The following is a 57,671-nucleotide window of genomic DNA, read 5'->3' as shown; positions in this document are numbered from 1 at the left end:
TTTTAAAGATCAAATTTTGGGTCTAAAGCCAGTTTATCAAGAGCTTAAGTCTGATTATCAGCTGAGCCAAACCACCTCATCTCAAACACCAAAAACACAGTTTATCAGTAGCTTACAGGCACCAGCGTCCATACTCAATCAGCGAATCGGTACCAGTCGACACATTTCTGTCATGACACTAAAAAAAGCACGTTTTGTGCAGATCGCTAAACAGCTCAATGTCAGCACCAATGACATGATCTTGGCGGTGTGCTCATCTGCCGTCAGAGCTTATCTGATTTCACAAAACGCCTTGCCTGATGCGCCTTTGATTGCTTTTGTGCCGACATCTTTGCGTAAAAATGACACTGCAATTGGTAATCAAATCTCATTCATTCCGACCAATTTGGGCACAGATAATCCCGATCCTATCATGCGACTGATGGTGATTCATGACAGTATGCAGGCGGGCAAAGGGCGTATTGGGCGTATGACTCAACCTGAGTTTATTAATTATACCGCAGCGCACTATGCTTGGGCGGGGGTGAATTTGGCGACACGAGCACTTCCAACCAAGCAAGCATTTAATCTGATCATCTCAAATATCCCTGGTGATGACACACCGTTATATTTAAGTGGTGCACGTCTGACAGCGATGTATCCTGCGTCGGTGCTGCTTGATGGGCAGGCACTGAATATCAGCTTTACCAATTATCAAGATTGTATTGATTTTGGGATCACCGCTTGCCAAGCAGCGCTGCCAAACATCCAATCTTTGCCATCATTGCTTGAAAAAGCGCTTGATGAGTATGAAAGCCTCTGCGATGACAAGAACAGCCAACATCCAGTTGCTGAGAGTTGATGTCCATTAAACTCATTGATCTATTGAAAAAAATCCGCTGAATGCCTAACATTCAGCGGATTTTATGATTGTGAGATTATGCCAAAGTGGCGCCGATTGGCATTTGATCAGGCAGGGTGATCACGGTTAATTGTCCGTCTTTTTCGGCGGATAAAATCATGCCTTCTGAGATACCAAACTTCATCTTGCGGGGTGCCAAATTGGTCACACAAACCACCTTTTTACCGGTCAGCTCCTCAGGCTGATATAATTTGGCGATACCGCTAAATACATTGCGAGTAGTTTCTTCACCGATATCTAAGGTGAATTGTAATAGCTTATCTGCACCCTCAACGCGTTGGCAGTCAACCACATGTGCCACTTGCATTGTCACTTTGGCAAAATCATCAATGCTGATATGATCGCCAGTTTGTACGGCTGATTTTTTGTTAGATTGTTGCTGATTGGTATTTTTGGCAGGCTTTGACTCAGTCAAGCTTTCTTTTGAATCATTGACCATGGCACTGATTTTATCCTTTTCGATACGCTGCATGAGCGGCGAAAAGGCATTGATGGTGTGCGCTGTTAAGTGATGATGCCGCGCCTCAAAATCCAAACTATCGACATTTAAAAATGCTTTGGCTTGCCCTGATAGTGTAGGCAAAATAGGCGCAAGATAAATCACAAGCTTATGGAAAATATTGAGTGCGACCGTACAGACCGCCTGAACCTCCTCAACTTTACCTTCTTTATTGAGCGCCCAAGGCTTATGAGTGTCGATATATTCATTGGCTTTGTCGGCGCACGCCATGATTAGGCGGGTAGCTTTAGAAAATTCGCGTGCTTCATAAGCGGTGGCAATCTCATCGCCTGCTGCGATGATATCTTCCAAAAGCTTGGGTTCAGATAAGCTGTCGGCAAGTTTGCCTGCATTATTTTTATGGATAAATCCTGCCGAACGCGACGCGATATTGACCACTTTACCAACCAAATCTGAATTGACTTTTTGCATAAAGTCATCCAGATCAAGGTTAATGTCTTCAACGTTTGCTGATAATTTACTGGCAAAATAATAGCGCAAATATTCAGGATTTAGATGAGACAGATACGTTTCTGCTTTGATAAAGGTGCCACGCGACTTGCTCATTTTTTCGCCATTGACGGTCAAAAAACCATGCGCATTGATGGCTGTCGGCGTGCGGTAGCCAGCGCCTTCAAGCATGGCTGGCCAAAACAGCGCATGAAAATAAACGATGTCTTTACCGATAAAATGATACAGCTCGGTTTGACTGTCCTTATTAAAATATTCGTCAAAATCTATGCCATTACGCTCACACAGATTTTTAAAGCTTGCCATATAGCCCACAGGCGCATCAAGCCAAACATAAAAATATTTGTCTGGCTCGCTGGCAGGGGTATTTGGAATTTTAAAGCCAAAATATGGCGCATCACGGCTGATGTCCCAAGGCGCAAGACCGGCTTCAAACCACTCAGACAGCTTGTTATAAATGGCGGGCTGAAGGCGTCCGTCCGCTTTTGTCCATGTCTTTAAAAAATCATCAAACTGCGGTAAATCAAAAAAATAGTGTTTTGATGACTTGATGACAGGCACTGAGTTAGAAAGCGTGGAATACGGGTTTTTTAGCTCTGTGGCATTATAGGTGCTTGAGCAGACTTCACAGTTATCGCCGTATTGGTCGGGTGCGCCGCATTCAGGGCAGTCGCCCTTGACGAAGCGATCCGCCAAAAATAGCCCCTTTTCAGTATCAAACAGCTGCTCAACATCTTTGGTGAAGATGTAGCCATTTTCTTGTAATTTGGTATAAATTTTTTGGGAAAAGTGCTCATTTTCGGGGCTGTGTGTTGAGTAATAATTATCAAAATCAACGAAAAACCCTGCAAAATCCTTCTCATGGCTTGCTTTGACGGTGGCGATCTGCTCTTCAGGTGTGACGCCATTGGCTTCGGCTTTGAGCATGATGGCGGTGCCGTGTGCGTCATCGGCGCACACATAAGTCACGGTATGACCCATGGCTTTCATGGCACGCACCCAAATGTCAGTTTGGATATACTCAACCAGATGCCCCAAATGAATTGGACCATTGGCATAAGGCAAAGCGCTAGTAACTAAAATCTTACGGTTCGTTGTCATAAAAATCCCATTAATTGTAAAATCGCTTTAAAATGGCGTTATTATAGCCCATATCAGTGGTAAAATCATCCAAAACCCAGTCACATCACCCAAACTGATGATGACACATCCATCAAAACTGCCGTCGCCAAATGAATCGATGCTCAAACAGGCAGCATCATCAAATCTTTTGCAAATTTACTGAAATCTAAAGAAAAATTTGCTATCATGAGTGGTTAATCGTCATATTTTAAGCCCAAATCAAACATAACCAATTTACCTATGCTTAGGGAAGTTTGATCGGTGGCTTAAGTGATCATCACTATTTTATTTTTATTGTTTGGAAAATAAGATCATGAGCGCATTACGCCAAACCCAAAAAGACCTACAGCTTTATGATACCCTAAGCGCAACCAAGCGCACATTTAAGCCGATTGAAGCGGGTAAAATAGGCATCTATGTCTGCGGCATGACGGTCTATGACTACTGCCACATGGGTCATGCCCGCGTGATGGTGGGGTTTGATGTGATTGTGCGTTGGCTAAGAGCGATTGGCTTTGATGTCAATTATGTGCGCAATATCACTGATATTGACGATAAAATCATTCACCGAGCCAATGAAAATGGCGAAACCATTACTGATCTGACCGACCGCTTTATCGCTGCGATGTGGCAAGACGAAAAATCGCTCGGCTGCCAATCGCCCAACATGGAGCCGCGCGCTACCGAGCATATCGAAAATATGCAAGATCTTATTCATGGTTTGATGAATAAAGACTTGGCGTACCAAGGCGATGGCGGTGATGTGTATTATGCTGTCGATAAATTTCCCGACTATGGCAAATTATCAAAGCGTAAACTCGATGACATGCAAGCCGGCGCATCAGAGCGCGTCAGTGCAGCAGACGATAAGCAAAATCCATTTGATTTTGTGCTGTGGAAAGCAGCCAAACCCTCTGAGCCACATTGGCAATCACCGTGGGGACTGGGTCGCCCAGGTTGGCACATTGAGTGTAGTGCGATGAGTACATGCTGCTTGGGTGAGACATTTGATATTCATGGTGGGGGGCATGATTTGCAATTTCCGCATCATGAAAACGAAATCGCCCAATCTGAAGGCGTCAGCGGAAAAACTTATGCCAATCATTGGATGCATATGGGCTTTATTAATATTGATGGCGAAAAAATGAGCAAATCTTTGGGGAATTTTTTCACCATTCGCGAAGTGGTGGATAAATTTCATCCTGAAACGGTGCGTTTTTTCTTATTATCTAGCCACTATCGCAGCCCAGTGAATTTTTCTGATACCGCACTCAAAGAAAGCCATACGGCGCTGTCACGCATTTATCAATCGCTAAAATCCGCTGAAAACTTCGGCTCAATCTCAATCTCACCAAGCGCTTGGGAGAGTCAAGCAGGTCAAGAATTCGCCAAAGCGATGAATGATGACTTTAATACCCCAAAAGCGGTGAGCGTACTTTTTGGCATCGTGGCGGAGATCAATCGAGCAATAAAAGCAGGCGAGCACCAAAAAGCAGTCCAAGAAGCCGCCATTCTAAAGACGTTGTCTTCGGTGCTGAATATCGCCCAATCATCGCCTAATGAGTTTTTGCAAGCCCATATCGGCAGCACTCGCGACGGCTTGAGCGATGCTGCCATTGCTGCCAAGATCGTGGAGCGTCAAAAAGCCAAAGCCGATAAAGACTTTGCCAAGGCAGACGCCATCCGTGATGAGCTAAAATCGCAAGGCATTGAGCTTGAAGACAGCCGAGCTGGCACGACTTGGCGACGCATATAGCACATAAAGGATTTTAAGCTTGATCTGTGTGACAGGACTTGATCGACCGTTTACCAAAATGCTCTTGTAATTATGCTAAAAACACCCATAATAAAGACTCATTTCATTACATGAGAGTGTTCTTATGAAAACTATGATCTCGCTGTTAATGGTCTTAGGTTTGACTGCGGTCTCAACTGCGCACGCTGATGTGAGCCAAACTTATACCAAAAGCTGTGCAGCTTGTCATGATAGTGGTACTTTTAATGCGCCCAAAAAAGGCGATGTCGCCACATGGAATCGCCTAAATCAGCAAAAAGGCAAAGAAGCATTGATCAAATCCACTCGTCAAGGGATGCCGCAGATGCCTGCCATGGGGCTGTGCCAAAATTGTACAGACAAAGACTTTGCTGAACTGATTGAATACATGAGTAAATAGAGCAAAGTGTGATAATCACTCTGCTTGGCTGCCTCTAAATGTTCATCCATTTCTTGATTTTGTCAATAAAATCACGATTATTTGAAAAAAATGTTACTAAAACCACAATTTTTGTAGGAAAATTTACCCAACTCTTGCTATAATAGCGAAAGTTACTTAGATGAATTGTCATCAGTGGTTTTTTGAATTATAAATGATGGGCTAAATTCAGATTTAGCCATAGTATCACCCAAGACTTAGCCAAGTTAGTAGGAAATTATTATGAAACCTGCCAAAAAAGCAACTTTAGCCAAACTCGCTCTAGCCTCAGGAATTGGTCTTGCCAGTTTATCAGCCTATGCCGTGACTGTGCCTGCGTATGACATTGAAGCAGGTAGAGCCATTGTTGAAGCCAACTGTGCTGCATGTCATGGTCTTGATGGTGTGAGCCCTGTACCTGCTCAGCCGAACCTTGGCGGTCAAAATATCAAGTATCTTTATAAGCAGATGGTTGATTTTAAAACCAAAGCGCGTCGTAATGGCATTATGGAAGCTCAATTGGCTGGATTGAATCAGCAGGATTTGGCAAACTTGGCAGGGTATTATGCCAGCCAAACGCCATGGACGCCAGGCTATGGTAATAAAGCCACTGTTGCAGAAGCCACCAAATTGTATTTGGGCGGCGATAAGACGCGTGGCGTGATTCCTTGTGCAGGTTGTCATGATCCAAAGGGTGCAGGTAATGCCTATGCAGCATTCCCTCGTTTGGGTGGTCAGCACGCTGCTTATCTTGCCACTCAGCTAAAACTGTTCCGCGCCGCTGGTCGTGAAGATGATGTGGCATCAGATATGGAAGTACGTACCAATGATGCCGCCAAAGCAGGCGATAAGGGCATGATGCAGATGGTAGCGGCGCGACTGTCTGATCGTGATATCAAAATCTTGTCTGAATATTTAGCAGCTGTTCACTGATTGCATGCTTAAAACCAAAGCCCCCACTATGGGGGTTTTTTTGTTGATCGTTGATGGGATTTAGGCTTTACTGGTTTTTATGTTAAAATATCCCAAATCTTTATCATGGTGTTAATTATGTTACATCGATATACGGTATTTTTTGTGGCGTGCGCCTTGCCTTTGATATTTATCGGTCAAGTAGCGCCCAATATGGCGCGCGAGCTGGACTTTTGGCTGATTTGGGTTTTAGCGATGGTCTTGGTTGGTCTGCCTGTTTTGTTTGCTGAGTTTGCGTTGTCGGCGCGTTCGGGCGATACACCGTGGCAAGGCATGCAAAAACTGACTCGTGAAGCAGATGCTGGCTTGGTTTGGCGTGGGTTTGCGCTGCTTTCTGTGCTGATCGCCATATTGATCGCTGCCAGTATTTCGGGGCGTATAGCTTTGGGAGCATATGCGCATTTTGGCTCAACCTTGCAGCACTCAGATATACCAGCTTTTGGTATTGCAGCGGGTTTGACGGTCATTGCGCTGATCTTAAGTCTACTCAAAAGCCGCTTGCTGATCGTTGGGGTCTTGCTGATTTTGATGGGCTCATTGTTATCTTTGGCTGATAGCGCGGTGAGTGTGCCTGTCATGACCGAGGTCAGTTTGGCAGAGTGGTCTCGCGCGGTGGTGCTTGCGCTGTTGTGTGTTGGCGTTGGGACGGGTTTGTATTGGTTTGGGGGTATGGCGACGACGCCAAGCCTTATGCAAGCCAAAAAATCTTTGGCAGGGTACATCTTGCCGATTTGGCTGACACAGCTGATCTTTGGTTCACTGGCTATTTTAGCAGGTTCGGCTTTGGTGACCATTCCGTCTTTTGTTGTGACCAGTCTTGGGATGCTATTGATTGCTGCATTTTTATTATACTATGCTGCCATACAGCTTACTGCGCGTTTTGGATTTTTGGTGGCGGCAGCGGCGACGCTTTTACTTGCGATTTTATTTAGTGTCATTCCTGCCAATATTTTATTAATTGTTATTATTTGCCTAAGCTTGGTGGCAGTGATGATGCTGTCGATCTTTTCAGGCTTTGTCATGAAAATTAGCCATTTGCGCAAAACATTTAATATGAACAGCGAGCTTCGTTATAATATTTGGCGAGTGTTTGTGCGTATCATTGTTCCAATCGCGATCATTGCCGCGCTCGTGGGTTTGGTGCTTGAATGGATTGCGTAGAGTCTGATATTACCGTTGCTGTAAGCCATGTTTCACTTTTGGGCAGGCAGTATTATAGTGAGATCAGCTTGCCGATGGGCGCGACAATTTATGAAGCATTAAAGGCGACGCCCTGGGCATGCGGTGAAGAGTTTGATGAGTTTTGGGCTTGGGTGCACCATAACATGGCTAACGATCCCAATCATAAAGCGTGGTATGTGGGTGTTTTTAGCCAAAAAAGACGCCTGGATACAACGCTTCGCTCAGGCGATCGCGTGGAAATTTATCGAGACTTGACGATCGATCCGATGGGTAAGCGAAAAGCATTATCCAAAAAACGGTCATAAGCTCACAATTCTCCCAATAACATTCATCCAATCAAGCAGTCAATCATACTATAAATAATCAACTATAAAACCCCAACCAAGGCGAATTTGGTTGGGGTTTTGGATATAAAAAGTATTAACTTTTTAAAGACTTACATCGATTTGGCGGTCGCTTCGCAGCTTAGCATATGCTCTTTACCTGCGATTGTGACTGATAAAATACCGTCACGACCTTTGGCATGCCAAGCGTATAGACTGTTTGGGTTAGTATCGTTAATAAAACGCATACCCGAGCCGCTCACTGCTGGATGCATGGTGATTTCTTGGTTGTTTAGCTGCCAAGTCGGTGCGTTGATGGTTAAGACCGCGCGATCTTCGTTTGGCTGATATTTTGCCATAACTTTGGCGTTTTGATCACATTGGTAAGTAGCGACAAGCGTTTGCTGATGCGCTGTATTAGCAGGCATGGTCATCTTGGTTTGTGAAGCTGGCGTGCTGACTGTCGTTGAAGTTGCACAGCCAGTGATTGCCATGGTAACGATTGCAGAGCTTAGAAGTAATTTTTTCATCATATTGTTCCTTTTGTAAACACACAGATGCCATAATTGGTTTTATTATTATAGGTCAAATGACGATTTTTTGAATGATGTTTGATGGGTAAACTGTAATATTGATGTGAATAATGTTGCTTAAGTTTTGCGTCTTTAAGCTTTAGATGCCTAATACAACAACTTAAAATTAAGCCAACATATGTGTTGGCTTAAGCTTTCAAATATTCATTAATCGGCTTATTTTAAGCCATTGGCTGCTGGGATAAAGCCTTCGCCTGAGTCTTTGGCAAGCACAGGGTGGTCAGCGTTTGGAATGTTACCGCGTAAGATGACATAGCCAATAACGCCTGAGATGATCGAACCTAGGATGATGCCTAGACGTGGATCAAAGCCATCAGGGATTCCGCCAAATGCCAAACCTGAGATGAACAAGCTCATCGTAAAGCCAATGCCGCACAGCATAGATACACCATACAGCTGTTTGACGGTTGTGCCTTTTGGCAAGCCTGCCAGTCCAAGCTTTAAGCAGAAGAATACAGCTGCCATGACGCCAATTTGTTTACCGATAAATAAGCCTGCAGCGATGCCAAGCGGCACAGGATGAAGTAATGTATCAATGCTTGTGCCCGCTAGGCTAATGCCTGCATTGGCAAAGGCGAACAAAGGCAGCACACCAAAAGCTACGGTATTGTGCAAATCATGCTCAAGCTCTTCTAATGGGGAATGCTCAGGGTCGTTCTTATTTCGTAATGGGATAAAAAACGCAAGCAAAACCCCTGCCAAAGTCGCGTGCACACCTGATTTTAGCAAAGCAGCCCACATTACCAAACCAATAAGTAAGTAAGGCGTGAGTCTGACAACATTCATTCTATTTAAAAGAAATAAAAACGGAAAACACACCGCAGCCACCGCCAATGAAAATAGCGATAAATCACTGGTATAAAACAAAGCAATGATCACAATCGCGCCAAGGTCATCAAAGATGGCGATGGATACCAAAAAGACTTTCAGTGCATTTGGCACTCGGTTACCAAGCAAGCTCAGCACACCCAAAGCAAAGGCGATGTCTGTAGCGGCAGGGATCGCCCAACCTGCCAACTGTTCGGGATTGCCATAGTTAAAGGCGGCATAAATCAACGCCGGTACAATCATACCCCCTATAGCCGCCAAGGCAGGCATCATAATCTGCTTAATGTCAGACAGCTCGCCCACCAAAGCTTCGCGCTTTAGCTCAAGTCCCACCAAAAAGAAAAATATTGCCATCAAGCCATCATTGATCCAATGATGGGCATCTTTGGCAATCTCAAATGCGCCCACTTGCACTACCACAGGCGCATGAATAAAGGCATCATAGAAGCTTTTTAAGGGTGAATTGGCGACAATCATGGCAAGAAGGGCGGCGGCGGCAAGCACGATGCCACCTGCCGCTTCAAGCTCTAAAAATCGTTTGATTCGTGCAAACATAAGAATCCTACATTGGGTGCTTTGTATCATCAAATGGGCATTATCCGATATCAGGCACTGAATTTGATAAAATGATGCCTAACTTTAGCATAAAAATAAGGTTATGATAAAGGCTTGATTACAAAACTTTAGCGAATTTATCTCAAAAATACCAAATTCACTCAGGCAAAATAATTCTGAAAGATCAAATGCGTCATGTATAATAGCTTAGCTGTCAACATGGGCGGATATTAAGGGTGGGTATGGATTTAGGCTTTGAGATTTTGGCGCTGTTATTTGCGGTAGCACTTGTGGCAGGCTTTGTGGATGCGATGGCGGGCGGTGGCGGGCTGTTGACGATTCCTGCGCTTTTGTTGGCAGGTGTACCGCCTGTGGCAACGCTTGCAACAAATAAACTTCAAGCGTCGGCAGGGTCTTTTTCTGCTTCTTTAACGATGATAAAAAAGGGCATCATCCATCCTTCGCAGATCAAAGGCGCGATATTGATGGCATTCATTGGCTCTGCGCTTGGGACGCTTTTGGTGCAGCTATCACCGCCTGAGATGCTCAAAGTTGTCATTCCTTTTTTGGTGGCAGGTGTTGGGATTTATACTTTATTTGCGCCAAATTTGGGAGAAATTGAGCAAGCACCCAAAATCAGTCATCGCACTTGGCAAAAAACCGCCGTTCCGCTTGTTGGGTTTTATGATGGCTACTTAGGACCAGGCACAGGCACATTTTTTGCGCTATCCAATGTCGCTTTGCGCGGGATGAATTTGATCAAAGCCACGGCAGTTGCCAAGCTTTTAAACTTTTCGACCAATATTGCCAGCTTGTTATTTTTTATGCTGGGCGGTCATGTGTTGTGGAAAGTAGGATTTGTGATGATGGCAGGGCAGATCATCGGTGCGATTGCAGGCAGTCAAATGGTGGTGAAAGGCGGCGCAAAATTTATCAGACCTGTCATTGTGCTGATGTGCTTTGCCATGGTGTGTCGATATTTGTTTTGGTAGCATCTTGGATTGTGGGTGATGATAAGGGCGTTATGGTGTATAATGCCAATTTATTTGTCAGATGAAAATTATGAGCAAATTACCAAATATTTTATTGGCTGTGACAGGGGGTATTGCCGCCTATAAGTCTGCCGTACTGGCCCGATTGCTGATCAAGGCAGGGTGCTCTGTCAAAGTCATGATGACGGCAGGGGCGTGTGAATTTATCACGCCTATGACATTTCAAGCCTTGACAGGGCAGGCAGTGCACACTGAGCTGCTTGATGAGACCGCCGAGCTTGGTATGGGGCATATTGAGCTTGCAAAATGGGCGGATTTGGTGGTGGTTGCGCCGGCTTCTGCCAATACGATCGCCAAGCTTGCCGGTGGTTTTGCGGATAATCTGGTGACGACTGTTTGTGTGGCAACAAGCGCGCCAATCATGATCGCGCCTGCCATGAATCAGCAGATGTGGGCGAATGCGATCGTCCAAGATAATCTTAAAAAACTACGCCAATTTGGTCATCATGTGATCAGTCCTGACAGCGGCGAGCAGGCATGTGGTGATGTTGGTGCGGGTCGCTTGCCTGAGCCTGAAGATCTGTGTGAGCGGATTTTGGCTTTTTATGCGCGTCGCCAAATTCCCCAGTCGCTTCTTGGTAAGACGGTCGTAATCACCGCCGGCTCCACGATTGAGCCGATAGATCCGGTGCGCTTTTTATCCAATCACTCTACCGGCAAGATGGGCTATGCTTTGGCGAGTGCTTGCCGGGACGCTGGGGCGGATGTTATTTTGGTGTCGGGCAAGCGCGTCGTTTTACAGACACCCTACGGTGTCAAAAAAATGACCGTAGGCACTGCAGATGAGATGCTGCAGACGTGCTTAAGTGTGTGTCAAAGAGCGGATGTTTTCATCGCGACGGCGGCGGTGGCTGATTTTAAGATGGCATCTGTTGCCACGCATAAAATTAAAAAAACCCAAGGTCAAGAAAGCATGACGCTTGAACTGGTGAAAAATCCAGATGTTCTGGCAACCATTTGCAGCGCCTATCCCAATCTTTTGGCTGTTGGCTTTGCTGCTGAGACTCAAGACACCGAAAACTACGCCAAAGCCAAGCTTGCCGCCAAGCGTTTGGATATGATTGCGGTGAATGATGTGTCGGATCAATCGATTGGGTTTGGTAGTGATGATAATGCCATGACGGTATTTTTTGCTGAGCAATATGGTGAGTCGTCAGTCGATTTGCCTAAAGCTAGCAAAGCCAACATTGCCGAGCAGTTGGTTGGATGTATCGCAAAGATCATTGATAAAAAATCTCTTTAAGATAATTTGAGATATTTGTCAATCAAAAAATGTGAAAAACAGTTCATAAAAAAAGATTGTCAATCTGCGCTTAGCTTTGTACTGTACTGCTTTGCTGTATTCAAAATTCAAAATCATAAATAGGGGGTTATCTATGACTAATTATTCGGGGTTTGTGACGCCGGCGGATCGTGCTTGGCAGACAACCTATCAAAAAAACAATTTGGACATTCAATTAAAGATGCCAGAAGGCGTCAATTCTTTGCTAGATTTTTTTGATGTGAATTTTCAAGCCAATCGTGGACAGCGCGCAATTACTTTCATGGGTGTGCACATCGGCTATGATGAACTTGATCAGGTGAGCCAAAATATCGCTGGATATCTACAATCTTTGGGCTTGGAGCAAGGTGATAAAGTGGCAGTTATGATGCCAAATACACCGCAGTATTTGGCAGTGATGATGGGTATTGTTCGTGCAGGATATGTGCTTGTCAATGTCAATCCTTTGTATACCGCGCATGAGCTTGAGCATCAGCTGAAGGATTCTGAAGCCAAAGTGCTATTTATTGTTGAGAATTTTGCGCATACTTTTGAAAAGGTTCAAGACAAAGGTCAAATTCGCCAAGTGATCACCACGGGCATTGGCGATATGATGCGTCTAAAAGGCATAGTGATTAATACTGTCGTGCGCCACATCAAAAAAATGGTGCCAAATTATTGCATCCCAAATAAAGTCAGCTTTAAGGATATTTTAAAAGGTAATTACTCATATACCAAGCCGACGGTTGATTTGGATGATGTGGTTATTTTGCAGTACACAGGCGGTACGACAGGCGTGGCAAAGGGCGCCATGCTCACGCACGGTAATTTGATCGCCAATGTAGAGCAGTGCATGACCTATGTCAAATCAGGCTTTGAAAAGTCGCACCAACACGGCGAGTACATGGCGGTTGCTTTGCCTTTGTATCACATCTTTTCGTTCATGGTGACCATGCTTGGCATGAAAATGGGCTTTGCGCTTTTATTAATTCCGAACGCGCGTGATTTTGATGATTTAACCAAGCAATTTGGCAAATATCGCCCCCAGTTCTTCCCTGCGGTGAATACTTTGTTTAATGCTCTTTGTAATCATAAAGGCTTTAAATCATTGGATCACAGCAATTTGGTCGTGTCATTGGGCGGCGGTATGGCGGTATTACCAAGCACTGCCGAAGCTTGGGAAAAAATCACCGGCAATTATATCATCGAAGGTTACGGCTTGTCTGAGACGTCACCGGTGCTGACTTTTAATCCTTTGGGCAGTTATACCGGCAAAATTGGCATTCCTTTTCCTTCAACCGATATCATTTTGCTTGATGATGATGGTAATAAAGTTGCGCAAGGCGAAGCAGGCGAGATTGCTGCCAAGGGTCCCCAAGTCATGAAAGGCTATTGGAAACAGCCTGAAGAAACTGCCAAAGCGATGACAGAAGATGGCTATTTTAGAACCGGTGATATTGGTGTGATGGACGAAAACGGCTACTTTAAAATCGTCGATCGTAAAAAAGATATGATTTTGGTATCAGGGTTTAATGTGTATCCAAATGAAGTTGAGCAGGTCATTTCAAGTCATCCAGGCGTATTAGAGTGTGGCGTCATCGGTGTGCCCGATGAGCACAGTGGCGAAGTGGTGAAAGTCTTTATTGTCAAAAAAGATCCTGAATTGAGCGAAAAAGACATTAGAATGTGGGCAAAGAAAAATCTAACAGGCTATAAGCGCCCCAAAAAAATTGCTTTTGTGGATGAGCTGCCTAAGTCTAATGTGGGTAAGATTTTAAGAAAAGAGCTAAGAAATTTATAAATGAATACTTGGCAACATGACAGAGCATAAAGCGAGGAGTCTCCTCGCTTTTTTATTTTAACGCCGCTTTGCCCATTTTTATGGCTGACCATCATTTGATCAATATACCATGATCACACCCTCAAAAACTTTATAAAAATCTCCATTATTTGATTGAAATTTTTATAGTATTTTTGCATAAAATGATATCGCAAAGTAAATTGTAACTTTTTGGTCACAGTTCTTGTCTAATTGGGTAACTTATGCTAGATTTACAACCATAGCGCACCATGCGCTATGCATCGCGCCCCTTTTGGCTTTTGATGGATTTGTTTAATATAAGGAAATAAATGAACATGACCAATACAACCGATTTCACCATCTCAACTGATTCGCCTTGGTATCAAACCTATCAAGAACATAATCTAGATTTTAACTTCAGTTTGCCTGACAATGTCAATTCGCTCATGGATATTTTTGATGAGGCATTTGCGCGTTTTGGTGATCGAGTTGCGTTTACTTGTATGGATAAATCGCTGACTTATCGCGAAATTGATAACTATAGCCGTCAAATGGCCGCGTATCTTCAGTCGCTCGGCTTGGTCAAAGGTGATAAAGTCGCGGTGATGATGCCAAATATTTTGCAATATCCGATTGCGATGATTGCTATTGTGCGTGCAGGATTGACACTGGTGAATGTCAATCCTTTGTACACCTCGCATGAGCTTGAGCATCAGCTGAACGATTCAGAGGCTAAAGCACTATTTATTGTTGAGAATTTTGCGCATACATTTGAAAAAGTGGTGAATAAAGGTCAAGTGCGCCATGTGATCGTCGCATCTTTGGGTGATATGCTTGGCTTAAAGGGATTTTTGGTGAATGCCGTCGTCCGTCACGTCAAAAAAATGGTGCCTGAGTGGAATATTCCTGGTCATGTTTCTTTTAAAGAGGCGCTTAATAAAGTCCCGGCAGGTAGCTATAATCGCCCTGAGTTGAGCTTGGATGACATTGCTGTATTACAATATACGGGCGGCACGACAGGTGTGGCAAAAGGCGCCATGCTGACACATCGTAACCTTGCTGCGAATGTTGAGCAGTGTATCCCATTTTTCAATAAAGTCTTCCCTGAGCAGGATCTATCAAATCGATATGTCGCGGTTGCCTTGCCGCTTTATCACATTTTTTCGTTCACAGCGTGTGGTCTGTTGGGCATGAAAATGGGCTTTAGTATGCTGCTGATCACCAACCCAAGAGATTTTCCAGCGCTATGTAAAGATTATGCCAAATATAAGCCTGCGTTCTTCCCTGCGGTTAATACCTTGTTTAATGGCTTGGTGCATCATGAAGGATTTAAGCAGCTTGACCACAGCAATTTAAAATTGTCATTGGGCGGCGGGATGTCGGTATTATCTGACACTGCTAAGGCTTGGGAGCGCCTGACGGGTAACTACATTATCGAAGGCTACGGCTTGTCTGAGACATCACCGGTACTGACTCTAAACCCACCAGGCGGCTATACAGGTAAAATTGGTATCCCCATGCCAGCAACCGACATCAAAATTTTGGATGATGATGGTAATGAAGTGGCAATGGGTGAGCCAGGTGAGATCTGTGCCAAAGGTCCTCAGGTGATGGTCGGCTATTGGAAGCGTCCTGATGAGACCCAAAAAGTCACCACTGAGGATGGGTATTTCCGCACAGGGGACATCGGCTTCATGGACGAAAAAGGTTTTGTGAAAATTGTCGATCGCAAAAAAGACATGATTTTGGTGTCTGGCTTTAATGTCTATCCAAATGAGGTCGAAGATGTCATCACCGCCCATCCAAAAGTCATTGAGTGCGGTGTGATCGGCGTGCCTGATGATCACAGCGGTGAAGTGGTCAAGGTCTTTGTGGTCAAAAAGGATCCGTCACTGACCACAGAAGAAGTGCGCGCATGGGCAAAAGAAAACCTGACAGGCTATAAGCGCCCTAAATACATAGAGTTCATCAGTGAATTACCCAAATCTAACGTCGGTAAGATTCTGCGTAAAGAGCTCAGAAAACTTGAAGAAAGCAAATAATGCGTGACCAAAACCTGCCAAACTTATGGCAGGTTTTTTGGTTTTTGAAATTTAATTTGATGATACTTTGTAATATCAAGCATATCTTGGTAAAATGACATCCAACAAAATTAAATCATTGAGAGCCGTCATGCGCATCGATAATCGTCAAGAAAATCAACTTCGCCCCATCAGTTTTTCCCGTCAATACACCAAACACGCCGAAGGCTCGGTGCTTGTCTGCTTTGGAGAGACTAAAGTTTTATGTACTGCTAGTATCGAAGCTGGCGTACCACGCTGGCTAAAAGGTCAAGGTAAGGGCTGGCTGACTGCTGAATATGGCATGTTGCCACGCGCCACAGGTACCCGTACGCAGCGCGAAGCGGCGCGAGGAAAACAATCAGGGCGCACCCAAGAGATTCAGCGTCTGATCGGGCGTTCATTGCGCGCCATGTTGGATCTGTCAAAGCTTGGCGAAAACACCATTTACATTGATTGCGATGTGATTCAAGCTGATGGCGGTACACGCACAGCCAGTATCAGCGGGGCAGCTGTGGCTTTGATTGATGCTTTAGAGCATCTTCAGCGTGATAAGAAACTCACCCAAGACCCGCTTTTGGGATTGGTGGCGGCAGTTTCTGTGGGCATCAAGGATGGTCAGGCGCTGCTTGATCTGAATTATGCCGAAGATTCAACTTGTGATACTGACCTGAATGTGGTGATGACGCAAGCGGGAGGATTTATTGAGATTCAGGGCACCGCAGAAGAAAAGCCGTTCACTCGTGATGAAGCTGATGCGATGCTAGGATTGGCAGAGTTAGGCATCAAGCAAATCATCGAAGCACAGAAGCAAGCGCTGGGCTGGTAGTATGCTCACAGTTGACGGCGATGGCGTTATCATCACATTAAATGGACAAACAAAAGATCCGCTATTTTGGTGGTCGATTGTCTTATTGGTATGCGGCTTGATTGTGGCGGTCATTTGTTTTACTGCCCCTGTATCGATTGCGATAGGCGCACTGTTTTTGTTTGCAGTGCAAATTTTCGCTTTTAATATTCAAAGACAAAAAGCAAAATCTCGCCATATGTTTTCACAAGGTCAGCTCAGATTGACACCCAAGCGCTTTGAAATCAATAATAAAGCCCTAACCTTATCGCCATCAGCTACAGTCACCGCTAAAGATGGCGAAATTACAGTCATCGACCGTGGTATTGAGTATCGTTTTACAGGTTTTGGTGATGTTCGTGAAGTAAAAGTGGCTGAGCAGTTGCTACTGGGTAAGTCCGTCCAAGCCAATCAAGTGACGATCAAATTGGCAGAAACATAGTCACTTTCTTTATGATCAAGTCATTCAGATGGATTGTCACCAGTCTCTTGAGGGGTTTGTTTGGGCGCTGATATTTCAGTGCGTTCTGCAATCACCGCCGCCAATTTTTGCTCATTGAGTTTGCGAACTTGATTGATTGCAATTGAAATCTCTGCATCGATGAGATCTGCTTGCTGAGCTGCCTCATGATTAATATATTCTTGATCGACGATTGGTGCAGCAGCAGGCATTTGTCGAGACGGCAAATGAAGCTCCGGGGGTGGATTTTGAGGTTGTGGGGCTTGATTGTTAGCGTTTGATTGAGGTGTAGCCGATGATGGCTTGGGTTCGGTATCAGGTTCACTTTCAGAGTCTCTGGTTTGAACGCTAGGCTGTGATGGCTCTTCAGCGGACTCTTCTTCTTTAGTTTCTGACTCATCAGCCTCTGTCAGTGCTTCTGACTCTAATAGCTCAGCTTCAGTTAAAGCTTGTATCACTGCCTTTTCTTCCTCAGACAAAGGTGTGACACTCAAATCAGATGCAGCTTCAGGGTCTTGGGTGGGTGGCGTAGGTTCATAATGAGAGGTTAAATAAATGACGCTGGCAACCAATAACCCAGCCATTGCTATCACTGCAAGCAAGATAATTAAAAAAGAGTGCCGAAAGTTTGACTGATTGGCTTTTGGCTTAACAGGTGGCGACTTTGGGGTATTCATCGATTGATAATAGACTAAAAAAAGAGTAAATGTAGTATAGCATATTAATGATTTAATAAAGATAATGAGATCGGTTAGATTTATGTTATTAATAAGATAGCAAAAACGATCTAGTAACCATAATCCTGTCAATTGGATGGTAAATAAGGACGCTTATTAAATCAAGTAATAAAAATTTGATAGCTTTGATGAATAATTTGCTATAATAATTAGCTGTGGTCTATCAGCAGGCATTGGCATATTTATTGACTATCTTTGTAATTATCAAAAGATTGCTAAGTTAATGCAGTTTTAACGATAGCCAAAGCACAAGCAGTTTTATCGCTGCCTGTTATGAGTATGAATACATGATTAATTCTTTACACAAACGCTCAATCCGTTTTTTACCAAAAAAATTGCCTTTGAACAAATTGGCGGTAGCGGTCGTTGGACTGTCTATGTTGCCTGCATTTGCTAATGTTAATCCATTGCAGGTGAATCAGCTTATCAGCATGGCTGTACAGACACATCCTCTGGTGGGGGCAGCTGTCGCAGATCGGCAAGCCACCTTAGAGGGTGTAACCGCTGCCAAGCTCGGCTATCTGCCGACCCCAAGCTTGTCGTCTCAGTATGATAGCAATGATGGCAATATAACCAGTTTTGCTGTCAGTCAGCCTTTATGGACAGGGGGGAAGCTTACCGCTGATGTCAATCGAGCTATCAATGACGATAGAGCAGCAAATGCCAAAATCCTCGAGCAGCAAAATGAAGTTGCAAAAAATACCATTGATGTATGGCAAAGTTATATTTATGCGTTGTCGCTACAAGAGCTTTATATTAATAATCTAAAACAGCTAGAAGAATTTGAGGCGATGATGCAGCGCCGAGTCTCTCAAGGCGTCTCTGCAAAAATTGAGCTAGATCTTGTTACCAATCGGATCTTACAAGATCAAAACTCACTACAAGGTGCCATCGAACAGCAGCGAATCGCTGAGGCACGACTTGAGCAGATGATCGGGGTTTCTGTGGGTGCGCCTAGCGGCATGAATGTGGCAGAAATGGCAAAGCAAGCCAAAGAGCAGTCCCAAAATTATGGCGATTTGGCGTTTGCTCAGATTAGTGAAAATCATCCAAGTGTGATCCGCCAGCGTTTTGAGATTGACTCAGCGCGTTATGAAGTTAAGTCACAGCGTGCCAGTCAAATGCCCACGGTGTATGTACAATACAAAAACGATTATCATCATCGCAATAATCGCTTTGAAGATAATGTGACAGTTGGTGTGAGCTATAATCCTGGCGCAGGTTTTTCAAATATTGCCCTGGCGCGCGCTTCGGAGGCTCGTGTTCAAAGCTTGATTCAGTCTCAAGAAGCTGCCAGGCGCACAGTGATGGAAAATATCCAGACACAATATCAGCAATTCGTCAGTGCGCGCGATCAAGAATTGTCTTTAACAGCGGCAGTGGCAGGTGCACAGATTGTATTAAATTCATATCGCCGTCAGTTTATTGCGGGACGTAAAAGCTGGCTTGAGGTTCTAAATTCATTGCGTGATCAAGCGCAATATGAGCAACAGCTACGCCAAGTTCAAGCACAAATGGTCGCCAATTTTTATAAACTGCAAGTGGATTTTGCTTTGATGCCATGGCAGCAAGAAGGGGTGAGATTCATTCAGCAGCCAGCAGGCGAGTTTCGTCCTTTTGTCTATGCCAAAGACGAATTGGGCGAATATCTGGCAGCCAGACAAGGATCTGAGCAGCCTACCAATTTATCAACGGTTGAATACCCTGCTTCGCTACCTTCGACGACAGAGCCTATGATTCGCGATGTGTCTGATGTTACCGATGACTGGGAATATCATGATAGCAGCGATGGCTTGCCAGAAAATCCCACTCAAGATGAGATAGAGTCAGTCTTACAAGATTTTGCACGAACAAACAGCGATCACTTGACCATAGCGCCACCAGTGATGGTTGGCAGCACTCCCATTGATTCTGATATTAATCGCTTAATTGCTCAAGATCTGGTAAATCATGCATATGCATCGGATGAAGAGTCGGCTCATCTTTTGGCTGCTTCGCCCTTATTACATGATCATATCAATGAATCGCTGATTTTGGATGCTTATTATCCAACATCTAATCAAAATATCGCAGCACAGCAGTTCTATACCGCCTCTGTAAACGAATAATTTAGTCTCAGTTAAAACTGATATCGCCGATCAAGGAAAATTAGTCATGTCTTTGCCCACGCAAGATATTCAAGTTCACCAAAATATCAATCCTCAAGAGCTTGCGCATGCTGTCAGCATCATATTAAAGGAGCAAGGCTACCCTGTTGATAAAAATCGCATGCAGTCAAGTCTGGCGTTGGCAACAAAGACGACGACGCCACGCGCAAGTCTTGAAACGATGCTACAGTCATTGGGTGTAAATGATGGCATACAAATCTTGGCAGCGCCAGATGCTGCTTTTATGCCACTTTTGGGCTATCATAAAACTTTGGGGTTTGGGCGTATTGTTCAATTAGAGCAAGATATTTGGGTGTTTGTTCAACAAGATCAAACACACCGCTGCCGTGCCGAAGATTTTGAATTGACAGCGAAAATTGACATTAAAGGTGTCGCACAGCAGCAACAAAAGATCACTTTTGCTAAGCTTTTGCGTGAAAATATCTTGGAACATAAGTCAGTTGTTATTGAAGCGGTGATTGCTTCATTTATCATCAGCTTATTGGCGCTGGCAGTTTCGCTATTTTCGATGCAAGTTTATGACCGCGTTATCCCTACCAGAAGTGAATACACTCTTATTATTTTAAGTTCGGGCGTGGCTTTGGTGATTTTCTTTGAAGCATTCATGAAATTTGCGCGTTCGCGTGTCATGGATCGAATGGTGGTTGGGATGGACCAAAATTTATCGCGTTCTGTGTTTGAGCGACTGCTCAAAGTACGCGTGGATCAGATGCCAAATTCGGTCGGTTCTTTGGCGGCGCAGTTAAGGGGCTATGAGCAAGTACGCAGCTTTTTTACTGCATCGACTTTGTTTACCTTGGTTGATTTGCCAATGAGCATCTTGTACCTTGCTATCATTGCTGTGATCGGCTCTCCCATTATTGCGCTTGTACCCTTGATCGCTGCCATTATTGGTTTATTACTTGGTCTGCACAGTAAAAATAAAATCAATCAAATCGCCCAAGAAGGCGCTCAAGCTTCCTATCAAAAAACGGGTATCTTGGTTGAAGCTGTTGAAGGCATTGAGACCATCAAAGCAGGTTCGGGCAATTGGAAATTTTTATCCAAATGGCTCAATGTCATGAATGTCACCACTCAAAACGACCTAAAAATGCGTCACGCTAATGACAATTTAAACTATATTGTGCAGATGCTACAGCAGGTGAGCTATGTGGGGATTGTTATTACAGGTGCTTATATTGTTATGAATGGCGATATGACCATCGGTGGATTGATTGCTTCGACCATTTTGGGCGGTCGTATTTTGTCGCCGATCATGAATGTGCCAAATATGCTTGTGCAATATTCCCATGCCAAAGCTGCTCAAATGAACATTGAAAATCTATATAACCTTCAGCAAGATAACCAAGGTGTCAATTATCCTTTATCGCCTTCAAAAATTTATGGTAATTATCAGTGCAGCCAATTACAGTTTAATTATGTGGATAATGATCGCCCAGCGCTTCAGGTGCCTAATTTAACGATTCGTGCCGGCGAGCGCGTGGCTATCTTGGGGGCGATCGGTTCGGGTAAGTCAACCTTACTTAAGCTGCTTTCGGGGCTGTATGCGCCTACATCAGGGCATATTTTGCTAGATGGTTTGGATATGTCGCAAATTAGCCGAGAAAGCTTAAGTGATCAAGTGGGGTATCTACAGCAGGATCACCGTCTGTTCCAGGGCACACTTCGAGATAACTTGCTGATCGGTATGCCGACGCCGAATGACGATGTATTGAGCCGAGCTTTGCATAGAACAGGTTTGATCAAGTTGGTTTCGGGGCATTCTAGCGGTTTGGATCTGATGATCAGTGAAGGCGGTAAGGGGCTGTCAGGAGGTCAAAAGCAGCTCGTGGCATTCACGCGCTTAGTGCTGACTCAGCCATCTGTATGGCTGCTGGATGAGCCGACCGCCTCCATGGATAACAACCAAGAACAGCAGTGCATCCAAGTGCTGGCTCAGGAGCTGCAAGACCCACAAAAAACCTTGATTTTATCAACTCACAAATCTGCGCTATTGGCATTGGTAGATCGTATTATTATCATGAACGATAGCAAGATTGTGATGGATGGTCCAAAGCAGGCAGTGTTGGATCAGCTGCGAAAAAATGAAGAAGCTGCTCGGGCTCAGCGCCAAACCAAAGTGGTACAAGCTCAAGCTGCTTCAAAGCCTGAGGCTCGCATCACAGACGGTCAAGCGCCCACGACGCCAGCTCAGTCATAATATAGTGTGATATGATCATCGATGATGATTGGTGTAGTGTTAGCTTAGTATTTTATAAAATAAATCCATTGTTTGTGGAAAATTTAAATAATGTCAAATTCATATCGCTATCAGCCGCATAAACCCAATTCAAATAGGGCGCGAATTATCATTTGGACGGCTTTGGTTACAGTGTTGGTTCTGCTAACTTGGGCATACTTTGCTAAGATTGACCAGGTGACACGCGCGACAGCCACAGTAATCGCAAGCTCACGAACCCAAGAAATCCAAGCGTCAGAAGGCGGGGTGTTGTCGTCAATCTTGGTAAAAGAAGGTGAGGATGTCACGCGAGGTCAGCTGCTTTTGGTGCTAGAAGAAGAGCGTGCTCAGGCTGCACTTGATAATTCAGCAACCAAAGTAGCGGCACTGCAAGCCAAAGTTGCACGACTAGAAGCTGAGATTTTAAATCGTCCATTGACATTTCCAGAGGGTGTTAATCGCTACCCTGAATATGTCCAAAACCAAACAGAGCTTTATAATCGTCGTCGCCAAGCCATTTCTCAAGAGATTGCTTCGCTTGAGCAGATGTTGTCTTTGGCAAGTCAAGAGCTATCATTAAATGAGCCTTTGTTAGAATATGGCGACGTAAGCCAAGCTGATGTGATTCGCCTGCGCCGTCAAGTGGCAGATATTAAAGCCCAGATCACCAATAAGCGCAATAAATACTTTGAAGATGCGCAAGCAGAAATGACACGTGCTCAAGAAGAGCTGCAATCTGAGCAAGAGCAGCTGCGTGATCGCAGCCAAGTCCTTCAGGAAAAACGCTTATTTGCACCGACAGAAGGTAAAGTGAATAATATTCGTGTTACTACCATCGGCGGTGTGGTCAGACCAGGTGAAGTGATTATGGAAATTTTACCGACAGACAGTGATTTGGTGGTAGAGGCTAAGGTTCGTCCTGCTGATATTGCTTATGTTAAAGAAGGTCAAACTGCCAGCGTCAAATTAGATGCGTACGACTACTCTATTTTTGGTGCTATGAATGGTGAGGTGGTTTATATCAGTCCAGATACGCTTATGGAACAAAGCCCTCAAGGCGAGCAGCCTTATTACCGTGTGCAGATTCGCATCTCTGGAGCTGAATTTGATGGTAGAGCTGATGATATTGTGATTCGCCCAGGTATGACAGCCAGTGTAGACATCAAGGCGATGGAGCGAAGCGTCCTATCTTACTTGACCAAGCCAATTACCAAAACATTATCAGAAGGTTTGGGCGAGCGTTGATTTTCAATTTACATAAAAAACTTATCAAGCAAGTCTTAATCTGCAGCGGCATTATCGCCGCTGCTACCATGTTCATTGGGTGTCAGCCTCCCGACGAGGTTGCCTATGAACAAGATCGTGACATCACTCATGAGCAGCTTGAACACCCAAAAGCCTTGCCGTGCCATAATGAGCTGATTTCCCAAAGTTTTGAAAAAAGACGCTCTGATGTACAAGTCAAAGGCTGTGGTAGGGTGCGGGCAATATTAAAAGATGATCTCAAAGGCAGTCGTCATCAAAAATTCATTGTCGATCTGCAAGGATACTCTCACACTGTATTAATCGCTCATAACATCGATTTGGCACCACGCGTTGATAACCTTAATCAAGGGGATTGGGTGGATTTCTATGGTGAATATGAATACACCGAGCAAGGCGGCGTCGTGCATTGGACACACCATGATCCTGCCGGTCGCCACCAAGATGGATATATCATCCACCATGCTCAAAAGTATCAGTAGCTTGCGCACTGATGAGTCATATTTGCGCTTGACTGAAATTTTTTATCTTTGTTTGGATTTTAGACTGTGCTATGATAGCCGAGTTTAAAACCTATCACCAAAATCACTCATTTTGATTGGTAAGATGAGTTATTTAGAGTAAGTTCATGAAAATTTCACTTTCTACCCTATCTGCATCTGTCTTGGCTTGTTTGAGCGTGATGTGCACTCAAAATGCCCATGCAGTACCTAATCCTGTTGCCTTTGTTGAAGAGATACAAGATGACGCTGGCGCAACAGATACTCAAGCTAACAATAGTAGCCCCATAGCACTTCAGCCACAATCGGCACCTGGGGTGACAACCATCATCACGAAAGCCAAGCCTGCTTTTGATGCGCCGCAGTCAGCGCCATCTGCTGCCGATGAGCAAAGATTTTATAAAGCAGCTTTAGACGACAGAACCATGCTGATGAACTGCGCGGAGCTGACCCAAGATGCCATGCGTTTGGCATGCTATGATACATTGGCGCGCGGTGAAAATCCCACAGTAATTGAGACAAAGCGCCCCATTAAGCTGGGTGAAACACTATGGCAGACCCTCAAGGGTAATCCTCAGGTTGTTTATACCGAAACCTCTGATCCTGTGATATTGACAGGTGATGAGCAGGGCTTATTGACCGAAGAAGACACCAAGCAGCTTGAGCGCGTGGCAAAGCAGTTCACGCCTTTAAGTTTGGCATTTGACCTAGATCGTAACAACACACCACTTTGGTCATCACGCCCACACAACCCCATGTATGTGCTGCCTTTATTTATGAATGGCAAGCCCAATCGCAGCCCAAGCACGCCAAACTTTGAGCCAAAACATTATACCTCCAACGAGTTTCGTGCACCTGAATTAAAATTCCAAGTCTCTGTCAAGGTGAAGGCGGCCGAAGATTTGTTGGGCACGGATGCAGACTTGTGGTTTGGTTACACTCAGCAGTCGCATTGGCAGATTTATAACGAAGATAATTCTCGACCATTTCGCGTGCACGATTATCAGCCTGAGATCTTCTTGACCCAGCCTGTATATTCAGACTTGCCATGGGGTGGTAAACTGCGCATGATCGGCGCTGGCGCTGTCCATCATTCAAATGGTGAGAGCGAAAATCTTTCTCGGTCGTGGAATCGCGCCTATCTGATGGCAGGCATGGAGTGGGGTAATCTGACTGTCATGCCGCGCCTGTGGGCTCGCATCTTAAAAGAAGGTAATCACCTCCAGCCAGATGACAACCCTGATGTCTTGGATTATTATGGCTATGGCGATGTGCGCTTTTTGTATCAATTAGAAAATAAAAGCAACATCTCAGGGACAGCGCGCTATAATCCAAAAACTGGCAAAGGCGCGCTACAGTTAGATTATGTACATCCTTTGGGTAAAGGAATCAGTGGCTATTTTCAAATATTCCAAGGCTATGGACAGTCTTTCATTGATTATAATCATGAAACGACCAGCTTTGGTATTGGACTGATGCTCAATGACTGGATGGGCTTATAGACCGTGAATAAACTGATGCGGAACATGGCTTGATAAACTCATCCCCAAATCATCAGCTTGAGCAGGCGTTCGATCATGGCGTCCTGCCTAAGCCTGTGTTTCATCAGCCGCTTTGGGTGCATCATCAGGCGGCGATTTGGCTATTTTGGGTGCATCGCCGCTGCTGTTTGTGTGGGCTTGTGTGCTGTGACTACAAAAGAGTGGAAATGAATTTTATGTGTGAGCATTGCCAAAGTGGCATCCCTCGCCAAATTCCTGCGATAAAAATCCCACTCAATCACGCCAATGCCGAACATCAAAACCATAGTATCAAGACACCTGACAGTCAGCAGCAATTTTTGCGCACATATCCTGCGAGTTATTATCAATATCCAGTGAATCTTTTGATGAATCATTTTAAGGATAAAGAAGATGCCCGCTCACTGCTGGGTTTGTATTCTTTATTGGCTAGACTACCCAAGCCTGAGCATTGCCACGCTGGCAATACAGTAATTTTGCCCATTCCGACGACTTCTGATCGCATACGCCATCGCGGCTTTAATCCAGTGCTGATGTTGGCAAAATTTTTGGCTTGGCATTGGCAACTGCCAATTTGGCAAGGGGTTGCTCGTCATGATGGCAGGCGTCATCAGCGCGGCTTAAGCCGAGATGAGCGCCTGACTAATATCCAGACCGATTTTTATTTATGTCAACAAGTCCCCAATCGTCAAATCATCTTATTTGATGATGTGGTCACTACAGGATCCACTATGGCAGCTGTTGCAAAGCTATTGATGACTCAGCGTAAAACCGTGCGTATGATCGGGATTTGTGTGGCGCACGGATCGGCCGACTTTGGTCTTGATCGCGCATGAATGGTAAAAAACGCGACCCCTTGATGACTGCTTATGAAAGCGGTTTTGGGCTAATAGAAGTATTGGTTTCGCTTTTATTGTTATCGGTGGTGGCGCTTGGATTAATGACGGTGCAAGGGCGGCTACTTATTCAGACTAAGAATGCCGATCTTCGCTTGCAGGCAGTGCAGCTGATGGTAAATGACTACCACGCACTTCGATCATTGACGCCTGACCAAAAGCAGGCTTATATTCAAACACTCCAAAGGATCGCTCAAACAGCACAAAGCCAATCAGAATCAGCCATTGCCAACTATCATATGGCAGCTCACGCCATCTCAACTGGCTGTGATATGGGATGCGATTTGGATGAGCAGGCTCAAGCTTTGGCGATACAGTCAGCACAGGCTGCTGCACGAGCACATATCATACTATCGGTCACCGAGTGTCAATCGGGTCATTGCTGGGTTGCAGGATGGGGCGCTCAAGCTTTTGAGCAAATCAAAACTTGCCCCACTGATGGATTTGGCTTAAAGACAAGTTCATCAAGCTGCGCCATCATGGATGGTTTATGAGAGTGATACTATTGACCAAAAATCAGCAAGGCATGACGGTGATGGAGTTGGTGATTGCCTTGGGTTTGGGTTCACTCATTATCTTGATGGCGGTGAGTCTTTATGCGTCATCAGCAAAAAATAGCGCCCAGACATACAGTATTGCACAGTTTATAGATCGTGAAACTTTGGGCATCGCGGCGATGACCGAGCAGCTTAGACTGACAGGCATTGGCATGATGGATGCACCAGCGGTGCTTGTAAACAGGGATGAGCTGACAGGTATCACCACCAGTCAAAGCATCAATCTTAATCGCCAGCTTTCCCAAACGGGCGGTTTGCCAAGTCATTATGCCAAATCCTCCGATCAGCTTACCATACGCTATATTGCGCCTGCTGATATGTGGGACTGTGAAGGGGATGTGGTTCTTGGTCCACGACGAGCGCGCCTAAAAAACGGCAACATGACTATGGTAGATGGTCAAGTTGTCATCGAAAGATATTTCGTTGAAACAGAAGCAGATGGCTCGCTGTCTCTTCGCTGTGATGCAGGGCGCTACATTACTGACGATATCGTGCGCGACAGTACCCGAGATCGACGCGGTATCAGTGCGCCCTATATTACTGCTATCATTGATACTCAAGTCAGCAAACGATTTGGCACTGATAAGCCCCATCACATTCGCGGACTTGGTAAGGGAGATGTGATACTTTCGGATATTGAAGGGTTTTGGGTGCAGCTGATCGTGGATGATGGGACGCTTAGACGCAGCATGACGATCGAAGACTATCAAGCGCGCTGGTATGGTTATCCGATTGTCGGTGTTCAGCTTGCCATACTCAGTCGCAGCTCGCCTGCACCGAATACAATTAAGACCCAAGACTTTTTAATTTTTGATGACGTGATCTCACCACCTGATGATGGCTTGCCAAGAAGACTGCACATGATGACTGTAAATTTTGTCAATGTTTTTCAAAATCATCTAAAGACAAGTCAAAGCAGCAGAATCATCCATGAATAACTCTGTCAATCAGCTTAGCACTCTAAAAGCGCTTCCGATAAGCACGCATGGCAAGCGTCAATCAGGCTTTGTATTGTTGGCTGTTTTGGTGATATTGCTGTTGATCAGTGGGCTGACAGCACTCATGATGAGCCAAAATTCTGTAGATGTGCGAAGTGTGCTTTATCATCAAAATCAATCCAAGCTTTTGATAACAGCTGATCAAGCGACCATGAACCTGTGGCAATTACCGCCTGAGCGTCTTGTGCAGATGGCTCAGGCTGAGACATGGCTTGCCTCACTGTTAGCTGCCAATAAGGATCTCACCAAAATTTATACAGCCCAAAGCTGTGATGACTGGCAGACGTTCACTGTCGGCACGCTTGATGATCCGCCGCCACAATGTGATCACGCCGCACCATTGCTACTTTGGCAAGCGGCTTATATAGAGCCTATCGGCAAAGATCATTATTTGCATAAACTGTCCCAAAATACCCCGTCACAGCAATCAACTTCCGATCTTCAAGATTCTGATCATAAATCGACAGATCAAAAGGCAGCCGATCATGAAATTTTTCATTTGCGGCTATATGCCATTGCCGCCCAAAATTCAGAAGGTATCGCTCAATGTGAAGAGCTGCTATATCAAGCGCGAATTGCAGCTTGCCTAAGTGAGCATGGAGTCATTCATAAAATCAGCGTTGCTGAATGGCTGATTGAGCGTCAAACTACTTCAAAGACTGACACGGCTTCTGAAACGGTCACTACTTTTACGATCACGCCTTTGCGAATCTATGATATCCGCTCTATGCGTGAATAAATTACACAGATTAAAACGAACTGATGGTTCACAAAAAATTATCGCTATCGCTGAAATTTTTATTCAGCTGTGATAAAATAGCCGAGATTTTTTGTGGACTTGTTAATGATGTTATAATTGTAAAATATTGTAACAATGCTAACGCATTTCTATCAGGTAATAGATAGGTAATACATTTCTTACTTGTTTATTTACATAAAGGCATAGAAATACCATAAAAATAGGGGTGACATTCAACGAATAATCGTATTAAAATGTAACCATCAATAACGAGATATGCCTTTTGAGAGATTGGTGTATCGATTTTAGGAGAAAGCTATGAAAGCTGTTAAATTATCTGTGGTTTCTGCTGCAGTTCTACTATCAACTTCTGCAATGGCAAATGTTGTAACCAATACTGGCGCTACAGTTGTTGATGGTACGCGCACTATTTTTAGTACTTTGGTACGCCCTGCGGCAGTTAGTGCCGAGGTAGGTACTTTGGGTTACGGTGCTAATATCGGTTGGGCTGTTAATGACAGAGTTGAACTACAAGCTGGTTGGGCTGGCGGTGATATCGCTGAAGCTATCAACGACAACTTTGATGCTAATGGCGTAAACTATCAAGTTGAGACTGATTTTTCTAATCCATATCTAGGCGTACAAATGCGCCCTGCAGCCAACTGGTTTACAGTAGGCGCTGGCGTGATCGTTCCTGATAACGATATTGATGTACGTGCTAATCCTGCTGGTAGCGAGAATGGTGGTTACTACCGTATCGGCGGCAAGAATGTTTCAATTGAGAGATTGGGTACATTGGAAGGTAAGCTTGAGCATCGCAACAAACTTGCTCCATACTTGACTGTTGGCTTCCGTCCAAATCTTCACAGCAATTGGGGTGTATTTGGCGAAGTAGGCGCTGCATACTTGGGTAAAGTTGATGCTACCATTAATGCTGTAAATGGTAAAGATGATCCAGCAGATCCTACTTGGACTGATGCTCGTCGTGAAGCATATGCTGCACAAGCTGAGCGTGATATTGAAGCAAAAGATTACGCTAACTGGTTCCCAATCGCTAAAGTTGGTGTAACTTACCGCTTCTAATTTAAGCTGGTGTAACTTACCGCTTCTAATTTAAGCTTAGGCTTAATTAAAAAAAAGGCAGTGCTTAGGCATTGCCTTTTTTATTTGATGATTAAAATAATGCCGTTAGTTTTAGGTCAGGATGATTGTATAAATAATGATCACTGGTTTTGATTAAACTGATTGAATCAAGCTGAATGCCTGTAAGATAAGACGTCATATCTGCACCCATCCCAGTATATAGTTGATCTTGAAGCAGCTTAATTCGGCACTCTTTTAATCGCCATAAAAAATTGATGAGCTTCTGCTTATCAATACAGCTTAAGTTAGAGAGCATCTCAATTTCATCAGGGTGGAAATATCGCTCAGCTATATTGTGCTTAATATCCTTGACTTCTATGTCAATGGCGCAAGGTAATAAGCTGATAATTAACGCAACTTGATTCTTTGAATGACTAAAGCTAACAAAGTAACGCCTATCGCTTGATTGGATGTGATAAGGATATGCGTGGTCACAAAATTCGCCTACGATGCCAAAGCGTTGCATGACTATTTGTAACAGTAAGCGCACGCAAAAAGACTGAGCGTTTTTTTGCTGAGCTCGATTACTGCTTTGTTGCGCCATTTGTGCAGATGCGATAATCACTTGCGGCGCAGGCTGTAAAAATATGACGGAGCGAAGCTTGGGCATGGCAATCAGAAAAATAAAAAGCTCAAAACAGGCTTAGGCTGATTTGAGCTTATTGGATTGGCTGGGATTAATAAGACAGCTCGGCGCGGCGATTTTGAGACCAGGCTTCTTCGTTAGAACCTGTCGCCATAGGGCGCTCTTCACCAAAACTCACAATCTCTACATTGGCTTGGCTGACGCCTTTAGCAAGTAAATAACTGCGTACCGCAGCAGCACGGCGCTCACCGAGTGACATATTATACTCACGGCTGCCACGCTCATCAGTATGACCTGCCACCAAGACGCGTGCGGCTTGGTTGGCGCTTAAGAATTTGACCTGCTCATCCAAGATAGCGGCAGCTTGTGGCTTAATTTCATCTGAATCAAAATCAAAATGCACGAGACTTGGCAAGTTTGCCGCCGCAGCCTTGATCGCTTCAGAATTATCGACCAAAGGGGCTGCTGTCGTATAGACAGGACCTGTATAGCCTGTTGGTGCATTGGGAGCGACTACGACATTGCCAGTTGATTTACTGGCACAGCCTGAGGTGATGGCAAGAGCAGATAGTACAGCAGCGATGAATGATACTTTAAGATGTGGCATAAGGACACCTTGTAATTTATTATAACTGTTATAATTAAATAAGGTCAAATGAGTGATTATCAAGTAATAATCTTTCACAGATGTGAATATAATGACAAATTTATCACGCTTTTACAAGAGATTTTTAATAAAAATCCTTGAAAAATCGCCACGCGTATTCCCAGAATGAATCACTGGCAAAAATTGCCGAATGCGCAAAATTTTGTTAAGATGGCGGAATTTTCGATAGAATTTTTAATTGTTAAAATACCAAAGTGAATTGATATGACAAACAAAACCCAAACTCCTCAAAAAATTTATCTTAAAGATTACACACCGCCAAGCTATGCCGTGGAAAAAGTGGACTTGGATATTCGCCTATTTGACGATCATGCCATCGTTGGGGCGCGTCTTCATATGACAAGGGCGCACGCAGGCAAGCTTGAGCTGTTTGGGCGAGATTTGACGCTTAAAAGCATCTGCTTAAATGGGCGTGAACTATCAGTAGAAGATTATCAAGTGGATGAGGAGGGCTTGACGATTTTGGAGGCGCCCGATTCTGCTTTGATAGAGACTTGGGTTCAAATCTCGCCGCAAACCAATACAACGCTTGAAGGGCTGTATCAAGCAGGCACAGGCGATGAGCTGATGTTTGTGACACAATGTGAGCCAGAAGGGTTTCGCAAAATCGCCTTTTTCCCAGATCGTCCTGATGTGCTGACAGAATACACGACCCGTCTGGAGGCGCCGAAGCGTTTTGGGACGCTGCTTGCCAATGGTAATTTGATCGAATCAGGTGAGGTGGATGAAGATCGCCATTATACCATTTGGCACGATCCCACTAAAAAGCCCAGTTATCTTTTTGCCGCGGTGATCGCAAATCTAGAAGTGATGCAAGACAGCTACACGACGATGGAGGGGCGTGAGGTTTTGCTTGAGATTTATGCCGACGCCCAAGACATTGATAAATGCCATGTGGGCATGCAAGCGCTCAAAGATGCGATGAAATGGGATGAAGACAATTATGGGCGTGCTTATGACTTAGATCGCTATATGATCGTGGCGACAGGTCAGTTTAATATGGGCGCGATGGAAAATAAAGGCTTGAACATTTTTAATACCAGCTGTGTGTTATCAAGCCCTGAGACTACTACCGATGAGCGCAGTTTTCACGTCAAATCGGTGATTGCACACGAATATTTTCATAATTGGACGGGTAATCGCATCACTTGCCGCGACTGGTTTCAGCTGTGTCTCAAAGAGGGCTTTACGGTATTTCGTGATCAAAGCTTTTCGGGAGATTTTCGCTCAAAAGCTGTTCAGCGTATCGAAGATGTCTCGCTACTTCGCTCGGCACAGTTTGCCGAAGATGCAGGCTCTCTGGCGCATCCTGTTCGCCCCGAGAGCTTTGTTGAGATTAATAACTTTTATACGATGACCATCTATGAAAAAGGCGCAGAAATTGTGCGTATGATTGCCAATTTCTTAGGTAAAGACAAATTTCGTCAAGGCTCGGATGAATATTTTGCGCGCTATGATGGGCAAGCGGTGACGGTTGAAGATTTTTTATCGGCTCTGTCGGTGGCAGATGCACGCGTCATGGATTTTTTGCCTTGGTATCGTCAGCCAGGCACGCCAGTGGTATCAGGCAGTTATCATGTTCAAGGCGATAAGGTGAGTGTGAAATTGGCTCAAAAAACTCGTCATGTGCCTAATTATGATGCGCCGATTGCACTACCCATTCCTGTGGATACAGCGATTTTTGATAGCGCGACAGGTGAGATGCTGGCAAGTCAAATGCTGCTATTGACCAAAGACAGTGATGTATTTGAGTTTGATGGGATTGAGCTGTCTGACGGCGCGCATCCTGTGGTATCGATATTGCGTAATTTTTCGGCACCTGTTAAGAGTGATTTTGATTATACGGATGAGGATTTGGCGCGCTTGGTGGCGTTTGAGACCGAAGGATTTAATCGCTGGCAAGCACTTCAGACACTGGTGAACCGCTGGCTATTTGGCACATCCAAAGAGGCTGATTTGATCGTCGATGTGATCCAAAAAGCGGTTGATGCACTGATTGATAGCGATCCAATGTTGGCAGCGCGTCTATTTGATTTGCCAAGCCAAAAAGAGCTTGCCATGGCGTATGATGAAAATTATGATCCTGCCTTTGTCAAGGCTCGTCGGGATGAGCTGTATCAGCTTATCGCTGATGGATTGTCGGCAGATGCCAAGCGCTGGTATCACAGGCTGCCAATGCAGGCTTATGAAGATACGCCAGATGCGCGCGGACGCCGCCTGCTACGCAATGTTTTATTGGATTTGCGCCTGACGGCAAATGATAATGATGTCAAAGATGATGCTTATCAGCAATATGAGCAAGCGTCTTGTATGAGTGAGCGATTGGGTGCTTTGACGGCGATGATCAATCATAATTTAGATCAAAAAGACAATTATGTTCATGATTTTTATGAGAAATTTAGCCATGAAGATTTGGTGATTGATGCTTGGTTTAGTGCACAAGCCATGTCAGATCATACCAGTGTAAAACACATCGCCGCTCTGATGCAGCGTAAAGACTATGACTGGAATACGCCAAATCGTGTACGGACCACGCTGGGGGCTTTGGCTGCCAAGCCTGTGCAGCTGTGGACGGCTGAAGGGCTGGACTTGTACTTATCGGCGGTTGAGCGCTTAGATAGCACCAATCCACTGCTGGCAGCCCGTCTGTTGTCCGCACTGGCGCGCTGGTACACGCTGACACCTGATCATAAAGCCATGGCAAAACAAAAGCTGACCGAGCTGTCCGCTAAGGCAACGTCCAAAAACGTGCTTGAGTTTTTAGAAAATATGCAAACGGTGTCTTAAGTGCCATGGCTGTGAATTCGGGCAGGCGATGACTTGCCCGTTTTTATTATTTTTATCATGACTGAGTGGGATAAATCTTCTATCAATCCTACCAAAAATGTTACAATCTTGTTTTATTCATAAAACCGCTTATCACCATGTCTAATGCCCATGCTGTTCGACCGCCGTTATATTATCGCCTGACCACTGCCATACTTGCACCCATTTATCGGCAAATGGTCATCAAAAAATCCAAAGACAAGCCAACGCTTGAGCGAGAGCTCAATGAGCGTTTTGCCAAGCAATATCAGCCGCCACCGTCTGGGGCGCTCGGTGTGATATGGTGTCATGCTGTTTCATTGGGTGAGCTTAATACCGCTTATCCTTTACTAAGCAGGCTATTGGATCAAGGCTATGGACTGTGGGTGACGAGCACCACACAGACGGGGTTTGAGCGCGCCGCCAGATTATTTGACGGGCAAATCCGATCAGGACGCGTGGCGCACAGTTTTGTGCCTGTGGATAGACCTCAGGTGATTGATGCATTTTTGGATCATGTCATGCCAATCGCAGTGATGTTTATTGAGACTGAGCTTTGGGCAAATACTTTATATGCTTGCCGCAAACGGGGCATCAAGACCATGATGGTCAATGCTCGCCTGACCCAAAAATCCTATCAAGGATATGCCAAAATCGCCAAAGTCAGCCAAACCATGATGGCAAATCTTGATGGCATCATCGCTCAAGATGCCGAGTCGGTGCAGCGATTTAAGCAGCTTGGTAAAACTGACATCGTCCAAAGCGATTCGCTCAAATGGGCAAGTGTCAGTGCGCTCAGTGAAGCACAGCTCACCGCTGCTCAAGCCCTAACGGCTCAGATTCGCGAAGCGCACAAAAAACAAGTTTGGGTGATGGCAAGCACGCATGATGGTGAAGAGAGCATTGCACTAAGTGCCCATAAAAAGTTTTTACAAAAATCGCCCGATGCACTACTCATACTTGTGCCAAGACATCCTGAGCGATTTGAAGCTGTCCATCAAATGTGCTTACAAGGCGGCTTTGTGACTGCGCGGCGCTCAATGGATGAGTCCATCACGCCAAAGACCCAAATTTATCTTGCTGACACCATGGGCGAGCTGCTTGCTTGGTATCAGGTCGCTCAGATTGCGGTGGTTGGTGGCTCATTTGTGCCGATCGGTGGGCATAACCCCATTGAGCCTGCCAGTCTTGCGACACCTGTCATCATGGGCGCGCATGATGATAACTGTAAAGATCTTGTCAAAGCACTTAAAAAAGTCGGCGCGCTAGCGCAGCTGCCTGATGAGCCGAATGTGGCGGATCAGTTATTTGAAGGGCTGATGCAGGGCTATTTATATCATTGGACGGCTGAGCAAGGCGCGTTATTGGTGAAACAAAAACAGCGCGTTTTGGAAGATCAGCTGAACTTTGTGCTAAGTATCATCCACGCCTAAAGCAGGATTGTGAACAAAAACTGCTCTTAGTGTTTTATGTGGGAGCTGTGTTACCACCACGGATGAATGGCGTTTGTTAACATTTTAGCAAGTCATTTTTGCATTTTTGGATATGATAATTTAACCATTTTATCTTATAATAATCAAAGATAAAATCAAACTGGAGAAGATGATGAGTGCTAAAAAACTGACTGCCAGAACTGCGGAAGTGGGCGGTATTCCTATCGCGCGTCTTTTGCCTAATAGAGGCAAGCAGCCAATTGGCGCATGGTGTTTTTTGGATCATATTGGTCCTGCAGAAATTGAGGCAGGCGAGCCAGGTATGCAGGTGGGGCGCCATCCGCACACCAATTTACAGACCTTCACATGGATGCTGCATGGCGAGATTAGACACCGTGACAGCTTGGGCTATGACCAAATTATCCGCAAAGGGCAAGTCAACTTGATGACCGCAGGGACAGGTCCCGAGACAGGCATCAGCCACACCGAGCAAAGTGTGGTGGATGAAGACAATCGCTTTCATGCAGTGCAGCTTTGGATTGCGCTGCCGATGGATAAACAGATTCAGCCAAGTTTTCATCACTATCCTGACTTGCCGACTTGGCAATCGCAAGGCATTCGTTATGCCTTAACCACAGGCAGCTATACCGATGGAGAGACTTACACAGCGCCGACCTTACAGTACTCTAAGCTTGTGGGCTTGGATGTGATCTTTGACGAAGATGGCACTGCCAATCTGTCTTTTGAGGCAGGCATGGAATATGGCATTTTGATCATCAACGGTGAAGTGACCCACGAGGGTGAGACTTTTGTGCAAGATGAGCTGATGCGCTTTGAGACAAGCCAAGTCGCTCAGCGCGTACAAATCACTGCCAAAGCTGGCACACATGTGATGTTGTTGGGTGGTGAACCATTGCCGCATAAGACTTTGCTTTGGTGGAACTTTGTGGATAAAAGCAAAGCAGGCATCGAAAAGTCTATTGAAGATTGGAATAATGGGCATGATCGCTTTGGTGATGTCGCAGGTGGGATGCATCGTTTGCCATCACCACCTTTACCAGACAGCTTTAAAGAATAATTGAATGACTATCAAACCCAGCAAAATTTGCTGGGTTTTTGATTGGATGGGTAATAAAATTGGTTTTTTTCTAATATTATTTCAGTGATGCAATAAATAATTTCTATTTTTGGGGTTTATTAATGGCATAAACTTCGATAGGCTAAGATATCAAAAGTAAATATTTAGGAGAAAATAATGCAGTTAGGAAGTTTTATTTATCAATATCAGCCAAATCGTGTGGTGTTTGGCGTGGGCGCCATTCACAAGCTTGCCGATGAAATCGAGAAATTGGGCTGCACTAAAGCTTTGATTTTGTGCACGCCTGAGCAGGTGGGGCAAGCTAAGCAAGTACAAGATATTTTAAAAGATCGTGCGGTGGCGATTTTTGATCAAGCGGTCATGCATGTGCCCATCCAGACAGCGAATGCTGCCAGCGATTTGGCTAAGGAATTGGGTGCCGATTGCGCGGTAGCGATTGGCGGCGGTTCGACCATCGGTTTGGGTAAGGCGATTGCCTTAAAACATTCCCTACCAATCATTGCCATCCCAACAACCTATGCAGGTTCTGAGATGACGCCAATTTATGGCATCACTGAAAATGGCATCAAAAAAACTGGCAAAGATATGCGCGTGCTCCCCAAAACGGTGATTTATGACCCAAGTCTGAGCTTAAGCCTGCCGCTTGAGATTTCTTTAACCAGCGGTATGAACGCCATCGCCCATGCCGCTGAAGGGTTATATGCCCAAGATGGCAACCCTATTATGACGCTACTTGCTGAAGAGGGCATTCGCGCCTTGGCTCAAGGTATGATAAAGCTCAAAGAAGATGACCAAGATGAGCAGGCACGCAGCCAATGTCTGTATGGCGCGTGGCTGTGCGGTACGGTGCTTGGTAATGTGGGCATGGCACTGCATCATAAGCTTTGTCATACTTTGGGTGGTAGTTTTAATTTACCGCACGCGCCCACACATACCATTATTTTACCGCACGCGATCGCCTATAATGAAGTGGCGCGCCCCGAGGTAACAAAAATCATCACTCGTGCATTGGGCGTGAGCAATGTTTCTGCAGGGCAAGCATTGTTTGATTTGGAGGTGAAATTAGGACTTGAGACCAAGCTTCAGTCACTTGAGTTTACCCAAGAGGATATCCAAAAAGCCGCTGATATCGCCATGCAAAATCCTTATTGGAATCCGCGACCCTTTGATAAAGACAATATTACCCAGATTATTACTGACGCTTATCATGGCACTCGACCTGAATAACAAATAAAAAACCTGATGCTATATCAGATTTTTATTTGTTATTCAAATGACGCATTCCACAGTTTTTCATAGCCTTGATTGGCAAAATGATCCACCAAAAACTCAATGAATAAACGGTTTTTGATGGGCATATAATGGCGGGTTTGAAAAGCTATGTTAATGGTCAGCTCAGGCAGTCGCCACTGTGATAATACAGGAATAAGTCTGCCTGCCACGATGTCTTAATAGATGACATACATTGGCTGCACCAAAATTCCTGCATCATTGAGCGCGGCTGAGCGAATGATTTGCCCATCATTGCTTTCAAGCAGAGGCTGACACTTAAAATAGGCGGTTTGTCCGTTTGTGTGGGTAAAATGCATTTCGGTAGGATTATTGGCGTAACTATAAATCAGCAGATCATGATCATCCAAATCTTCTATGTGAATTGGCATACCTTTTTTGGATAAATAAGCAGGTGAAGCTGCCAAAATGCGACAAGTGCTTGCCAATTTGCGCACGGTGATATTTGAGTTGCGTTCAAATTCCCGGGTGCGGATGGCGACATCGATTTGACTATTAAGGACGTCGTGATAGCGATTATCGCCGATGATATTGATGGTGATTTTTGGATAAAGCTCATGAAATTCAGGAATCAAAGGTGCTAGATATAATTTTGCAAATGAAATGGATGAAGCAATGGTTAAGGTGCCTTCTGCAACGGAGGACAAAGCGGTGATTTTGGCTTCAGTTTCATTGAGTTCGGCGATGAACGCTTTGCACTGATGATAATATTCATGCCCAATCGGTGTCAAGGCATTGCGCCGCGTGGTGCGTTCGATGAGCTTGACATTTAGATGGGATTCTAATCCTGCAAGCAGTCTGGTAGCCGCTGCGGTTGAAATATTGAGCGCCTCAGCTGCGCGCCAAAGTGTTCCAAGCTCGTGTGTCTTGGTGAACACTTCCATTGCTAATAATCTGTCCATATATGCGGTCTTTTATGAGTAGGTCGAAGATTATTATTTCAATAATGAAATAAATAATTTCTCATAAGCTCTTTAATTGGATTTATTGAAATATTATCATAAGACTTAGAACAAGGAAAGACAGGGCTGCGATTTATACAGTACAGTCAAAAATAAGGAGAAGTTATGAAAAATCTCAATGAAAATACCATCACGCAAGCAGTGATTGACCGTAATAAAAACACCCCCAATCCACGCCTAAAAACCATCATGACCAGTTTGGTTCAGCATTTGCATGAATTTGCGCGTGAAGTTGAGCTGACTGAAGAAGAGTGGGAAATGGGCATTAATTTTCTAACTTCGACAGGTCAAACGTGTACCGATACGCGTCAAGAGTTTATTTTATTGTCAGACACTTTGGGGCTATCCACCTTGGTAATTGCCCAAAATCATCGCAAGCCTGACGGCTGCACTGAAGCGACAGTTTTTGGTCCTTTTTATGTCACTACTCGTCCTGAGCTTGAGCTTGGCGCGAATATGAGTGAAGGCGTCAAAGGCATTCCTTGGTTTGTCAAGGGTGTGGTGCGCTCCATTACAGGTGAGGTGATTGCAGGCGCCAAAGTAGAAGCCTGGCAGTCTGATGAAGATGGGTTTTATGATGTCCAAAAACCTGACCTGGGCAGATGTGAAGGTCGAGCGGTTTTTACTACCAATGAGCAGGGCGAATACCATTTTCAAACCATCGTTCCAGCTGCATATCCGATTCCGCACGATGGTCCAGTGGGTAAGATGCTGCAGGTGCTGAACCGCCATCCATGGCGACCTGCCCATCTGCATTTTATGATTACGGCTGAAGGTTATGAGCGTTTGGTGACCCATGTTTTCCAAGAGGGTGGTGAGTATTTAGAATCAGATGCGGTATTTGGTGTGCGCTCTTCATTAATCTCGCAGTGGGTGCGTCATGAGGCAGGGATTGATCCTTATGGCCGTATGCAGAACACGCCGTTTTATACATTGGAGTTTGATTTTATTTTAAATCGGTCAAATGAGACCAAATAATCGGATCATTGCCATCGTTGGCTGATCTTTTGGAAATTTTCACACCATGGAGGGTCTTTGAATGAGACAAATTACTACCCCTGTATTGATTATCGGTAACGGTCCTGCTGGCGGCGCGATGTCATTGGCGCTGAGCACTTACGGCATAGAGAATATCAATATCACTCGCTATCGTTGGATCGCTAATAGCCCACGCGCGCATATCACCAATCAGCGCACAATGGAGTTTTTAAGAGATATGGGCTGCGAAGAAGAGGCAATGTCGGTCGCTGTTCCCCAAAAATATATGGGTACCAATATCTTTTGTACAGCCATCAGTGGTGAGGAGCTTGGTAGGGTGCACGCTTGGGGCACGCATCCAAAGCGTAAGGCGGATTATGATATGGCAAGCCCATGTCAAATTGTGGATATTCCACAAACTTACATGGAGCCCATTTTACTCAGTAATGCAGCAAAGCGTGGCGCTGATACATTATTAAATACAGAATATATCAGCCATACCCAAGACGATACAGGCGTCACAACGATTTTAAAAGATCGCTTAAGTGGCGAGGAGTTTTCGGTGCGCTCTGAGTATTTGATTGGAGCAGATGGTGCGCGCAGTAAGGTTGCCGAAGACATTGGCTTGCCAATGGAAGGTCAAATGGCGCATGCAGGCAGCATGAATATTTTATTCGATGCGGATTTAAGTAAGCTTGTGGAGCATCGCCCCAGTGTCTTATATTGGGTGCTACAGCCTGGCTGTGATATTGGCGGTATTGGTATGGGCTTGGTGCGTATGATTAGACCGTGGAATGAGTGGATGCTGGTTTGGGGTTATGATATTAATCAGCCTGCACCGCAGATGAGTGATGAAGAAGCAGCGGCGCTTTTGCGTAACATTGTGGGCGATCCATTGCCTGATTTGAAAATCAAAGCCATCAGCACTTGGACTAATAATGAAATGTACGCCACAAAAGTCAGTCAAGGTCGCGTCTTTTGTATGGGTGACGCCATTCATCGTCATCCACCAAGCAATGGCTTGGGTAGCAACACTTCTATCCATGATGCCTATAACTTGGCTTGGAAAATGGCAATGGTGCTAAAAGGTCAAGCAGCACCAAAACTGCTTGATAGTTACAACCAAGAGCGTGCGCCTGTTGCCAAACAGATTGTTACCCGCGCCAACAATAGCACGCGTGAATTTGGGCATATTTTTAAGGCGCTTGGCATGCTTAATACCCAAGATCCAGCCGTTATGCAACAAAATATTGACCGCCGTAAACAAAATACCCAAGAAGCCAAAGCCATGCGAGAAGCACTGCGTAAGGCGTTAGATCATAAAAATTACGAATTTAATGCGCTTGGCGTGGAGCTTGGGCAGCGATATCGCTCTGAAGCGGTTGTCAGTGACGGCACGCCCGAACCTGAATATACCAAAGACCCTGAATTATATTATCATGCAACCACTTGGCCAGGCGCGCACCTGCCACATGCTTGGGTGAATCATAATAACCAAGAAGTCAGTACTTATGACTTGGCCGGCAAAGGTAAATTTGCTTTATTTACAGGGATTGGCGGGGAGGCATGGATTGATGCTGCCGAAGCTGCCGCCGCTAAGTATGGCATTGAGATTAATACTTATGTCTTTGGACCGGGTCAGCAGGTGGAAGATCTGTGGGGAGATTGGGATAAGCTTCGTGATATCGAAGATGAAGGCGTGCTGCTGATTCGTCCTGATTTGTTCATTGCTTACCGCCATCAGGGCGCACCAAATGACGCAAAAGCAGAGCTTGACCAAGCATTTGCCAGTATTTTAGGCTATGCATGAACAGGTTGTTTCTTGTATGCCATATAAGGGCGTGATCGCTCTTATATGGTTTAACTAAGCTTATAATTTCTCACTTTTGGTGAAGATAATTTATCAGTCAGCCAATTGCTCTAATGGGTATTGGCAAAGGTAACCATATGATCGACAAAACCGAGCTTTCATTAAAGCAAATCATGGAAAAAATCCAAGACAACGCCACCATTCTCATCGGTGGATTTGGTCCTGCAGGTCAGCCAGCCGAGCTCATTGACGCATTGATTGAGCGCGGTGTCACAGGTCTGACCATCGTCAGCAATAATGCTGGCAATGGTGATTATGGCTTGGCCCGCTTACTACAAACAGGGGCTGTCAAAAAAATCATCTGCTCATTTCCTCGTCAAGCAGACTCTTATGTGTTTGATGAGCTCTACCGTGCTGGCAAAATTGAGCTAGAAGTTGTGCCACAGGGCAACTTGGCTTGTCGTATCCAGGCGGCAGGCATGGGCTTGGGTGCCATCTACACACCCACAGGTTATGGCACTTTGCTTGCAGAAGGCAAAGAAACTCGCCATATTCACGGCAAAGACTATGTCTTAGAATATCCCATCCGCGCTGACTTTGCGCTCATCAAAGCACATCAAGGCGATCGCTGGGGTAATTTGATTTATTATAAATCAGCCCGAAACTTCGGACCCATCATGGCAATGGCAGCAGATGTGACCATCGCTCAAGTGCAAAGTGTGGTTTCACTCGGTGAGCTTGATCCTGAAGTGATTGTGACACCTGGGATTTTTGTTCAGCATGTTGTTGAAGTGACCGAGTGAGTATTGTAAGCATCACATCATTGAAATGGAGTTAATAAGACTGATATGACTTATCAAAAACTAAGCCGAGATGAGATTGCCAAGCGCGTCGCCAAAGACATCCCTGAAGGGGCTTATGTCAATTTGGGGATTGGCCTGCCTACCAAAATCGCAAGCTTCCTACCATCGGACAAAGACATTTTTTTACATTCTGAAAATGGACTGCTTGCCTTTGGACCGCCGCCCAACGCCGGTGAAGAAGATCCTGATCTGATCAATGCTGGCAAAGAATATGTCACCATGCTCAAAGGCGGTGCGTTTTTCCATCACGGCGATTCATTTGCCATGATGCGAGGCGGTCATTTGGATATTTGTGTTTTGGGTGCGTTTCAGATCGCTGAAAATGGGGATTTGGCCAATTGGCATACAGGCAAGCCAGACGCCATTCCTGCTGTTGGCGGTGCCATGGATTTGGCGGTGGGTGCCAAAAAAGTCTTTGTGACCACCGAGCATGTCGCTAAAGACGGCAGCCCAAAGATTGTCAAACACTTAAGCTATCCTGTCACAGGCAAAAACTGTGTGGACCGTATCTATACGGATCTTTGTGTCATAGAAGTGACTGATGAAGGCTTGGTTGTCACTGAAAAAGTGGCAGGTTTGGACTTTGACACATTACAGCAGCTCACCGATGCGCCCTTGATTGACGCAACTGTCTGAGCAAAACTTAAATCATAAATCAAAAGGATGTGTTATGTCTGATCATATTGCTTATATTATTGATGCTGTGCGGACACCGTTTGGACGTTATGGCGGATCGCTTGGCAGCGTGCGTGCTGATGATCTGGGGGCGCTTCCCATTGAGGCACTCATCAAGCGCAATCCAGGGGTTAATTGGCACTCGGTGGATGATGTCATTTATGGCTGCGCCAATCAAGCCGGTGAAGACAATCGCAATGTCGCGCGCATGTCAGCTTTATTGGCAGGACTGCCTGTCACGGTGCCAGCCACCACAATCAATCGCTTGTGCGGCTCGTCACTTGATGCCATTGCGATCGCAAATCGTGCCATCAAGTCAGGTGAAGCAACGCTCATCATCGCAGGGGGTGTAGAGAGCATGACGCGTGCGCCTTATGTGATGGGCAAAGGGTCGCAAGCTTATGATCGCAGCCAAAAAATTGAAGATACCACCATGGGCTGGCGATTCATCAATCCAAAGCTTAAACAGAGGTATGGCGTGGACACCATGCCACAAACTGCTGAAAATGTCGCCAGTCAATTTGGGGTTTTACGAGAAGATCAAGACCGATTTGCCCTGCAAAGCCAAGAGCGTACCCGCGATGCCATTGAGCGTGGGTTTTTTGCCAAAGAAATTATCCCTGTCAGCATTCCTCAAAGAAAAGGCGACCCTATTTTGGTTGATCAAGATGAGCATCCCAGACCAAACACGACCTTTGAGGATTTATCTCGATTAAAACCCATTGTGCATAGTGAAGGGACAGTCACCGCAGGCAACGCCTCAGGGATAAATGATGGGGCAGCTGCGTTATTGATTGCTTCACAAGATGCGATCAAACAATACAATCTCACTCCCAAAGCCAAAATCATCGCCAGCACTTCGGTGGGGATTGAGCCTAGCATCATGGGGTTTGCCCCAGCGCCTGCCATCCAAAAACTGCTGAAGCAAACTGGCATGACACTGGATCAAATTGATGTCATTGAGCTAAATGAAGCCTTTGCTGCCCAAGCTTTGGCGTGTACTCGCAAGCTGGGACTTGCCGATGATGATCCAAGAGTCAATCCCAATGGCGGTGCGATCGCCTTAGGACATCCTTTGGGTGCATCAGGGGCAAGGCTTGTGACAACTGCCCTAAATGCCTTGGAAGAACAAAAAGGGCGCTATGCTTTGTGCAGTATGTGCATTGGTGTGGGGCAGGGGATTGCGTTGTTGATTGAGCGGGTTTGAGGTCTGAAAAAATAAGCTTTCGTCTGCAAAGTCTGTTTGGAGTGATTATAGGCTTAAAGGTGATTTGGCTTGACGCCTATAACAGCTTATAAAATAAGCAGCTAGAAATATTCATCTCAAGCCTGATGCCCATCTTTGATATAATACTGATCATTTTAGGGCATTTTTCGCTGAGTATGAATATTATCTTATTAGATGACGCAAATTTTATCACCGATCGTATGGCAGTGATTGAGGATCAAGCAGTCATTCGTCATCTGCAATCGGTGCTTAAAGCACAAACAGGCGATGTGCTAAAACTGGGAAAGCTTGGCGATCGTATCGGTCAGGGTAAAGTGATTGAGCTTAGTCACCGTCATGCCGTTCTGTCCGATATCACGCTCACCGCGTCGCCGCCAAATAAGCTGAATCTGACGCTGATTTTGGCACTGCCGCGCCCAAAAGTACTCAGGCGGCTCATCATGGATATGACAGCGATGGGCGTGGATCACATTATACTTATCAATAGCTACCGCACGGACAAATCCTACTGGAGCTCGCCGCTGCTGTCTCGCCTTGATGAGTTTGTGCTCGAAGGGCTGCAGCAGGGCGTAGATACCATGCCGCCTAAGATCACCCTTGCTAAGCGATTTAAGCCGTTTGTGCAAGATGATTTGCCAAGCCTTATCGGTGATGGTGGTGCAATCGTGGCGCATCCGTATGCCAAAGATCGCTTTGGTCAATTGATCGAGCAGCGCTTACCACAGGTTTTGGTGGTGGGCGCTGAAGGTGGATTTATTCCTTATGAAATTGAACTTTTGGGCAGTGTGGGTGTGCAGCCAGCCAGCTTGGGCGATCGAATTTTGCGCACAGAGGCGGCGGTCAATGCTTTATTGGGTAGATGGCTGCCTTAATCCTTTCCTAGCGCTTGATCAGTGCATTGGCTGCGGTGGCGGTTACGATGAGTAATGTACCGATCATTTGTATGATGGTTAAAGGCTGATGTAACAAAAATACCGCAAGTGCAATGGCTGTTAAAGGCTCAACAATCGTGAAAACTGACGCTGTACTTGCAGGCAGCTTTTGTAATGCACTCATGTACAAAAAAAACGGAACAATCGTACCAATCAATCCCAAGCCCAGTGCAAATGCCCAAGCCTGCACTGGTAATTCAAAAAGCGCGCCATAAGTTTGGTATGTCGTCGGTAAGATCAGCAGCGTGGCGGCACTGACTGTAACCGAGCTAAAAAACACCAAATATGACGAGTGATTTTTAGACATTGCCTTTTTACCAAGTATGCCATACAAAGCATAGCACACACCCGACAACAGACCAATGAGTACGCCACTGTTAAAGCTAAAAGAATCCGCCCCCGCCATCAAACACCCCACGCCGATGACCGCGACGACCGCCAGCAGGGCAGAAGTCGCTGAGATACGCTCACCCAAAATCACGCGTGCCAATATCAAGCTAAACACAGGTGCGGTATATAGTAGCGCCACTGCCATGCTCACACCCACGTGGTTGACGGCATAAAAATAGCACAAAGTCATCCCAAGCACGCCAATGAGCGACTGCATGATCAGCCCAAAGGATGCTTTGAAAGTTAAGCCTTTAAGCTCAGGCAGAAGTTTGGGTATGAGTACAAGTACGATCACGCCTGCGGTAACGATGCGTAAAATGGTAATCGAAAAGCTGTCAAAGCCCAAATCAGCCAATTTTGAGGCAATGATGCCCAAAGTGCCCCAGCAGATGCCTGCAAGGATGACTTGTAAAGCGCCAATCAGCTGATCGGTGCGGGTGGAGTGGGTGTGGTTCATAAAGCCTATGATAAATAAATAGCAAGAGACAGCGCCCCTTGCTATGATAAATGGAAAAAATTATTGTTGATAAACACTGCGTGTCGTCGAAACCGACGGCGTGCTCACAGGCTGCGTCAGGGGCGTATTGATTTGGCTTGGCTTCGAGGTCGTCAATGACAATGAGATAATATCTTCTGCCATCAAAGTGCCTAGCTGCTCATAGCCTGAATGCGTAAAATGGACGCCATCTTTGGCAGCAAGACCGCGATTCATCCATTGTTTCATTGAGCAGCTGCCGCCCATGGCTGCTTGCCAATCCCAAAACAGCGTGTGTTTAGATTGAGCGGTTTGGCGCTGAACTTCTTGGATGGCGCTTAGCTCGGCAGGGCGAGTGCCGCAGCTGCCAGAGGTGCTTCTGAGTGCTTCAGGCGATGAGACAACCATGATGGCTGACTTTGGCGATGCATGGCGGATCTGATCGATGCGCTCACTTAAGACACTGCGGACGCGCTCGGGATTGACGCTGTTATATGCTTCATTGGTGCCATAGGCAAGTATGATCAGCTCAGGTGCGATCGTGCCCAATTCTTTTTGCCAGGCATAGCCATTCCAGCGGCTCCAATGTGATAGCTCGGCGCCATTGATGCCAAGTGATGAGACGATCGCGCCAGAGGTGTGTTTTGATCGACCCCACCATCCGCCGATGGCAGTGTCAGACATCGCACCTTCGGCTGTGAGGGTAAATGGCAGCTTGGCATCAAAAGTCATTGTCTGCCAAGTCCCATCTTTAATAGGGGCTTCAAGAACGAAGCGATGACCATTAGCATCGATACCACTTAGCACGCCATCTGCTGCGCTTTGACGAATGCTGACCGTCATAGCTTGCAAAGGTTCATTGCCTTTTGCTTTGATGGTGAGCGTACTGCCCGAAAAATTGGGCTTAGCGATTAAGCCCCCTAGGGTATAATTTTCATTTTGATTGCGGCGACTGGAGATGGGCGTCCATTGATAATTATCATAACCATATCGTGCCATACGCTGACCACTAAAATACATGGGCATAGCCCAGCCCATGCCACCGTTGCCGTAGCGACTTTGTAGCTGACTGCGCAGCGCGTCCGTCATGCTGTCGCCTGCGGTATGCGAGTCGCCCAGCTGTACGATATGAATGCGGCTGTTATTGAGCGCTTGAATCAGCTGATCGGTGTTTGGATCTTGATAATTGGTCAAATAATTTGCTGATGCGCTCATAGACATGACCAAAGCGGACAACACAAAAAACGGTTTCATAACTTCACCTAATGAGTCTTATGGTATGATGGTGATCTGATCTTGTAAGGCTTGGGCGATGAGTTTTTGTCCCTTGATGCTAAAATGAATGCCATCAGATGTACGCATTTTAATGGTTTCGCCATCTTTTACAAGATAATCATTGTAAACATCATTACTTGTGCCTAACAGCTCACGCGCATCGATGGTCAGAACATCATGCTGCTTTAGCTCATTTTGCATGACTTGATTAAGATAAATCATTTGCTCATTGAGCGTTTGTTTTTTCATGTTGGGGGGTGTGATCCAGATGACTTTGACGCCATGGTTTTTGGCACTATCCAAAATGCTGACCATGCGCTGACGGTAGCCTGTTTCCCACTCTGGCGTTTGGAATTTTAATTGACCACCATTAACCAAATCAGGCATATCCCAAGGATCATTGGGACCCAAAAACACCACCAAAATCTTGATATTGGCATTATTAGTGAGCGTCTCATCAATGGTCTTTGGCCAGTTAAACAAGCTTGGATAAGCCAAGCCTGTGCTTTGTTTGGCGAGATTGACAGAGCTGATGTTGTGGTTTTTTTGAAGGTATTGCTGAACATGGGGCGCCACGCCTTGCATCATCGAGTCGCCAGCAAAGAAAATCTGATCGCCTGGGCGCAGTACATACGCAGAATGAGAGTGGACTTGTGGTGCATCTGCATGATCGATTGGCGCAGCAGGCATTTGGACGCTTTTGGTCATCATCGCCTGATATTCAGAAGTATAAGCCAAATTATCATTAAAATAATCCACGACCTGCTGATTTTTTTGACCAATGCGATCGGTCAAGTGATCATGCCAAGCATACAGCGTATCGCCAATGTCGCCACCCATTTTCCAAGCGTCATAGCGATCAAGTAAGCTCAGAGGGCTACTTTTATGATAAGTTTGTAGATAATAGGCATTGATCGAGTGCTGCATGATCCATGCGCCAAGCAAGGCAAATGAGCACAGCACCATCAGCAGATAGCCATAGCTTTTGCCATGAAAATAAGGCTTGGGGCGCGGCTTTAGCTGAATGTGCTTAGGCTCAGGGTATTGCTTGGTTTGGGCGATCGTGTGAGTTGGCTGATTAGAAGTTTGCATAAATAAATCCTGGAATGCCAGCAGGGGCAAAAATAACAACAATCATTAAGCAGACAAATAATAAACTCACCACCATCAGCTTGGGCAGGCGCGCACCGATACGCACCAAAGCGTGGGTTTTTTGGGTATAAATGGGATAGATGACCCAAGCGAGCATAAATAGCAACAGCATGAATAAAGGATTGCCGCTCCAGCCGATATTCGTGTGATTGTACGCCAAAGCTTCAAAAATCCCCATCGCTTCGCTCCAACTGGTCGCACGAAAAAACACAAAACAAAATGCCACAAAATTTACCGTCACAAAAATCCCTATTACCTTGCCAAGCCAGCTATGGCGATACAGAGCATTGCGCGAAGTCTTGGTATCGACGCCACTGATGCGCTGATACAGCTTGTCGGTGCAGTTTAGCCAAATGATGGCAAGCCCATGCAAGACACCCCAAAGCAAAAAATTCACACTCGAGCCATGCCAAATGCCTGATAAAGCCATGGCGATTAATAAGTTGATTTGAGTTCTAAAAAACCCTTGGCGACTGCCGCCTAGCGGAATATAAATATAATCACGAATCCATGTCGATAAGCTGATGTGCCATCTGTCCCAAAACGCACGAATGTTATGCGCGATGAGCGGCGCCTTAAAATTCACAGGCAACCGAAATCCAAGCAATAACCCAAACGCCACCATCATCTCGCTATAGCCTGAAAAATCCAAAAACAGCTGTAGCGTGTAGCCATAGATCGCCACCAAAACTTCCAAGCTATGATACTGCATGGGATTGGCAAAGATGGGATTGACCCAGTGATCAGCCAGCCATCCTGCCAGCCACCATTTTTTGATGAGCGCCAATAAAATCAAGCAAAGCGCAATCGTGGGAAGTAAGATGCGCCGCGGCTCACTGCTGATGATCTGCTCACTCATGCCACATGGCTGACCTTCGATGTCGGTCAATCCTGATGCAGACTTAGTGCGTGCGATCGGTCCTGCACTGATCGTCCCAAAAAATGACAAGTACTGTAGCAGTCCCCCAAAGCCAAAAGGCGGCACTTCAGGCTCGTTATGGTAGCGGCTCACCATGTAACTGATGGCTTGGAAAGAATAATAAGAAATACCAAGTGGAAAAATAATATTCGCCATCACGCCTGATGAGTCCAGCTGCATGGCATCAAGGCTGTATTTGATCCCTTCTCGGAAAAAATCATAATATTTAAAAACGCTCAGCTGAATCAGTGTAATGACGATCCCTAAGATCAGCCAAAATTTCTTGGCTTTAGAGTTTTGCATCGCTTTTGTGATCAAAAACACAAACACCGTATAACCAAATAAAATCCCTGTCGCAATTGCGCCTGCCATCAGGTAGATAATCACATAACTGAATAAAACGATGAGCAAATTTTGGAATTTTGGCGCTTGGCGAAACAGCCAATAAATCGCCAAAAAACCAATGAACATCAAGGCAAATTCTAAAGACAAAAAAGAAAACATGGCTCAATTCTACCAAACCAAGAAAACCACTTATTTTAACATATTATGATTTAATGATTAATATATTTAAATATTGTTCTTATAGAATTTGGTTGATTAGACGGAGTTTTTGAAGGCGATGGTATGTAGATATCGCCCCATGGCTCGAAAAGGCAGCTGGCGTGAGTATTCAAGCTCCATCGCTACCACATCATCAGGGTTATTTAGACCACCACGCTTCAGGGGTGCGTAATCTGAAAATACCCGAATGCCTGAGCGAATACATATCTCATAATGATGAGTGCCAAGCCACGCTTCGACGGTGTCGGGTGCGACAGGGTGATTGGGCGTTAGGCTTTTATCATCAGCAGGGCGAGGCGTGTTCAGCTGATAAAAATTTCCCATGACTAAATTTCGATAAATCTTACTGGCAGGATTATAAAAACACAAAGACAGCATCCCACCATCCACCAAATACTCATCAAAAAAAGCCATGATTTTTTCAGGCTCACCCAACCACTCAAGCAGCGCATGGCATAAGATGATGTCAAACTTCTCGCCTGCCAAATGATCTGGCAGCGCCTGATAAGGGCAAGTGATGAACCGCACTTCGTCATGCACCCCAAGTGATTTGGCGTGATCTTTTGCCATGGCAAGCATATTGGCTGAGATGTCATTGACCGTCACATGATGATCTTTTGCCAAAGACAGGCTAATCTGAGCCAGTCCTGCGCCCACATCTAGGATGCGCAAAGGGCGATCAAGCGCAAGCTGATCCATCGCTTCGCTCAAATCTTTGTGAAGCACCGCTAGGCGTATGCGCCCTTTAAGACCACCATAGACTTTTTTGGCAAAGTGTTCACTGATGGTATCAAAATTTCTATCGTTGGTTATGGTCATGATAAGTTTGATTAAAATTAACAATAAAGCACCCAAACGCAAAGGTCGGTGTGCATGATTTGCTGATGAAGTGTGTTATAATGGGGATATTTTCGCCGATCAAGTATTATAGCACAGCGTGCTTTGCTTTTATAAATTGGCTTTTGAGTGATGAGCATCTTTATGAAAAAATCTACCATCCAATATTTGACCCTGCCAACCGTCGCACTTTTGGCGTTGGTTGGTTGTAGTAATGACAACCGCCGCGATGACGAAATGACGGTGGCTGAGCCTGTGGTTCAGCAGATCGATGACATTTGCCAAGCGCCAGCGATGCAGGCATATCTTCAAAACAGCATCAAGCAGTCTATTTTGAATGCAGCGATGAGCCAAATGGTGGGTGCAGATCCCAACCAAAGCCTAGCTATGCAAAACACGCTTGGTCAGCAGCTGAATACTTTACAAATCACCACCCAAAATGCCACGAATTTTGCTGACAGCTGTATGGTAGATGTGCATGTGACGGTCAGCCCTCAAGATTTGGTAAATGCAGAATTTGCTTTTGCTCGTTCAGGGGCGACTTTAATGCAGCGCGCCAGCCAAGATCAAGTTGAGCTTTATAATGGCACGATTGTCGCCAAGCAAATCACTTATCAAATGGTCAATGGGAATGTGGTGATGTATGGTAATAATCATCATGCCATTCGTCTGATTGCTGATATTTTGGTGGCTTCGGCAGGCAGTTTGCCACAAGTATCTACGCAGCCTAATACCACCGCACGTCCGCAAGCGATTGAGCGGCTGCCAGAGACGCCTAGATCTGAGCCATCAAGCACTCAAGACACCCCTAGCGTGACAACGCGTATTGAGCGTCAGCCGGCACCTAGCGCGCAGCCGCCATCTCGTCCGCGCACTGAGACATCGACAGACAACACAGCTCAAAGAAATACGCAAAGCTCAGCGGCACAATCTTCTACATCCAGCAGCACGCCGCGCGTCACTCGTGATAATCAAACCACCCAAACGAGCACCGAGCGCGCCACAGAGCGTTCTACAAGCGAGACAACCCAAGCACCAGCACGCCCACAGGCGCCAGCGAACACCAGTAGCGATGGCGAAACAAGTATCAGTATCGTTGAGTCAAACGAAATTTACTGATCGCTTTTTATCTTAAATCAAAAAACCCTTTTTGGTCATTCAAAAAGGGTTTTTTGATGGCTGTAGCGGCTTAGATGAGCCACCAAAATGAATACTCAATCTATGAAATTTATGTTACAATCGATCAGATTTTTAAGTTTTTGTTTTTATCACGATCAAAATATATTGGAGAAATTCATGACTTTAGCTCGCAATAAGTTCGCCCAAGTAATGCCAAAGTTTGCCGCCGCTGCCATCGCTGCTGCGGTGGTTGGATGTAGCCAGCCTGCCCAAACTACCCAATCACCTGCCGACACTTCAGAGACACCCACCGAAAAAACAGCCAAAACCGTTGCGATTACCGCTATTGTTGAGCATCCATCATTGGATGACATCCGCTTGGGCGTGGTCGATGGCTTGGCAAGTTTGGGTTATAAAGAAGGTGAAAATTTGACAGTTAATTTCCAATCTGCCCAAGGCAACATGGCGACTGTCGGTCAGATCGCGAAGCAGTTTGTGGCGGATACGCCTGATGCCATCGTAGGTATCACGACACCGAGCGCCCAAAGTCTGGCGGCGGCAACCACGAGTATTCCGCTGATTTATACGGCTGTCTCTGATCCTGTGGCTGCCAAATTATTAAATGAAAATCATCAAGCTTCGCAGCCTAACATTACTGGTTTGTCCAGTCAGCTGCCCATCGAGCCACAAGTTGAACTATTCCAAAAAATCAAGCCTGATGCCAAGCGTATCGGATTTGTGTATAGCCCTGGAGAAGCCAATTCGGTCGCCGTCAAAAATGAGCTGATTGAAATTTTGCCAAAATATGGCATGACTTTGGTGGAAGTGCCCGCCAATCGATCCAGTGATGTGGGCGATGCGACGCGTTCATTGGCAGGCAAGGTGGATCTTCTTTATACTTCACTGGATAACGGCGTGGCATCGGCGATGGAAGCGATGGTTCAAGCCGCTAACGAGCTACAAGTACCTGTGATTACCTCAGATGAATTTTCAGTGCGCCGCGGTGCAACAGCTGCGTTGGGCGTGAATGATTATGACTTTGGATTGACAACCGCCAAATTGGTCGCTCAAGTATTAGATGGTAAAGCTCCAAATGACATCAAGCCTGAAGTGATGAATACTTTGACCTTGTTCATCAGCCCAAAACACGCAGCCAATCAAGGTGTGACAGTGGATTTGACAACACTGGGTGAGAGCATCAATGTCGATACCACGCCAGCGCGCCAGCCGAATAAATAAGATCATTTTGACCGAAAGTCAGTGAGAGTGAGTGTCAGCCAGTTTGATAGGCGTATTTGCAAGCTTTTCAATCATCAACGGCTGACACTGTTTCTTGGAACTTTGTTAATGTTATGTGAATAAATCTTACTAAATATCTTGGCAAGATAATCTGCAGTATGATAAACTGCACAAAAGTTTTAATTCAAATCAGTTTAACGAGACTACCTTGGCATTACAGGAGTTTGCTATGAACAAATTTTTAAAAACGACGCTGTGGGCAAGTTTGGCAGCGCTTACCTTGACGGCGTGTGGCGGTGATAAGCCCGCCGCTCAAGCCGATTCAGCGGCTACTGAAGCCAAAACAGTGGCAATTACCGCCATTGTTGAACATCCAGCTTTGGATGCAGCTCGTCAAGGTGCCCTAGATCAATTGGCTGAAGAAGGCTTTAAAGAAGGTGAAAATCTGACGGTGAATTTCCAATCTGCTCAAGGCAATATGGGAACGGCAGGTCAAATCGCCAGACAGTTTACCTCAGATAATCCTGATCTTATTTATGCCATTGCCACACCTTCAGCGCAGGCTATTGCAGCGGTGACCCAAGACATCCCTGTGGTATTCTCAGCGGTGACTGATCCTGTTGAAGCCAAGCTGGTTGGAAGTCTAGAAAGCTCAGGTAATAACATCACTGGCGCTTCAGATGCGCTGCCTTATGAGCCTCAAATTGCCCTAATCCAAGAGCTTGTGCCAAATGTTAAAAATGTTGGCTTTGTGTACAATCCAGGCGAAGTAAACTCGACTGTGGTGCTTAGAACGCTCAAAGAAAAATTAGCACCGCTAGGTATCAATATTGTTGAAGCACCAGCCTCTAAATCTACAGATATCACTCAAGCAGCAAATTCACTGGTTGGCAAAGTAGATGTGTTTTATACTTCAACTGATAACATGGTTGCTAATGCTTATGAGGCAATTTATCAGGTTGCTAAAGATGCTAAGATACCACTCATCGCTTCTAATACCGACGCTGTCGAACGCGGCGCTGTCGCTGCACTGGGCGTCAATTACACCGATCTTGGTAAAGAGTCTGGTAAAATCATTGCACGCATTTTAAAAGGTGAAAAACCTGCTGATATCCCTGTTTATATCTCTGAAAATCTAGACTTATATGTCAGTAAAAAACATGCTGCTGAGCAGGGTGTGACATTGCCGCAAGCGGTGCTTGATCGTGCTGCTAAAGTGGTTGAATAAGGCTTTATTAGACAGGCATCTTTTGTCAAAAAGATGCCAAAAGATGCCTGATGTCATGAGTCAAAGCTAACCGCCGTTTAAACCCAAGCCGATCAGTGCGCTGTAACGCTTGGGTTTGTTTTGTGGTGAATTTTAATCCTATGATGACTTGGATTTTGTTATAATACATGTTTTAACTTTTTAGGCGAGTATGGCCGATGAATTTGATTGCTTTTTTTGGAGCGCTGGAGAGCGGTCTGATTTATGCCTTGATGGCACTGGGCGTGCTGATTTCCTTTCGTATTTTGGATTTCCCTGATCTGACCGCTGATGGCAGCTTTCCATTGGGCGGTGCGGTTGCAGGGATTTGCATTGTGGCAGGATTTAATCCTTGGCTGGCTTGTGTTTTTGGCATGGCAGCAGGCATGGCAGCAGGCGTGATGACGGCTTGGCTGCATGTGAAGCTCGGCATTTTACATCTACTCGCTGGTATTTTGATGATGACCGCCTTATATTCGATCAATCTACGGATTATGAATGCCCCAAACTTACCACTACTTGGACAGCCGACCGTGTTCACGCCATTTATTGATGGGGGTAATGGATTTTGGGTGCGTGTGGCAGTGGTTGCAGGCGTTGTGTTGGTGGTTAAATTGGTTTTGGATTGGTTCTTTACCACCGAAACGGGTCTGTCGATGCGCGCCACAGGTTCAAATCTGCGCATGGCGCAAGCTCAGGGCATTAATACACCCTGGATCATTATTCTTGGCATGGCGATTTCAAATGGTTTGATTGCGCTATCGGGCGCTTTGTTTGTACAGACCCAAGGATTTGCCGATGTCTCGATGGGTATCGGTACGATCGTGATTGGATTGGCTGCGGTGATTATTGGTGAAGCGGTTTTGTCGGCTAAGCGGATTTTTTGGATGACTTTGGCGGTGGTGATTGGTGCCATTTTGTACCGTTTATTTGTACAAATTGCGCTCTCTAGTGAGCTGCTACGCGGAATTGGCTTTAAATCCCAAGATTTAAATTTGGTCACAGCGCTTCTTGTGGTCATCGTTTTGATGTTGCCAAAAATTAAAGCCAAGCTTTCACTGAAAAAACACTAAGGAGTGCACCATGTTACAAGCTACCGATCTGCGCCTAACCTTTAATCCAGGCACTCCCATCGAAAACCCTGCGCTGCGTGGACTGTCGTTATCCATTGCTGATGGTGAGTTTGTGACGGTAATTGGCACCAATGGCGCTGGCAAATCCACTTTCTTAAATGCCATCAGTGGTGCGGTGCGTGTCGATAGTGGCAGCATCAAAATCAATGGTCAAGATGTCACCCGCTTAGAGACGCATAAGCGCGCCAAACAAGTGGCACGCGTTTTTCAGGACCCAATGGCAGGTACATGTGAGGCGCTCACCATTGAGGAGAATATGGCACTGGCTTATAAGCGTGGCGGTGTGCGCGGCTTGGCAGGTGCACTAAACAACAAAAATCGCGAGCTGTTCCGTGAAAAGTTATCTATCTTAAAACTTGGACTAGAAAACCGCTTAACCGACCGTATGGGGCTTTTGTCAGGCGGTCAGCGTCAGGCGGTCAGTCTGTTGATGGCAAGCCTACAGCCCTCAAAAATTCTGCTGCTAGATGAGCATACAGCAGCACTTGACCCAAAAACTGCCGCCTTTGTTTTGGATTTGACTGATAAAATCGTCGGTGAAGGGCGTCTGACCACGATGATGGTCACGCACTCAATGCAGCAAGCGCTCACGCATGGCACGCGCACCGTCATGCTGCATCAAGGTCAGGTAGTGCTTGATGTGTCAGGAGATGAAAGACAGGGTATGAGTGTCCAAGATTTGCTGAATATGTTTGAAAGAACTCGCCGTGAAAAGGTAGAAGATGACAGCTTGATCTTGGGCTGATGGCGAATTTGGCTGATTGGCATATCTATTGGCGCTATCTTGACTTAGCCCAGTGATCAACAATAAAGCTCAGCTTTGTCTGAGCTTTCGTTATTTAAGAAACAAGATGGCTGCAAAAGCCAGTAAACAATGATAAAATTGGCGCATCTTAGCGCTTACTAAGCGTATCAATGAATAAATCAAATGAGTGAATGACTATGGCTAATTGTTTGGGCTGTGAAAATGAAATCGGGCGATTGTTGGTGACTTGCGAAGATCAGTCAGGCATCGTGCAGGCGGTCTCAGGGTTTTTGTATCGTCATGGCGCCAATATCATCTCGCTGGATCAACACACGACCGAAGCGTATGGTGGTCGTTACTTTATGCGTGTGGAGTTTCATCTTAGAGGCTTGGTCGCCCAAAAAAATCAGCTTGAGGAGGCTTTCGCCCAAGAAGTGGCAGAGCAGTACCGTATGAATTGGCAAATGACCAGTACCCAAGCACTCAAAAAAGTCGGTATTTTAGTTTCAAAAGAAGATCATGCGCTACTTGAGCTATTGTGGCGCTACCGCCGTGGTACGCTGCCTTGCCATATCACGCAAGTGGTCTCAAACCACGAAAGCCTGCGCGCATCCGTTGAATCATTTGGCATTGAGTTTATTCATATTCCTGTGGATAAAGACAATAAACAAGCAGCCTATGATGAGATTGACCGTGTGATGGCGGATAATGATCTGTTGGTGTTGGCGCGCTATATGCAGATTTTGACCCCATCATTTGTGGATAAGTGGCAGGGTAAGATCATTAATATCCATCATTCTTTTTTGCCAGCTTTTGTGGGCGCCAATCCGTATAAGCAAGCCTTTGATAAAGGGGTAAAACTGATCGGCGCCACCGCGCATTATGTGACCAGTGAGCTTGACCAAGGACCGATCATTGAGCAAGGCGTGGCACGTGTTAGCCACGCATTTAATGTCAGTGATCTACGAGAGCTTGGGCGTGATATTGAGCGCGATGTATTGGCTCGCGCGGTCAGATGGCATCTGGAGGATCGTGTCATTATCGATGGCGCAAAAACGATCGTGTTTGATTAAACGGCGCATACAATTATCTTAACAGGGCAATTCATTGACCCTGTTTTTTTTATTATTAAGAAAATGTATTTTGATTAATTTAATGAATGTCATGTGATGGTATTTTCGCAAGTCAAGCCAGCAGCTTAAAAAATTATTATTAAAATAAAATCAATAACTTATAAAAATAGTTGTGGATAACTTTAATCCACTATTGAAAAATTTAAGACTATCTACCATATAACAGCTAACAATGCAATGTATATTTATTGAGATTTGATCGTTAATAAATCTTAATGAATATATCATGTGAATGATCGTATTCAAGGATAATAATAT

General features: G+C 45.3%; 51 protein-coding genes and 1 pseudogene (2 of these 52 only partly in view). 39 read left to right on the top strand and 13 right to left on the bottom strand.

What is annotated here, in order from left to right; genetic code table 11:
* Window positions 1-841 carry the 3' portion of a wax ester/triacylglycerol synthase family O-acyltransferase gene (locus U0021_RS02485; RefSeq protein WP_114800976.1) on the top strand. Its footprint begins 566 nt before the window's first position, so 841 of the gene's 1,407 nt are visible here — the last part of the coding sequence; its start codon lies off the left edge, out of view; it ends in the stop codon at window positions 839-841.
* Window positions 842-917: 76 nt separating this feature from the next.
* Here U0021_RS02485 and metG read toward each other — a convergent pair whose 3' ends face one another.
* A complete protein-coding gene (gene metG / locus U0021_RS02480) occupies window positions 918-2,972 on the bottom strand; it encodes a methionine--tRNA ligase (protein WP_114800977.1) in 2,055 nt (684 codons plus the stop codon).
* A 334-nt stretch (window positions 2,973-3,306) separates the two neighbouring features.
* On the opposite strand from metG, the gene cysS reads away from it, so the two are divergent.
* From cysS to U0021_RS02455, 5 genes are all read left to right on the top strand, one after another.
* Complete coding sequence (cysS, locus tag U0021_RS02475) at window positions 3,307-4,749, top strand: cysteine--tRNA ligase (protein ID WP_114800978.1); 1,443 nt, start codon at window positions 3,307-3,309, stop codon at window positions 4,747-4,749.
* 124 nt (window positions 4,750-4,873) lie between these two features.
* Window positions 4,874-5,167, top strand: a complete 294-nt coding sequence (locus U0021_RS02470) for a c-type cytochrome (protein ID WP_078255546.1) — start codon at window positions 4,874-4,876, stop codon at window positions 5,165-5,167.
* A gap of 261 nt (window positions 5,168-5,428) precedes the next feature.
* Window positions 5,429-6,118, top strand: coding sequence for a c-type cytochrome (locus tag U0021_RS02465; RefSeq protein ID WP_114800979.1), 690 nt, complete (start codon window positions 5,429-5,431; stop codon window positions 6,116-6,118).
* Window positions 6,119-6,235: 117 nt separating this feature from the next.
* Window positions 6,236-7,318, top strand: coding sequence for a hypothetical protein (locus U0021_RS02460; RefSeq protein WP_114800980.1), 1,083 nt, complete (start codon window positions 6,236-6,238; stop codon window positions 7,316-7,318).
* Complete coding sequence (locus tag U0021_RS02455; protein WP_114800981.1) at window positions 7,306-7,644, top strand: RnfH family protein; 339 nt, start codon at window positions 7,306-7,308, stop codon at window positions 7,642-7,644. The genes U0021_RS02460 and U0021_RS02455 overlap by 13 nt, the downstream gene beginning before the upstream one ends.
* A 131-nt stretch (window positions 7,645-7,775) precedes the next feature.
* Here U0021_RS02455 and U0021_RS02450 read toward each other — a convergent pair whose 3' ends face one another.
* A complete protein-coding gene (locus U0021_RS02450; RefSeq protein ID WP_114800982.1) occupies window positions 7,776-8,192 on the bottom strand; it encodes an MliC family protein in 417 nt (138 codons plus the stop codon).
* 219 nt (window positions 8,193-8,411) lie between these two features.
* The gene (nhaA, locus tag U0021_RS02445) at window positions 8,412-9,638 is read right to left on the bottom strand and encodes a Na+/H+ antiporter NhaA (RefSeq protein WP_327037537.1); all 1,227 of its coding nucleotides are present in this window, start codon (window positions 9,636-9,638) and stop codon (window positions 8,412-8,414) included.
* Between the two features lie 242 nt (window positions 9,639-9,880).
* On the opposite strand from nhaA, the gene U0021_RS02440 reads away from it, so the two are divergent.
* The 6 genes from U0021_RS02440 to U0021_RS02415 all read left to right on the top strand — a co-directional run bounded on the left by U0021_RS02440 (window position 9,881) and on the right by U0021_RS02415 (window position 17,101).
* Window positions 9,881-10,630 (top strand): TSUP family transporter, encoded by a 750-nt coding sequence (locus tag U0021_RS02440; RefSeq protein WP_114800741.1) that lies wholly within the window; start codon window positions 9,881-9,883, stop codon window positions 10,628-10,630.
* A gap of 61 nt (window positions 10,631-10,691) precedes the next feature.
* Window positions 10,692-11,933 carry a bifunctional phosphopantothenoylcysteine decarboxylase/phosphopantothenate--cysteine ligase CoaBC gene (coaBC, locus tag U0021_RS02435; protein ID WP_114800742.1) on the top strand — a complete coding sequence of 414 codons (1,242 nt, stop codon included), beginning with the start codon at window positions 10,692-10,694 and terminating at the stop codon, window positions 11,931-11,933.
* Window positions 11,934-12,066: 133 nt separating this feature from the next.
* The gene (locus U0021_RS02430) at window positions 12,067-13,752 is read left to right on the top strand and encodes an AMP-binding protein (protein ID WP_114800743.1); all 1,686 of its coding nucleotides are present in this window, start codon (window positions 12,067-12,069) and stop codon (window positions 13,750-13,752) included.
* A 335-nt stretch (window positions 13,753-14,087) separates the two neighbouring features.
* Window positions 14,088-15,794, top strand: coding sequence for an AMP-binding protein (locus U0021_RS02425; protein WP_078255749.1), 1,707 nt, complete (start codon window positions 14,088-14,090; stop codon window positions 15,792-15,794).
* 130 nt (window positions 15,795-15,924) lie between these two features.
* Window positions 15,925-16,641 (top strand): ribonuclease PH, encoded by a 717-nt coding sequence (gene rph / locus U0021_RS02420; protein WP_114800744.1) that lies wholly within the window; start codon window positions 15,925-15,927, stop codon window positions 16,639-16,641.
* A gap of 1 nt (window position 16,642) precedes the next feature.
* Window positions 16,643-17,101: a hypothetical protein gene (locus U0021_RS02415; protein ID WP_114800745.1), complete on the top strand. Its 459-nt coding sequence runs from the start codon at window positions 16,643-16,645 to the stop codon at window positions 17,099-17,101.
* Between the two features lie 20 nt (window positions 17,102-17,121).
* Here U0021_RS02415 and U0021_RS02410 read toward each other — a convergent pair whose 3' ends face one another.
* Window positions 17,122-17,796 carry a hypothetical protein gene (locus U0021_RS02410; protein WP_114800746.1) on the bottom strand — a complete coding sequence of 225 codons (675 nt, stop codon included), beginning with the start codon at window positions 17,794-17,796 and terminating at the stop codon, window positions 17,122-17,124.
* A gap of 347 nt (window positions 17,797-18,143) precedes the next feature.
* On the opposite strand from U0021_RS02410, the gene U0021_RS02405 reads away from it, so the two are divergent.
* From U0021_RS02405 to U0021_RS02360, 10 genes are all read left to right on the top strand, one after another.
* The gene (locus tag U0021_RS02405) at window positions 18,144-19,964 is read left to right on the top strand and encodes a TolC family protein (RefSeq protein WP_227538718.1); all 1,821 of its coding nucleotides are present in this window, start codon (window positions 18,144-18,146) and stop codon (window positions 19,962-19,964) included.
* Between the two features lie 46 nt (window positions 19,965-20,010).
* Window positions 20,011-22,224 (top strand): type I secretion system permease/ATPase, encoded by a 2,214-nt coding sequence (locus U0021_RS02400; protein ID WP_114800747.1) that lies wholly within the window; start codon window positions 20,011-20,013, stop codon window positions 22,222-22,224.
* Between the two features lie 90 nt (window positions 22,225-22,314).
* Entirely contained in the window at window positions 22,315-23,487 is a 1,173-nt protein-coding gene (locus U0021_RS02395) for an HlyD family type I secretion periplasmic adaptor subunit (RefSeq protein WP_078255558.1), read from the top strand.
* Window positions 23,484-23,987 carry a DUF3465 domain-containing protein gene (locus U0021_RS02390; RefSeq protein WP_227538719.1) on the top strand — a complete coding sequence of 168 codons (504 nt, stop codon included), beginning with the start codon at window positions 23,484-23,486 and terminating at the stop codon, window positions 23,985-23,987. The genes U0021_RS02395 and U0021_RS02390 overlap by 4 nt, the downstream gene beginning before the upstream one ends.
* Window positions 23,988-24,133: 146 nt before the next feature.
* Window positions 24,134-25,507, top strand: coding sequence for a phospholipase A (locus U0021_RS02385; protein WP_114800748.1), 1,374 nt, complete (start codon window positions 24,134-24,136; stop codon window positions 25,505-25,507).
* Window positions 25,508-25,536: 29 nt separating this feature from the next.
* A complete protein-coding gene (locus tag U0021_RS02380; protein ID WP_114800749.1) occupies window positions 25,537-26,361 on the top strand; it encodes a ComF family protein in 825 nt (274 codons plus the stop codon).
* Window positions 26,358-26,915, top strand: coding sequence for a prepilin-type N-terminal cleavage/methylation domain-containing protein (locus tag U0021_RS02375; protein ID WP_114800750.1), 558 nt, complete (start codon window positions 26,358-26,360; stop codon window positions 26,913-26,915). Before U0021_RS02380 ends, U0021_RS02375 begins: the two co-directional genes overlap by 4 nt.
* Window positions 26,912-27,916: a PilW family protein gene (locus U0021_RS02370; protein WP_114800751.1), complete on the top strand. Its 1,005-nt coding sequence runs from the start codon at window positions 26,912-26,914 to the stop codon at window positions 27,914-27,916. The genes U0021_RS02375 and U0021_RS02370 overlap by 4 nt, the downstream gene beginning before the upstream one ends.
* Window positions 27,909-28,715: a hypothetical protein gene (locus U0021_RS02365; RefSeq protein WP_114800752.1), complete on the top strand. Its 807-nt coding sequence runs from the start codon at window positions 27,909-27,911 to the stop codon at window positions 28,713-28,715. The genes U0021_RS02370 and U0021_RS02365 overlap by 8 nt, the downstream gene beginning before the upstream one ends.
* Window positions 28,716-29,033: 318 nt before the next feature.
* Window positions 29,034-29,798: a hypothetical protein gene (locus tag U0021_RS02360; protein ID WP_114800753.1), complete on the top strand. Its 765-nt coding sequence runs from the start codon at window positions 29,034-29,036 to the stop codon at window positions 29,796-29,798.
* 91 nt (window positions 29,799-29,889) lie between these two features.
* Here the strand turns inward: U0021_RS02360 and U0021_RS02355 are convergent, their stop codons facing one another.
* Both U0021_RS02355 and pal read right to left on the bottom strand, forming a co-directional pair.
* Window positions 29,890-30,468 (bottom strand): 4'-phosphopantetheinyl transferase family protein, encoded by a 579-nt coding sequence (locus U0021_RS02355; protein ID WP_114800754.1) that lies wholly within the window; start codon window positions 30,466-30,468, stop codon window positions 29,890-29,892.
* Window positions 30,469-30,535: 67 nt separating this feature from the next.
* Window positions 30,536-31,051 carry a peptidoglycan-associated lipoprotein Pal gene (pal, locus tag U0021_RS02350; RefSeq protein WP_114800755.1) on the bottom strand — a complete coding sequence of 172 codons (516 nt, stop codon included), beginning with the start codon at window positions 31,049-31,051 and terminating at the stop codon, window positions 30,536-30,538.
* Window positions 31,052-31,315: 264 nt separating this feature from the next.
* On the opposite strand from pal, the gene pepN reads away from it, so the two are divergent.
* The 4 genes from pepN to U0021_RS02330 all read left to right on the top strand — a co-directional run bounded on the left by pepN (window position 31,316) and on the right by U0021_RS02330 (window position 37,675).
* Window positions 31,316-33,898: an aminopeptidase N gene (gene pepN, locus U0021_RS02345; RefSeq protein WP_114800756.1), complete on the top strand. Its 2,583-nt coding sequence runs from the start codon at window positions 31,316-31,318 to the stop codon at window positions 33,896-33,898.
* 137 nt (window positions 33,899-34,035) lie between these two features.
* Complete coding sequence (locus tag U0021_RS02340) at window positions 34,036-35,349, top strand: 3-deoxy-D-manno-octulosonic acid transferase (RefSeq protein ID WP_114800757.1); 1,314 nt, start codon at window positions 34,036-34,038, stop codon at window positions 35,347-35,349.
* 172 nt (window positions 35,350-35,521) lie between these two features.
* On the top strand, window positions 35,522-36,427 hold the full coding sequence (locus U0021_RS02335; RefSeq protein ID WP_114800758.1) for a pirin family protein: 906 nt from the start codon (window positions 35,522-35,524) through the stop codon (window positions 36,425-36,427).
* Between the two features lie 177 nt (window positions 36,428-36,604).
* Window positions 36,605-37,675 carry a maleylacetate reductase gene (locus tag U0021_RS02330; RefSeq protein ID WP_114800759.1) on the top strand — a complete coding sequence of 357 codons (1,071 nt, stop codon included), beginning with the start codon at window positions 36,605-36,607 and terminating at the stop codon, window positions 37,673-37,675.
* A gap of 38 nt (window positions 37,676-37,713) precedes the next feature.
* Here the strand turns inward: U0021_RS02330 and U0021_RS02325 are convergent, their stop codons facing one another.
* Together U0021_RS02325 and U0021_RS02320 are read right to left on the bottom strand one after the other, a co-directional pair.
* Window positions 37,714-37,890 carry a hypothetical protein gene (locus U0021_RS02325; protein ID WP_264756304.1) on the bottom strand — a complete coding sequence of 59 codons (177 nt, stop codon included), beginning with the start codon at window positions 37,888-37,890 and terminating at the stop codon, window positions 37,714-37,716.
* Between the two features lie 6 nt (window positions 37,891-37,896).
* Window positions 37,897-38,640 carry a LysR substrate-binding domain-containing protein gene (locus tag U0021_RS02320; RefSeq protein ID WP_264756305.1) on the bottom strand — a complete coding sequence of 248 codons (744 nt, stop codon included), beginning with the start codon at window positions 38,638-38,640 and terminating at the stop codon, window positions 37,897-37,899.
* Between the two features lie 165 nt (window positions 38,641-38,805).
* Here U0021_RS02320 and U0021_RS02315 point away from each other — a divergent pair, with 165 nt between their 5' ends.
* From U0021_RS02315 to U0021_RS02290, 6 genes are all read left to right on the top strand, one after another.
* Window positions 38,806-39,678: an intradiol ring-cleavage dioxygenase gene (locus tag U0021_RS02315; RefSeq protein WP_114800760.1), complete on the top strand. Its 873-nt coding sequence runs from the start codon at window positions 38,806-38,808 to the stop codon at window positions 39,676-39,678.
* A 61-nt stretch (window positions 39,679-39,739) separates the two neighbouring features.
* Window positions 39,740-41,488, top strand: coding sequence for an FAD-dependent oxidoreductase (locus U0021_RS02310; RefSeq protein WP_114800761.1), 1,749 nt, complete (start codon window positions 39,740-39,742; stop codon window positions 41,486-41,488).
* 137 nt (window positions 41,489-41,625) lie between these two features.
* Window positions 41,626-42,291, top strand: coding sequence for a 3-oxoacid CoA-transferase subunit A (locus U0021_RS02305; protein WP_114800176.1), 666 nt, complete (start codon window positions 41,626-41,628; stop codon window positions 42,289-42,291).
* Between the two features lie 45 nt (window positions 42,292-42,336).
* On the top strand, window positions 42,337-42,987 hold the full coding sequence (locus U0021_RS02300) for a 3-oxoacid CoA-transferase subunit B (protein WP_114800177.1): 651 nt from the start codon (window positions 42,337-42,339) through the stop codon (window positions 42,985-42,987).
* Window positions 42,988-43,021: 34 nt separating this feature from the next.
* Window positions 43,022-44,233 carry a 3-oxoadipyl-CoA thiolase gene (pcaF, locus tag U0021_RS02295; protein ID WP_327037460.1) on the top strand — a complete coding sequence of 404 codons (1,212 nt, stop codon included), beginning with the start codon at window positions 43,022-43,024 and terminating at the stop codon, window positions 44,231-44,233.
* Between the two features lie 176 nt (window positions 44,234-44,409).
* Complete coding sequence (locus tag U0021_RS02290) at window positions 44,410-45,126, top strand: 16S rRNA (uracil(1498)-N(3))-methyltransferase (RefSeq protein ID WP_114801032.1); 717 nt, start codon at window positions 44,410-44,412, stop codon at window positions 45,124-45,126.
* A gap of 7 nt (window positions 45,127-45,133) precedes the next feature.
* Here U0021_RS02290 and U0021_RS02285 read toward each other — a convergent pair whose 3' ends face one another.
* The 5 genes and pseudogenes from U0021_RS02285 to U0021_RS02265 form a co-directional block, all read right to left on the bottom strand.
* Complete coding sequence (locus U0021_RS02285) at window positions 45,134-46,033, bottom strand: DMT family transporter (RefSeq protein ID WP_114801024.1); 900 nt, start codon at window positions 46,031-46,033, stop codon at window positions 45,134-45,136.
* A gap of 60 nt (window positions 46,034-46,093) precedes the next feature.
* The gene (locus tag U0021_RS02280; RefSeq protein WP_114801025.1) at window positions 46,094-47,305 is read right to left on the bottom strand and encodes a GDSL-type esterase/lipase family protein; all 1,212 of its coding nucleotides are present in this window, start codon (window positions 47,303-47,305) and stop codon (window positions 46,094-46,096) included.
* An 18-nt stretch (window positions 47,306-47,323) separates the two neighbouring features.
* Window positions 47,324-48,418, bottom strand: a complete 1,095-nt coding sequence (locus U0021_RS02275) for an SGNH/GDSL hydrolase family protein (protein ID WP_114801026.1) — start codon at window positions 48,416-48,418, stop codon at window positions 47,324-47,326.
* On the bottom strand, window positions 48,405-49,901 hold the full coding sequence (locus U0021_RS02270) for an MBOAT family O-acyltransferase (protein WP_276527458.1): 1,497 nt from the start codon (window positions 49,899-49,901) through the stop codon (window positions 48,405-48,407). The genes U0021_RS02275 and U0021_RS02270 overlap by 14 nt, the downstream gene beginning before the upstream one ends.
* 96 nt (window positions 49,902-49,997) lie before the next feature.
* Window positions 49,998-50,938: pseudogene (locus U0021_RS02265) on the bottom strand (methyltransferase domain-containing protein).
* A 4-nt stretch (window positions 50,939-50,942) separates the two neighbouring features.
* Here U0021_RS02265 and U0021_RS02260 point away from each other — a divergent pair.
* From U0021_RS02260 to clpB, 7 genes are all read left to right on the top strand, one after another.
* On the top strand, window positions 50,943-51,917 hold the full coding sequence (locus tag U0021_RS02260; RefSeq protein ID WP_114801034.1) for a single stranded DNA-binding domain-containing protein: 975 nt from the start codon (window positions 50,943-50,945) through the stop codon (window positions 51,915-51,917).
* Between the two features lie 177 nt (window positions 51,918-52,094).
* Window positions 52,095-53,156: an ABC transporter substrate-binding protein gene (locus U0021_RS02255; protein ID WP_114801028.1), complete on the top strand. Its 1,062-nt coding sequence runs from the start codon at window positions 52,095-52,097 to the stop codon at window positions 53,154-53,156.
* 229 nt (window positions 53,157-53,385) lie between these two features.
* The gene (locus tag U0021_RS02250; protein WP_114801029.1) at window positions 53,386-54,384 is read left to right on the top strand and encodes an ABC transporter substrate-binding protein; all 999 of its coding nucleotides are present in this window, start codon (window positions 53,386-53,388) and stop codon (window positions 54,382-54,384) included.
* 197 nt (window positions 54,385-54,581) lie between these two features.
* Window positions 54,582-55,475 (top strand): ABC transporter permease, encoded by an 894-nt coding sequence (locus U0021_RS02245; protein WP_049237327.1) that lies wholly within the window; start codon window positions 54,582-54,584, stop codon window positions 55,473-55,475.
* A 10-nt stretch (window positions 55,476-55,485) separates the two neighbouring features.
* The gene (locus tag U0021_RS02240) at window positions 55,486-56,280 is read left to right on the top strand and encodes an ABC transporter ATP-binding protein (RefSeq protein WP_078255577.1); all 795 of its coding nucleotides are present in this window, start codon (window positions 55,486-55,488) and stop codon (window positions 56,278-56,280) included.
* Between the two features lie 191 nt (window positions 56,281-56,471).
* Window positions 56,472-57,353 carry a formyltetrahydrofolate deformylase gene (purU, locus tag U0021_RS02235; RefSeq protein WP_407666574.1) on the top strand — a complete coding sequence of 294 codons (882 nt, stop codon included), beginning with the start codon at window positions 56,472-56,474 and terminating at the stop codon, window positions 57,351-57,353.
* Window positions 57,354-57,669: 316 nt separating this feature from the next.
* A protein-coding gene (gene clpB, locus U0021_RS02230; RefSeq protein ID WP_114801031.1) for an ATP-dependent chaperone ClpB crosses the window boundary here: on the top strand, window positions 57,670-57,671 show a 2-nt sliver of it. It continues 2,575 nt past the right edge of the window; just 2 of its 2,577 coding nucleotides fall inside the window; the start codon is cut by the window's right edge — 2 of its three bases fall inside, at window positions 57,670-57,671; its stop codon lies off the right edge, out of view.

Source organism: Moraxella canis, from assembly GCF_034424565.1.
Lineage (GTDB): Bacteria > Pseudomonadota > Gammaproteobacteria > Pseudomonadales > Moraxellaceae > Moraxella > Moraxella canis.
The sequence above is the reverse complement of the archived record's forward strand: the minus strand, read 5'-3'. Positions and strand labels throughout refer to the sequence as shown.

What these genes read in the sequence shown, in the direction of transcription:
- metG (WP_114800977.1), bottom strand. Translation starts at nt 2,972, where the DNA reads ATGACAACGAACCGTAAGATTTTAGTTACTAGCGCTTTGCCTTATGCC.
- cysS (WP_114800978.1), top strand. Translation starts at nt 3,307, where the DNA reads ATGAGCGCATTACGCCAAACCCAAAAAGACCTACAGCTTTATGATACC.
- U0021_RS02470 (WP_078255546.1), top strand. Translation starts at nt 4,874, where the DNA reads ATGAAAACTATGATCTCGCTGTTAATGGTCTTAGGTTTGACTGCGGTC.
- U0021_RS02465 (WP_114800979.1), top strand. Translation starts at nt 5,429, where the DNA reads ATGAAACCTGCCAAAAAAGCAACTTTAGCCAAACTCGCTCTAGCCTCA.
- U0021_RS02460 (WP_114800980.1), top strand. Translation starts at nt 6,236, where the DNA reads ATGTTACATCGATATACGGTATTTTTTGTGGCGTGCGCCTTGCCTTTG.
- U0021_RS02455 (WP_114800981.1), top strand. Translation starts at nt 7,306, where the DNA reads ATGGATTGCGTAGAGTCTGATATTACCGTTGCTGTAAGCCATGTTTCA.
- U0021_RS02450 (WP_114800982.1), bottom strand. Translation starts at nt 8,192, where the DNA reads ATGAAAAAATTACTTCTAAGCTCTGCAATCGTTACCATGGCAATCACT.
- nhaA (WP_327037537.1), bottom strand. Translation starts at nt 9,638, where the DNA reads ATGTTTGCACGAATCAAACGATTTTTAGAGCTTGAAGCGGCAGGTGGC.
- U0021_RS02440 (WP_114800741.1), top strand. Translation starts at nt 9,881, where the DNA reads ATGGATTTAGGCTTTGAGATTTTGGCGCTGTTATTTGCGGTAGCACTT.
- coaBC (WP_114800742.1), top strand. Translation starts at nt 10,692, where the DNA reads ATGAAAATTATGAGCAAATTACCAAATATTTTATTGGCTGTGACAGGG.
- U0021_RS02430 (WP_114800743.1), top strand. Translation starts at nt 12,067, where the DNA reads ATGACTAATTATTCGGGGTTTGTGACGCCGGCGGATCGTGCTTGGCAG.
- U0021_RS02425 (WP_078255749.1), top strand. Translation starts at nt 14,088, where the DNA reads ATGACCAATACAACCGATTTCACCATCTCAACTGATTCGCCTTGGTAT.
- rph (WP_114800744.1), top strand. Translation starts at nt 15,925, where the DNA reads ATGCGCATCGATAATCGTCAAGAAAATCAACTTCGCCCCATCAGTTTT.
- U0021_RS02415 (WP_114800745.1), top strand. Translation starts at nt 16,643, where the DNA reads ATGCTCACAGTTGACGGCGATGGCGTTATCATCACATTAAATGGACAA.
- U0021_RS02410 (WP_114800746.1), bottom strand. Translation starts at nt 17,796, where the DNA reads ATGAATACCCCAAAGTCGCCACCTGTTAAGCCAAAAGCCAATCAGTCA.
- U0021_RS02405 (WP_227538718.1), top strand. Translation starts at nt 18,144, where the DNA reads ATGATTAATTCTTTACACAAACGCTCAATCCGTTTTTTACCAAAAAAA.
- U0021_RS02400 (WP_114800747.1), top strand. Translation starts at nt 20,011, where the DNA reads ATGTCTTTGCCCACGCAAGATATTCAAGTTCACCAAAATATCAATCCT.
- U0021_RS02395 (WP_078255558.1), top strand. Translation starts at nt 22,315, where the DNA reads ATGTCAAATTCATATCGCTATCAGCCGCATAAACCCAATTCAAATAGG.
- U0021_RS02385 (WP_114800748.1), top strand. Translation starts at nt 24,134, where the DNA reads ATGAAAATTTCACTTTCTACCCTATCTGCATCTGTCTTGGCTTGTTTG.
- U0021_RS02375 (WP_114800750.1), top strand. Translation starts at nt 26,358, where the DNA reads ATGAATGGTAAAAAACGCGACCCCTTGATGACTGCTTATGAAAGCGGT.
- U0021_RS02370 (WP_114800751.1), top strand. Translation starts at nt 26,912, where the DNA reads ATGAGAGTGATACTATTGACCAAAAATCAGCAAGGCATGACGGTGATG.
- U0021_RS02365 (WP_114800752.1), top strand. Translation starts at nt 27,909, where the DNA reads ATGAATAACTCTGTCAATCAGCTTAGCACTCTAAAAGCGCTTCCGATA.
- U0021_RS02360 (WP_114800753.1), top strand. Translation starts at nt 29,034, where the DNA reads ATGAAAGCTGTTAAATTATCTGTGGTTTCTGCTGCAGTTCTACTATCA.
- U0021_RS02355 (WP_114800754.1), bottom strand. Translation starts at nt 30,468, where the DNA reads ATGCCCAAGCTTCGCTCCGTCATATTTTTACAGCCTGCGCCGCAAGTG.
- pal (WP_114800755.1), bottom strand. Translation starts at nt 31,051, where the DNA reads ATGCCACATCTTAAAGTATCATTCATCGCTGCTGTACTATCTGCTCTT.
- pepN (WP_114800756.1), top strand. Translation starts at nt 31,316, where the DNA reads ATGACAAACAAAACCCAAACTCCTCAAAAAATTTATCTTAAAGATTAC.
- U0021_RS02340 (WP_114800757.1), top strand. Translation starts at nt 34,036, where the DNA reads ATGTCTAATGCCCATGCTGTTCGACCGCCGTTATATTATCGCCTGACC.
- U0021_RS02335 (WP_114800758.1), top strand. Translation starts at nt 35,522, where the DNA reads ATGAGTGCTAAAAAACTGACTGCCAGAACTGCGGAAGTGGGCGGTATT.
- U0021_RS02330 (WP_114800759.1), top strand. Translation starts at nt 36,605, where the DNA reads ATGCAGTTAGGAAGTTTTATTTATCAATATCAGCCAAATCGTGTGGTG.
- U0021_RS02320 (WP_264756305.1), bottom strand. Translation starts at nt 38,640, where the DNA reads ATGGACAGATTATTAGCAATGGAAGTGTTCACCAAGACACACGAGCTT.
- U0021_RS02315 (WP_114800760.1), top strand. Translation starts at nt 38,806, where the DNA reads ATGAAAAATCTCAATGAAAATACCATCACGCAAGCAGTGATTGACCGT.
- U0021_RS02310 (WP_114800761.1), top strand. Translation starts at nt 39,740, where the DNA reads ATGAGACAAATTACTACCCCTGTATTGATTATCGGTAACGGTCCTGCT.
- U0021_RS02305 (WP_114800176.1), top strand. Translation starts at nt 41,626, where the DNA reads ATGATCGACAAAACCGAGCTTTCATTAAAGCAAATCATGGAAAAAATC.
- U0021_RS02300 (WP_114800177.1), top strand. Translation starts at nt 42,337, where the DNA reads ATGACTTATCAAAAACTAAGCCGAGATGAGATTGCCAAGCGCGTCGCC.
- pcaF (WP_327037460.1), top strand. Translation starts at nt 43,022, where the DNA reads ATGTCTGATCATATTGCTTATATTATTGATGCTGTGCGGACACCGTTT.
- U0021_RS02290 (WP_114801032.1), top strand. Translation starts at nt 44,410, where the DNA reads ATGAATATTATCTTATTAGATGACGCAAATTTTATCACCGATCGTATG.
- U0021_RS02285 (WP_114801024.1), bottom strand. Translation starts at nt 46,033, where the DNA reads ATGAACCACACCCACTCCACCCGCACCGATCAGCTGATTGGCGCTTTA.
- U0021_RS02280 (WP_114801025.1), bottom strand. Translation starts at nt 47,305, where the DNA reads ATGAAACCGTTTTTTGTGTTGTCCGCTTTGGTCATGTCTATGAGCGCA.
- U0021_RS02275 (WP_114801026.1), bottom strand. Translation starts at nt 48,418, where the DNA reads ATGCAAACTTCTAATCAGCCAACTCACACGATCGCCCAAACCAAGCAA.
- U0021_RS02270 (WP_276527458.1), bottom strand. Translation starts at nt 49,901, where the DNA reads ATGTTTTCTTTTTTGTCTTTAGAATTTGCCTTGATGTTCATTGGTTTT.
- U0021_RS02260 (WP_114801034.1), top strand. Translation starts at nt 50,943, where the DNA reads ATGAAAAAATCTACCATCCAATATTTGACCCTGCCAACCGTCGCACTT.
- U0021_RS02255 (WP_114801028.1), top strand. Translation starts at nt 52,095, where the DNA reads ATGACTTTAGCTCGCAATAAGTTCGCCCAAGTAATGCCAAAGTTTGCC.
- U0021_RS02250 (WP_114801029.1), top strand. Translation starts at nt 53,386, where the DNA reads ATGAACAAATTTTTAAAAACGACGCTGTGGGCAAGTTTGGCAGCGCTT.
- U0021_RS02245 (WP_049237327.1), top strand. Translation starts at nt 54,582, where the DNA reads ATGAATTTGATTGCTTTTTTTGGAGCGCTGGAGAGCGGTCTGATTTAT.
- U0021_RS02240 (WP_078255577.1), top strand. Translation starts at nt 55,486, where the DNA reads ATGTTACAAGCTACCGATCTGCGCCTAACCTTTAATCCAGGCACTCCC.
- purU (WP_407666574.1), top strand. Translation starts at nt 56,472, where the DNA reads ATGACTATGGCTAATTGTTTGGGCTGTGAAAATGAAATCGGGCGATTG.